Below are 57,671 nucleotides of genomic sequence, written 5' to 3' on the forward strand. Positions count from 1 at the left end.
AGTGACATGCCACACCTCCGCGCTAGGTGCCAACCATGTCGCGGGACAGGTGCCAACTATCTCGTGGAATCAGACACCGTCGGGGCTACCACCACAAAACCCCTGCTCAGCGGGGGTTTTTGTCGTGTCTAGGGGCCGCGAGCGGCGGCCACTTTTCGCCGCGGGTACACAACGGGTACACAAGGGGTACACCTGCGAGAGCCCGTCGAGTCCGGTGCGTCAGACGAGCGCGCGAGCGTCGACCGGCCACCGGTCGAGGATCTCGCCGGCACGGGTGAGCACCAGCTCCTGGGCGAGGTTGACCGTCGGGCACACGTGGTTGGGGACCAGCTGGACCACCGAGCCGACCCCCGGCGCGTCGTCGCCCGCGCCGTGCAGCGTCGCGACGCCGTGGTGGTCGTTGAGCCGCTCGAGCCGGACCGAAGGCCAGCCCACGACCTCGGCGTAGCCCTCGAGCCACGGCTGGGTCTCCCGGCCCAGGCACTTGGTGCCGGCGTCCAGGACCAGCTGGCCGGGCACCGCCCGACTCACCACGGTGGACGCCACGGTCAGGGCCACGTCGGCGTCCCGGCAGCTGCCGATGGCGACCTGTTGCCGGTCACCGAACACGTAGGTGCCGGGCCGTTCCTCCGTGACCGGGCCGGTCGCGGACAGCATGGCGGTGGGGGTGGATCCGGCGCTGACGACCCGCGGCTCGACCCCGTTCGAGCGCAGGGCTGCTGCTGCCTCCGCGAGGCCGTCGACCTCGTCGCGAGCGGCCCGCTGGGGAGCGTCGCCGAGGCCGTAGGAGTGTCCACCGTGGGTGAAGACGCCGGCGACATCGAGGCCGAGTCTCGCCGCGTGGACCGCGAGCGCTCCAGCGTCCGCCGGGCGCACTCCGGTGCGGTGGCCTCCGGTGTCGACCTCGACCAGCACGCGGAGCGATCCCGGTGTCGCGCCGAGGGCGCCTGCCAGCGCATCCGCCGAGACCGTGGAGTCGAGCCCGACCGAGAGCGTGACCTGGTCGGCGAGCTGGCGCAGCAACTGCTTCTTGGGGCCGCCGGGCCAGACCGGATAGGCGACGAAGATGTCCTCCACCCCGGCGTCCGCGAGCACTCGCGCCTCACCCAGTGTCGCGCAGGTGAGTCCCGTCGCGCCGTGCTGGAGCTGCAGCTGAGCGATCTGCACGGACTTGTGCGTCTTGAAGTGCGGGCGCAGGTCGACGCCGCGCTCGCGCGCCTGCCGACCCATGGCCTCGATGTTGCGGTCGAGGACGTCCCGGTCCACGAGCAGGGACGGGGTGTCGAGCTGGTCCACGAGTGTCGGTGCGAGGTCAGGCATGCTGCGGATGCTAGCCGGGTCCCGCTCCCCGGAGGGCGCGGGCCGGTTTTCCAACGTGCCCGCTCACGTGCCTTGAGCCAGCGAGATCACACCGTGCTCCGGACGGACGCAGTTCCCACGCGGTCGGAGGCCTCGCCATAGTCCACGGCGAACGACAGTGCCGGATCGGAGTGCAGATCCCAGTAGCGATCACGGATCCGGGAGGTCAGCGAGCCGACCTTGGAGTCGCCGACGGGTACGCCGTCGAGGCTGGCGACCGGCATCACGCCCCCGGCGGTGCTGGTCAGGAAGATCTCCTCGGCGCGATAGAGGTCGCTCACCGGAAGGTCACCGACATGCACCGGCACGTCCAAGCTCTCGGCGATCTCCATCGCGGTCTTGCGGGTGATGCCGAGCAGCACGCCACGCTCCGGCGTCTTCAGCGCCCCGTCGACCAGCGCGAACACGTTGAAACCCGGGCCTTCGGTGACCAAACCGTCCCCGTCCGTCAACACCGGCAGCCAGGCGCCCCTGTCATAGGCCTCATACAGACCCCGGACCAGGTCACCCCAGTGGAAGTTCTTGACCGTCGGGTCAACCGCACCGGGTGGGATGCGCCGCGTGGTGCGCGCGACGATGATGTCGGCGCCGCCCTGGTCCTGCATGTCGGGGTTCACGAGCCAGACGTAGGGGATCGCGTAGGCATACAGGCGGGGAGTCAACCGCCGCGGATCACGCTCCCCGGCGCCGGGGACACCTCGGGTGACGACCACCTCGACGTAGGCGTCCTGCAGCCCCGACCGGCGAACGGTCTCGATCATGATCGCGCGTACCTCCTCGCGCGTCGCCGGGGGCGTCATGCGCAGACGCTCGCAGCCGCGCCAGAGCCGGTCCAGGTGATCGTCCAACCGGAAGAAACGGCCCCGCCACACCGCAGCGACGTCGTAGGTCAGGTCGGATCGGACGAACCCGGTGTCAAGGATCGGGACCCTCGCTTCCGAGATCGGCACGTATTCGCCCTCGACCCACGCACACCCGTCGCTGAAAGCATTCTCACTCGCCATGGTTGCCTCCGTCTCACACTCTCGCGCCGGGACGTCCGGCTCGGTTCATGACAGGATTGGTCACGTCGGCTCACGGGCCACGATGCACCAGTGGGCCGAGGCCCTCGACGCGATCTTAGCCAAGGGGCCAGAGCACGACGGGCAGGAGCCCGGGTCCCAACGGCATACAGACCAATCCGTATGGCGGGTGCCGGCGTCCGTCCGACCCTCAGGTGCCGCAGAAGGTCTGGTACGGCCCGAAGTCCGCGGGGGCAGGGGCCGCGTAGCGGTCCAGGCCCGGGCGAGCCTGGTAGGGGCGGGCGAGCACGTCCAGCAGCTCTTCACAGGGAGCCAGGTCACCGTGGCCCGCGGCGCCCAGCGCCTCTTCCACGAGGTGGTTGCGGGGGATGTAGACCGGGTTGGTGCGGTCCATCGACGCGGCATCCGGCGCGCGGGCGAGCCAACGGGTGAGCCACTCGTCGAAGGCCGTTCGGTCGCCGAACATGCCGCGCGCGGGGGCGGCGTCGCCGCGGGCCGCGGTCGCAAGGTGGCGAAAGAAGCTGGTGTAGTCGACGCGGTCCTTCTGCAGCAGGGCGAACAGGTCGTCGACCAGAGCTGAGGACTCCGCGTGGTCGTCGTCGGGCAGGCCGATCTTGGCCCGTATGCCGGCCGCCCAGGCCGCGCTGTACCGGGTCCGGAAGGCGCCGAGCGAGGCGGTGGCCAGCTCGATCGCCTGCTCTGGTCGCTCGTCCAACAACGGCAGGAGGGCCTCCCCGAGCCGGGCAAGGTTCCACTCCGCCGCGATGGGCTGGTTGCCGTAGGAGTAGCGCCCGGCATCGTCGATGGAGCTGTAGACGATGGCGGGATCGAAGGCCTCGATGAACGCGCACGGTCCGTAGTCGATGGTCTCGCCGGAGATCGTCATGTTGTCGGTGTTCATGACCCCGTGCACGAATCCGACCAGCATCCACTCGGCCACGAGCGAGGCCTGTGCGGCCACCACCGCGTCGAACAGCGCCAGGTAGGGGCGCTGGGCGTCTGCCGCGGCAGGGTGGTGACGGTCGATCACATGGTCCGCGAGGCGCCGAAGAAGGCCGAGGTCGCCGGTGTTGCGCGCGTACTGGAAACTGCCGACACGCAGATGGCTGGACGCGACCCTCGCGAGCACCGCGCCAGGCAGGAGGCCCTCCCGGCGCACCGTTCGACCGGTGGCGACCACGGCCAGGGATCGTGTGGTCGGGACACCGAGGGCGTGCATCGCCTCGCTGACGACGTACTCCCGGAGCATCGGGCCGACCACGGCCAGGCCGTCACCACCTCGCGCGAAGGGAGTGCGCCCGGAGCCCTTGAGGTGCAGGTCGCGCAGGCGTCCTTCGGCGTCGGCGATCTCGCCGAGCAGGAGGGCCCGCCCGTCGCCGAGGCGGGGGGAGTAGCTGCCGAACTGGTGCCCGGCATAGGCCTGGGCCACCGGCGCGGCGCCGTCGGGCAGCGCAGTGCCGAGCAGCAGGCGCACCCCCTCGGGACTGCGCAGAAACAATGGATCGAAGCCGAGCTCACCAGCCAGCGCCTCGTTCAACAGGAGCAACCGTGGATCAGGCGCTTCCTCGGCCCGCCACGCCACAGCCAGCTCGGGGAGCTCGCGCGCGAACCGGTCCCCGAGAGCTGGGATGGTCAAGGGCACGGTCGTCATCTGTTCAAGGCTACCTCGGGACCTGCCGCCGCCACCTCAGCGACGCAGGAGCGCAAGGTCCGCCAGTATCCCCAGCCCCAGCACGACGGTGACGAGCGCGAGCAGGACTGGTGCCCCCTCACTGCTCGGACGTGGCCGGCGGCTCTGGCTGATGGCGCGGTGGTAGCGACACCGGCTCCCCAGAAAGACCCAGCCGATCAGCAGGGCGAGCACGACGGTGACGGCATCGGCCACGGCGCCGAGTTGTGGGTGCGACAGGCGCTCCCAGGCGCCCGTGGCCACAGCGAGGGACAGGGCCGTCCGTTGCCAGGACAAGGCAGTCCGCTCGGCTTGCAGACCAGATTGCGCGAGGTCCACGTCAGGCCAGCGTGAGCACGACGGCGCCTATGAGGCCCACTGCCGCGGCCAGAAGCAGTGCTATGGGGAGCGCCGGAAGGCGTTCGTGGCGCCTCATCGCCCGCTCCGCGCGTGCCCAGCGCCACCATGAAGCGACAGCGCAGAGGATCCCGAGCAGGACCAAGATGCTGGTCAAGGTGCTCTGAACAGCGGGGGAGATGGTCAGTTCGATGTGGTTGAGCGCAACTCCCGCTGCCAGCAGGGACAGCGCAGTCCGAATCCAGGCCAAGAATGTCCGCTCGTTCGCAAAACTGAACCGGTAGTCGGGGTCGTCCCCAGCGGCGTAAACCCACCCTGGCCAGCGCTGGTCGTGCTCGGGCACGGCCAGATCGTCCGAGGCCGTGCCCGGCCGTGAGGGGGTGGTGGTCTGTGGTGTCGATTCCACGCGTATTCCTTGTCAGGCCGGGAGTGTTGCCCTGCGGAGTCGAGGACGCCGCAGGGCAACGCTGGCAAATGGCTGGTCAGGCGGCCTTGGCCACGACGGAGGCGAGTGGCTGCTCGCTGATCGAGGCACGGTAGGACTCTCGCGTCCGGTAGATGCTGGCTGCACTGACGAGGCAGACCGCCACCACGAGAGCGGCCACGTAGATCGGGTTCCCGCCGCCGAAGACCAACAGGCTGCTGGCCACCAGCGGTCCAACGCCCGCACCCAAAGTGGTGGACAGCTGGTATCCGAGCGACGCACCGGTGTAGCGCATCTTGGCGCCGAACATCTCCGTGACGAAGGCTGCCATCGGCCCGTACATGCAGGCCTGGATCAGAGGGTTGCCGATGATGAACGCGAGCAGGACCAGCGCTGTGGATCCCGACCTGAGCAGCTCGAAGATCGGCACGGCCATCACGGCTCCCGCGATGGCGCCGGCGATCATCACTGGGCGGCGTCCGACGCGGTCCGAGAGGGCTGCGAACGCAGGGATCGTGAAGATGTGCAGGAACGAGGCGGTTCCGTGGGCGAGCAGGACGGCCGTCCTGCTCGCGCCGCTGGTGACGGCCAACGAGATGGCGAACGTGGCGAGCAGGCCCTGGATCAGGAAGGCGCCGGAGCAGCTGGAGACCGCCAGCAGCACCTCCTTGTGGTGGTTGGTGAGGACCTCGATGATCGGCTTCTTCTCGGCCTTGTCGTGCTTGACCTCCTGGAAGACCGGGCTCTCGGCCACCTTGAGGCGGACGACCAGACCGACCACGACGAGCACCGAGCTGAGCAGGAACGGGACGCGCCAGCCCCACGACAGGAACTGTTCCTGCGGAAGGGTCGCGAAGGCGGTCATGACCAGGGTGCCGAGCAGTGCGCCTGACGGGCCACCGGCGTTGGTGAAGCTCGCCATCATGCCGCGGCTCTTGGCTGGGGAGTGCTCGAGCGACATGAGCGCGGCTCCTCCCCACTCACCGCCGACGGCGATGCCCTGGATGACGCGCAGCAGGATCAGCAGGATCGGGGCCAGTTCGCCGATCTGGTCGTAGGTGGGCAGCAGGCCGATGAGCGTGCTTGCCACGCCCATGATGGTCATGGTCATCACGAGCATGGACTTACGGCCGAGTTTGTCGCCGAAGTGTCCGAAGACGACGCCGCCGAGCGGCCGGGCGATGTAGCCGGCGGCGAGCGTCCCGAAGGAGGCGACGAGTCCGACGGCGGGTGAGAGGTTGGAGAAGAAGACGTGCCCGAACACCAGGCTGGCGGCGAGTCCATAGAGCAGGAAGTCGTAGAACTCGATCACGCTGCCCAGGTAACTGGAAAGGACGACGCGTCGCATGGAGGACTGACTGGAGATTGGCGGTGATGCTGCTGTGGTCATAATGTCACCTTGGGGGTAGGCGTGGGGGAACTGTTGGAGGGGGAGAACGCGCTAGAGCGAGCTGGTAGCTGTGGCGAGCTCACCGGGTTGCGATGACTCGATCCGAGGGTCGCCGAACGGGATGGTGTCCAGGTCAAACGGAACGAGGAACTGGCCGTCGAAGGTCTTTCGGGCGCCGTTCCAGACGTCGGGAGAAGCGGTACTCGGCACAAGGTGGTGCAGGGCGAGTGCCCTCGCGCCGGCGCTGGCGGCGACGGTGCCCGCCTGCTCGGGTGTGGTGTGGGCCTTGCGGTGGTGCTCCATGCCGGCTTCCACGGCGGCCGGGTCCTCGCCCTGGTAACGGTCGGCGATGCCGGTCAGGTCGATCGCCTCGTGCAGGAGCAGGTCGGTGCCGCGCGCCAGCCGAACAAGGTTGTCGCACGGCGCAGTGTCACCGGAGATCGTCACGGACCCCTGGGCGGTCTCGAAGCGGAACGCGAAGGCCGGCGCCATGGGTTGGTGTTGGACGAGTACGGCAGTCACGGTCACGAGGTCATCGCGGTAAACCTCGATCGGCGCCATGTCGGGAGACGGGTTGTCGTTGGGGTGGTAGTCGAGGCCGTCCGGGATGACGATCTCTCGCGGTTGAAACCATTCCAGCGGAGAGGGACGCAGGGTGTCGAAGATCCTGTCGTTGAGGTCGGTGGCGTAGGCATCCACGATCCTCTCGAGGGTGCCTCGGACACCGGGGGTCGGAGCGCTACCCCCCACAGGGGTGGGAGCGATCCCCTTGACGTGCGCGGAGACCGGCGGAAGCATTCCGCGGTCGCCCGGACCCACCAGCTGGATCGGAGCCTGCCGCTCACGCTGGGCTGCGAGCGCCAAGGTGCCCCACACCACCAGATTGGGCAGGTCAATCGTATGGTCCGAGTGCAGGTGCGTGATGAAGATGGAACGGACGTCGGCGATGTCGAGGCCTGCGAGTACCAACTTGGTGCCGACACCCTCGCCGCAGTCCACGAGGTAGACCTTCCCCTCGACGACGACCGCCGTGGCGATGCCGGACCGTCGACCAGCGGCCGGTCCCTGCCACCACCGCGGCCCCCCGGCTGTGCCCAACGTGACCACATGAGGAACGGATGGGTCGAAGGTTGGTGGGATCGACATGGGCTCTCCTGGACTCAAGGGGCGTGGGTGGGACTCGGGCGCTGCCGGGCGGACGTCGGTGTCTGCGGCCTGGTCGCTGTGAAGCGCTGGTCACCAGACTGGCGGAGAAGGTATGTTTTGAAAAACATAAGTTGCTGTGGTGATTCTTAAGGGGAACTTATGAGTGAGATCACGCTGCGCCAGTTGGAGTACTTCGTGGCCATTGCGGACTCGGGGACGCTGAGCGGCGCGGCGACCAACTGTCATGTGTCGCAGGCTGCGGTGTCGCTGGCCCTGAGCGACCTCGAACGCGGTCTTGGGGTCCAACTCGTGATCAGACGCAGGGCCAAGGGCGCCGCCGTGACGCCGGCGGGGCGGATACTGGCTGTCCGCGCTCGCAGGATCCTTTCGGAGACACTGGAATTCGCCGCCTTCGGCGAATCGCTACAAGGACGGCTGAACGGTCCCATGAGCGTTGGGTGTTACTCGGCCTACTCCTCGAGGGTTGCCCCACCGCTCATCCAGTACTTCGCCGAAGAACACCCGGCAGTTTCCTTCGACCTGGTGGAGGGCTCGTCCACCGACCTGCAGGAGGCGCTGCTGTCTGGCCGGCTCGATGCGGTCCTCATCCTGCGGGGGCACGTGCTGCCGCAGGTCCAGTTCGAATCGGTCGTCGAGATGCGACCGGGCGTCCTCCTGCCCGCCGGACACCGACTCGCTGGGCAGGACGCGGTGTCCCTCGCTGACCTCCAGGACGAGAGTGTCATCCTGTCCGCGGTGCGGCCAGCGGACACCTTCGTGTTGGCGATGATGCAGGAAGTCGGGGTGGAACCCCACGTCGCTTGGCGAAGCGAGAGCACTGAGGCAATCAGGTCCATGGTGGGCCGGGGGTTCGGGTATGCCGTGTTGTTGTCGGCATGGCCGGGCCTGGTGACCCAGGAAGGGAAAGCGCTGGTGTTCAAGCCAATCGCCGAGGATGTGCCGACGAACGCTTTCGTCCTGGCCTACCCGCGAGGCACCAGTCTGACCGAGAAGCACCACATCCTGCTGGACTTCTGCCGCAGCCACTTCGACCCCTTCTAGCCTCGCACACGACCGGTGCGCGGCCATCGCGGCGCCGCCGTGCGAACTCAGCAGGTGACGGAGGAGCCCCCGCCGCTGTAGGTGCACTTCGAGGCGAGCGTCCCCACGCTGTTGCGCAGGTATGCCGTGTCACCGGTGTTGTTCCACGTGTGGCCCCACCCGGCATACAGGTGGGTGACGGTGTTGCTGCCCTTGCTCGAGTGGATGGTGACCGATGCGCCCGCGCTGAGACTGAACGTCGGGAGGGTGTAACGGTTTCCGGCCAGATCACTCAGCCGCCAGCCGGTCAGGTAACGACGGGACGCGCTGCTGTTCTTCACCACGACGGTCTCGTACCTCGCGTTGGCGGTGGTGTCACTGCCGGCTGGGTTGTAGACGATCCTGGTGATCTTGACCTCTGTGACGGATGTGCCGCTCGTGGGTGCGGCCTTGACGATCCTGGCGGGAGACCACTTCACCACGACGTTGCTGCAGCCCGCAGCAACCTTTTTCAGCGCGGCCTTCTCGGTGCGGTCCACCGTCAGCTTCCACCGCAGCTTCACTGCGGTCCACTCGCGGACGTAGCGGCAGCGATCGTAACGGGGCAGCCACTGGGCCGCATCCCTCGCTCCCTTGGACCGGTTAGCGGTCGCGCTGACGGCCACGAGAGCCCTTCCGTCGCCGAGGTCGTTGGCATAGCTCTGCCGGGTTGCCGCATTCCAGCTGCGGGCCCCCGACCCCCAGGCCTCCGCGAGCGGCACCAGGTGGTCGATGTCCAGGGACGAGGCATAGGTGTAGGTCTTGCGGTCGTAGTAGGAGACCCATTTGCCGCGCTTGATGGCGCAGCCCGACGCCCGCACCCGGGACTCGGCCGCCAGGACCTCGGCGCGGGTGTTCTGGCAGTCCTTGTTGGCGTCGACCCAGTGCTTGAACTTCGTCCTGTCGTAGCCGGCGTTGGACTCGCTGGCGACGGGGAGATTGTCGACGGCGGTGCGCAGCCGGTACTCGGTCGCCTGTGACGGCAGCGCCCCGAACAGGACGAGGGCGAGTGTCACTGCGAGCAGCGCAGCGATCCGACGGGTCATGAGGCATCCAGGTGTCGAAGGCCGACGTGGATCCGTCGGTGTGAAAGGAGGTTTGGCATCGCTCGGCACCCGGCGCCGCCGCTGGTCGGCACGGTGCCGGGTGCCGTGCCCTCAGGGTGGCAGACAGGTAGCCGCAGGGACATCGGCCGAACGGACGACGCGGCTGTCAGCCAACCGGCCGCAACTCTTCGCCGAACGGCCCGTGGGCGTTGTAATCCCTTCCCTTCGCAGGGAACTCCCAGTTCACTTCAGGCAAGTTGTCACCACCCCTGGGAGATTGCCGTGTTGCGAAGCTCGACCACCACCGCTGGCCCGCGTTCAGCCCGTCGGCGCCTGTTGGCCCTCCTGTCCACCGCCAGCCTGGCGGCGACAGGCACGGCTGCTTTCGCCCCACCGGCCATCGCGGCCGCTGGCGGCTCAACCATCACGCTCAACGGTGGTGAGAAGACCTACACCGACTCGGCCGGAGACCTTTTCGCCAAGCTGGGTGCACCGCTCACCCTCGAGGTGACCGGCGGCAACAGCAACGGCTGCATCACCGTCTCCGGCGGTGGCTTCACCGGGCAGGGTCCTGTCGTCGGCTCGAGTTCTGCGACGTTCACGGCTGTTGCCGGATCCGGCAACGGTGAGCAGTTTGTGACGGTCACCTACTGGTCGAGTCCGAACTGCAAGGGCAATGGTGTAGGCGAGGACACGTCATACATGCTGGACAACACCGGCCCGGTCGTGACGGGGCAGTTGACACCGAAGCCCAACGAGGCCGGATGGAACTCCAGCGATGTCACCGTCACGTGGACCGCCACGGACAACGAAGGAGGGGTCGGCGTCGATGGAGGTCCCGAGCCAGCCACGACCGTGGTGAGCGAGAACGGCATCCGCACGAAGAAGGCCACGGCCACCGACCTCCTCGGAAACTCGGGCAACGGCGAAGTCGGCGTCCACCTCGATAAGGTCGGCCCCGCGATCACGGGCGCCCGCACGCCGGTGCCCAACGCCAAGGGCTGGAACAACACCGCCGTCACGGTCGACTGGACCTGCACCGACCCGACCGACCCGGGCGTGGTCGCCTCCGGCATCACGAGCTGCCCGGCGTCCCGAGTCATGGACCAGGACGGCAAGGGGCAGAAGGCCACCGGGACGGTGCAGGACCGTGCCGGCAACTCGTCCTCGGCAACCGTCTCCGACATCAACATCGACACCGTCGCGCCGACGCTGCGCGGCGAGGTCGGCGGTGACCCGGTGGACGGCTGGTATCGCGATGACGTGCCGGTGACCTGGACCGCCACCGATGACGGCGGGTCCGGCGTCGCCGAGCAGCCGAACGCCGGTGTGATCCGTGGCGAGGGCTTGGGCCTCAGCACCACCGCGAGCGTCCGCGACAACGCGGACAACACGCGTCAGGCCACCTCGCCGGCCGTCAACATCGACCGGACCGCACCGGTCACGACCGTCAGCGCACCTCCGGCCTGGAACAAGAGCGATGTCTCGCTGACGCTCGACGCGAGCGACGGCCTGTCGCAGGTGAACAAGACCTACTACCAGCTCGACGGCGGCGACACCGTGGTCGGGAGCTCGGTGTCGGTCAGCGACGAGGGCAACCACTCACTGAAGTTCTGGAGCACCGACCGCGCCGGCAACACCGAGACCGCGCGGACCGTCGAGTTCGGCATCGACAAGACCGCGCCCACCATCGGCCACACGCAGGACCCGTCGGCCAACGTCGATGGCTGGAACAACTCCGACGTGACGGTGACCTTCCGGTGTGCTGACACCGTCTCCGGGGTCGCGAGCTGCACCGAGCCGCAGACGGTGTCCAAGGAAGGCGCCGCGATCTCCGTGGTGGGCACCGTGAGCGACAAAGCCGGCAACACCGCGAGCGACCCGGCGACCGTCAGCCTCGACAAGACCGCGCCGGTCGTGAGCCTCTCGCCGCTGCCCGAGCCCAACGCCGCCGGTTGGTACGACCACGAGGTGACAGTCGGCGCGACGGCCACCGATGTGCTGTCAGGAGTCAAGACCAGCGACGCACCCCGCCGCTTCGGCGAGGGGGAGCAGCAGACCGCAACGCTGCTGGCGAGTGACCTGGCGGGCAACACCGGATCTGCGACCACCGCAACGGTCAACGTCGACCTCACCGCCCCGACCATCACCGGCAAGGTCGTGACCGAGCCCGGCTCCGGTGGATGGTTCACCGACGACGTCACCGTGCACTGGGCCTGCGACGACAACCTGTCAGGCGTCGTCTCGTGCCCGGACAACTCGGTGGTCACGGGCGAAGGCAACGACCTCACCGCCAGCGCCAGCGTGCAGGACAAGGCCGGCCACACCACGACGGCAACGGTGACCGGGGTCAAGATCGACCGGAGCGCCCCCACGACGACGGCACATGACGTGCCTGCCGGGTGGGTCAAGGCACCCGCCACGGTTGCCCTGGACGCCTTCGACAACCTCTCCGGCGAGGTCACCACCTACTTCAGCGTCGACGGCTCCGACCCGGTCAAGGGCAACCGCGTGACGGTGGGCGCGGAGGGGCGCCACACCGTCTCGTACTGGTCCGTCGACGCTGCGGGCAACACCGAGCAGAAGCAGAGCTTCGCCGTGCAGGTCGACCTGAGCTCGCCGACCGTCACCGCGGTCCAGGCTCCGGAGGCCAACGCGCAAGGGTGGAACAACTCCGACGTCACGGTCCGCTTCGACTGTGCCGACCAGCCCGAGCTGTCGGGCCTGGCGAGTTGCACCGATCCACAGACCGTGACGGACGAGGGCCGCGCCCAGGAGGTCAACGGCTCCGCGATCGACTTCGCCGGCAACCGGGCGACTGGCTCCGCCGTCGTCAACCTCGACAAGACCGCGCCCAGCATCACCGGGAGCCCGGATCGGGCCGCCAATGACAACGGCTGGTATGACGACGACGTCACCGTGACCTTCCGCAGCGAGGACGCGCTCTCGGGCACCGCCTGGGTGACGCCGCCGCAGCGCCTCGGCGAAGGCGGCGACCAGTCGGTCACCGGTTCCGCCACCGACGCCGCCGACAACACCGCGAGCACGACGATGAGCGGCCTCAACGTTGACGAGACCGCCCCGTCGCTCAGCGCCGCGCCGACCGAGGCGCCCGGCCCGCACGGCTGGTACAACCACGACGTCACCCTCGAGTGGTCCGCGAACGACGATCTGTCGGGCCTCGACGGCGACAAGCCGGCGGACTCCATCCTGAGCAGCGAGGGAGGCGCGCAGTCGGCGACCGCCACCGTCCGCGACAAGGCAGGCAATCGCAGCACCGCGACCAGCGCACCCGTCAAGATCGACAAGACCGCTCCCGTCACGGACGCCGCAGCGCCGTCGGGGTGGTCCAACGGCGAGGTCCGGGTCCAGCTCACGGCTCGTGATGGCCTCTCCGGTCCCGACCAGACGTTCTACAGCGTCGACGGGGGCGACGAGGTCGCCGGCACCACCGTGACGCTCGACGACGAGGGCGTGCACGAGATCGCTTACCACAGCACGGACCTCGCGGGGAACGTCGAAGCGAGCAAGTCGACCACCGTCAAGATCGACAAGACGGCCCCGACGATCGCGCACGAGCAGACGCCGGCCAAGAACGGCAACGGCTGGAACAACACGGACGTCACGGTGACCTTCACGTGCGACGACCAGGCCGACCTGTCGGGCGTGCGCAGCTGCACCGGCCCGACGACCCTCACCGACGAGGGCCAGGGCCAGGTTGTCGAGGGCACAGCCACCGACGAGGCAGGCAACAGCAGCACCGACCGGGCGACCGTCAGCATTGACAAGACCGCGCCGACCATCATCGGCACCCGTGCCCCCGCGCCCAACAACGCGGGCTGGAACAACACCGACGTCACCGTGCACTTCGAGGCAGCCGATGAGGGCGGCTCCGGGGTCGACCTGCTCACGCCTGACACCATCCTCGGTGAGGGCACCGGCCAGAGCGTGCTCGGCACCGTCGTCGATGGGGCCGGCAACGCGACCAGCACGGAGGTCATGGGCATCAACGTGGACCAGACCGCTCCCACCCTGACGGGCGCGCCGATGCAGAAGCCGAACGCCGATGGCTGGTATCGCGGCGACGTCACCATCGGGTGGGAGGCCAAGGACGAACGCTCCGGCATCGCCACCCGGCCGGAGGACTCCGTCATCACGGGCGAGGGCAGCGGCCTGACCGCCACCACGACCGTGCAGGACCGGGCGGGCAACAGCACCACCGCCACCGGCCCAGCAGTGAACATCGACCGCACGGCGCCGGTCACGGGTGTGAACGCACCCGATGGCTGGAGCAACGGCGAGGTCAGGCTCACCCTCACCGCCGGCGACAACCTGTCCACCGTGGCCGGCACCTACTACCGGATCGACGACGGGGACCTGGCCCAGGGCACAGCGTTGACGGTGTCCGGCGAGGGCGTCCACCAGGTGCGCTACCACAGCGTCGACGTGGCCGGCAACGTCGAGGCGGAGCAGACCGCCCAGGTCCGGATCGACCTGACGCGACCCACCGTCAGGCACACCCTCACTCCGGCCGCCAACGAGGCGGGCTGGAACAACGCTCCGGTCACCGTCGACTTCACCTGCGACGACAGGCCGTCCGGAGTGGCGAGCTGCTCGCCGTCCGCCAAGGTGGAGACTGACGGCAAGGACCAGATCGTCGCCGGCACGGCCGTCGACAAGGCCGGCAACACCCAGGTCGACGTGGCCAAGGTCAGCCTTGACACGGTCAAGCCCCGGATCTCCGGCGCTGCCGATCGCGAGCCCAACCGCAACAACTGGTATGCCGGTGACGTCACCGTGGGCTTCACCTGCACCGACGACCTCTCCGGGGTCGGCGACTGCAGCGGGTCTGAGACGCTCGGCGAGGGCGGCGACCAGCAGGTCACGGGCCACGCCCTGGATGTGGCGGGCAACTCCTCAGCCGTCACGGTCGGACCGGTCAATATCGACAAGTCGGCACCGCAGCTCAGTGGCGCCGTCACCACCCAGCCGAACGGGAACGGCTGGTACAACGGCGATGTCACGGTCCGCTGGTCGGGCGAGGACACCCTCTCGGGCCTGGACGGTCCCCTTCCCGGCGACGGCACGATCACCGGCGAGGGCACCGGACTGACGACCAGCGCGTCGCTGCGCGACCGGGCCGGCAACGAGACCACGACCACCAGCCCTGCGGTCAAGATCGACCGGCACGCCCCGACCACGGCGGTCTCGGACATCTCGGACTGGAGCAAGGACGACGTCACGGTCACCCTGACCGCGACCGACAACCTGTCGCAGGTGGCCAGTACGCACTACCAGCTCGACTCGCAGGCCCCGGTCAGCGGCACCGAGGTCACGATCTCCGACGAGGGCACCCATGTGCTCAAGGTGTGGAGCGTCGACCGGGCCGGCAACGTGGAGGCGGTGCGCAACCTCGAGGTCAAGGTCGACAAGACCGCGCCGAGCATCTCCCACGAACAGGAGCCGCTCGCCAACGAGCGTGGCTGGAACAACGGCGACGTCGAGGTCACCTTCACCTGCACCGACACCGACGGCGGCTCCGGGATCGCCTCCTGCACCGCGCCGCAGACGGTCACGAGCGAAGGCTTGCATCAGAGCGTGCTCGGCACGGCGGTCGACCACGCGGGCAACTCTGCGACCGACCCGGCGAGCGTGAGCATCGACAAGAGCGCGCCGACCCTGACCGGGCACCTCTCGGCCACGCCGAACAGCAACGGCTGGTTCAAGGACGACGTCACGGTCAGCTTCACCTGCGCCGACCAGGACGGCCTCTCCGGCGTCCTGTCCTGCCCCGAGAGCAAGACCCTGGGCGAGGGCGAGGCCCAGGAGGTGGGTGGCGCAGCAACGGACGCGGCGGACAACACCAGCAAGCGCGTCGTGGTCGGCAGCATCAACGTCGACAAGACCGCACCGGTGCTCAGCGGCTCGGCGACCGCGGCACCGAACGGCGACGGGTGGTACCGCGGCGACGTCCTGGTCGCCTGGAAGGCCTCGGACCCGTTGTCCGGGCTGGACGGTGCCGTGCCCGCCGCCTCGACGGTGACGGGCGAGGGCGCCGACAACGCGGCCACCGCAACGGTGAGCGACCGCGCCGGCAACAGCACCACGGTGACCGTGGACGGCATACGGATCGACCGGACGGCTCCCAGCACGTCGGCGACCGCACCGACCGGGTGGCAGAACGACGACGTGACGGTGGAGCTCGCCGCCACGGACCAGCTCTCCGGGGTCGCCGCCACGTACTACCGGGTCGACGGGGCGGAGCGGCAGAGCGGCACATCGATCACGGTGAAGGAGCAGGGCCTGCACGACGTGGAGTACTGGAGCGTCGACAAGGCGGGCAACGCCGAATCGCGCCACACCGCCACGGTGCTCATCGACCGGACCCCGCCGAGCATCTCGGGTGCGGCCACCACCGAGCCGAACGGCGCGGGCTGGTATGCCGGGCCGGTGCGGGTGCACTTCACCTGCCAGGACCAGCCGGGTCTCTCGGGCATCCGGTCCTGCGAGCCCGATGCCACGCTGTCGGCCCAGGGCGTCAACACGGTGACCGGCAAGGCGTTCGACAACGCGGGCAACACCGCTGCCGCGACCGTGGACGGCATCCGGATCGACACCGTGGCACCGGCCGTCTCGGTCGGCGGTGTGACCGACGGCGCTGTCTACGAGCTGGGCGCCGCACCGACGCCCACCTGCTCGGCGACCGACGGCACGAGCGGCCTGGCCGGCCCCTGCTCCGGGGAGCGCACCGGCGGGACCCCGGGCGGTGTGGGCACGTTCATCTACACGGCCACCGCTTCGGACAAGGCCGGCAACACCGGTGTGGCCACGGCGACGTACAGTGTCCGGTACGCCATGGCGGACACGGTGTTCCTCGAGCCCGTCGCCGCCACCGGCCACCAGGGCGCCTCGTCGACCGCGGTCTTCAAGGCCGGTCAGACGATCCCGATGAAGTTCCAGCTGCGCAACGCGGCGGGTGAGCTGGTCGAGGCCGGGAGCGCACCGCGCTGGATCACGCCGCAGCGGACCGGCGCCACCGGCGCCGCGGTCAACGCCGACGCACTCACGGACGGCGTGTCCAGCGGTGACACCTACACCCTGCAGGGCAAGGAGTACCAGTACAACTGGAAGACGGACAAGGCGCAGGCCGGCAGCACGTGGCGCGTCGGGGTGGGCCTGGACGACGGCCAGACGTACTACGTCACCGTCGGCCTCCGGTAGGGGGCAAGCGATCGCCCCGGGGCCCGGCACTGAGCCCGGCCCCGGGGCCTTCGTGGTCCGGACGGTCAGCGGATGCTGATCGTCCAGATCCCGCGCCCGTGCGTCGCGGCGACGACGCCCTTGCCGTCGGCCGAGGGAGACAACGCGTTGATGGACGCGTTCGGCAGCCCGGCCACGTGGGTCCAGCTGCCGGGGTGGCCGGCACTGCTGACGAAGGCGCCGACGTCGGTGCCGAGCACGAGCTTGCCGTGTGTCATCACCACGGCGTCACCCGGCGCGTCCGGCAGGTTGCCGGTGATGTCCGTCCAGTGCGCGCCGCCGTCGCGCGACTCGAAGACCACGCCCTGGCCGCCGCCCGGCACCCAGCGCCTCGAGTAGCCGTTGAAGACGGCGTAGACGTGCGCCGGATCGGCCGGATCCACCGTGACGCCGGCGATGTAGCGGTCCGGCAGCCCTGAGGTGTCGAGCCGGTGCCACGTGCCGCCGTAGTTCGTGTCGATCCCGGTCGCGAAGGTGGGTCCGGGGTTGCCCGAGCTGTCCACCCACGCGGCATACGTCGTCTTGCCCGTCGTGGCGATGGCTGTGGCGACGTTGGGAAGCCCCGCACCGTCCAGCCCGAGGTCGTGCACGTCCTTCCAGTCGCAGCTGTTGCCGCCGCACACGGTCCGCCAGCCGATCCTCGTCTCCCAGATCTTGCTGCCGCCCGCGACCCAGTGGTTGGTGCGGTGCGGGTCCATCGCGAGCGGGGCGATGAACCGGGCAGACGGGTCGCAGTTCGGCCCGTTGTAGTAGCCGCACTCGGGGCTGATGGTGGTGAAGTCATGGCCACCGTCGGTGGTGCTGTACATCGAGAGGTAGACGTACTCGCCGACCGCACGCTTCCAGTTGCCCGGGTCGACCAGGACGTTGCCGCCGTCACCGCCGGCGGGTTCGATGTTGAGCCGGCTGAAGGGCTTGAGCACCGAGCTACCGTTGTCCTGCATCCCGCCCCAGTAGCCCACGCCTGCGCGCTGGCTCGGCTGTCGGCCGTTCGCGGCACCGTAGTACTGCAGCGTGTGCAGGCCGGCGTTGAGGTCGGACCAGGAGCCGTAGCCCACCACGGACGTCGGGCGTCGGTAGACCCCGCCGTCGTTGCCGATGACGATCCGGCCGTCGCCGGTGAAGGCGAGCGCGTGCTGGTCGGGGTGGGTCGTCTTGGGACAGCTGGTGCCGCAGGCCAACCCGTAGTTCCAGTAGGGACTGGCCGTGGTGAAGCTCTGCCCACCGTTGTTCGTCTGGAAGATCTCCTCGAGACCGAGATACATCTTCATCGGGTCGTGCGGGTCGACGGCGATCGTCTGGTTGTACCAGGACTGCACGCCCACGTGGTATCCCGGCATGCCCTCGAGCGCCGACCCGGACGCGCCGAGCGAGTCGGAGTCGGCGATCTCGGTCCACGGCCCGGCAGGGTCACCGCTCGCCGAGACGAAGACACCCTGCAGATTGGTCGCGTCGCCCGCGAGGAGCTTCTTCGGAGACTCGATGACGGCGTAGAGCCGCGAACCGTCCGCTGCGTAGGCGAGGCTCGTGCGGCCGATGTCCGAGGTGTCGATGTCGCCGGTGGGGGTCATGGCACTCCAGCTGCCGGCGTCACCTCCCCGGTGGGAGACGTAGAACCCGTTGTATGGCGATCCGTTGCGCCAGCCGAGCACCGCCAGCACGGTCTGTCCACCGGTTCCCGGCCGGATCACGACGTCGGTGATCATCGAGGTCCGGTACGGGTCGCCCGTCGGGTTCGGGTCCGGCTTGAGCACGAGCCGCCAGGCGCCGCTCGCGGTTCTCGAGGAGTGCCGGTAGAGGCCGACGCTCGTGGCGGCATACAGGTGCCCGTGGTGGTCGTCGCGCAGCCGGTAGACCTGCGCGTTCATCAGCTCGTCGCCACCGACGCGGGCGAAGCTGCGTCCGCCGTCGGTGCTGCGGAAGACCCCGATGCCGAGGTAGGAGTCCGAGTTCGTGTTGGCCTCGCCCGTGCCGACCCACAGCGAGTGGTGGGGGCCAATCGTGAGCGCGCCGATGGACAACGACCCCTGGTCGTCCCAGACGGAGTGCCAGGTGCGGCCGTTGTTGGTGGACTTCCAGACCCCTCCGTCGGCCGCCCCGGCGTAGAGCGTGCTGCCGTCGGCGGCGAGACCGGTGACCCGGCCGCTGACCAGGTCGAAGCCGGAGCCGGCGTTCGACCAGTAGGGATCGGTGTAGCCGGTCGGCTCGGCCTGCAGTGGTCGGTCGGTCACTTCCTTGACGCGCGCGAGGGCGGTGGGCATCGATGCGGCGTGGGCACGCGCGGCCACGACCGCCTGCGCGGACACGGAGTCGGCCGGGGCCGTGCGCATCGCGGTGTACTGCTCCGCGCGGTCGGCGACCTCGAGTGCGTCTCCCTCCGGCTCGCTCTTGCCGGTGAGCGCCGGGTGGGTCTGCGCCCGGGCGTGGTGGTGGACCTGCTGCAGGGCGGCTCCCTGCAACGGATTGTCCCGGCCGTTGCCCGCGGCGACCCCGGGCAGCGCGGTGGCGGTGATCGTGGCCGCGATGGTGGCGCCGACGGCCAGCGTTGCGGTTCGACCGGACAGGTGGTGGTGATGCTGCAGTTTCATGGGTTTCTCCAGACTTCCAGCGGGTGTCCGGATGGGCACCATCTAGCAGAGTGGCACCAGTTCCCCGAGACCGCAGCACGAGTTGTGCGCCCGCGTGCGGCAGGCGTCAGGTGGGAACAGGGAGACCCTGACGCCCTCTGCCTGAGGCGGCGTTGGCGACAGTGCGCTCAGTCGAAGCGGCGCGAGCTGAGGTCCTCCTGGGCCAACCGGCGCAGGGCCGCCAGCACCGGCTCCATCAGCAGGGTGCCGAGCACGACGTGGCGCAGCGCGGCCTCGGGAGAATCGGTCGGCACGCTCTCGACGTCGAGCGCCGCGACGCCGGCCACGGCGCGGGCATAGTCCTGCAGCCGCTCCTCTGCCAGCTCGAAGTCGGCTCCACGCATCGTGTCCAGCGCAGTCTCGAGCTCCCGTCGGACGGGGGACTGCCCGTGCACCTGCCAGCCGAGGACGTCGACCAGCGTGTCGGCACGGGGGGTCGCGGGTGCGCCGCCGCGGTCCGAGCCGCTGTCACCGTCGTCTCGGCCGCACCGGTCGCCGCCGGCACCGTCGGGGAGGGTGGCGTGCTGCGCCTGCCCGAGCAGGTCGTGCCACCCTTCCGGCGGGTCGTCGAGCGCAGCCGTCACCCGCTTGGCCGCTGCGACCGAGAGCCCCGCACCGGTGACCAGCGCGCGAACGAGCCGCACGCGCGCGACGTGCGTGTCGTCATACGCTGCCCGGGTCGCGCCCAGGGACTCGCCGGCGTGCAGCAGGCCCTCGCGCAGGTAGTACTTCAGCGTCGGCACGCTCACCCCGGTGGCCTGCGACAGCTCGGACATCCGCATGAAACCTCCTTGACTTTGGACAGTATCGCTATCCATTATTGGCTAGTCATACTATCTAAGGAGTGCGGCATGTCGAAGACCCCACCTCGGACGACGCACGGTCACCACGGCGACCTCGTGGTATTCCTCATCGGGATGCGGGTCAACCGCTGGTGGCGCCCCGATGTGTGGCTGCCAGCGTTCCTGGCCATGGCGCCCATGCTGCGGGAGCTGTATGCCGCGAAGGCCGCCGCCGAGCGCGGGGAGGCGGAGGATCCGGGCTTCCTCGGGGCGTGGAGCCAGGTCGGGGCGCGCGGGCCGACCGTCGTCCAGTACTGGCGCAGCACGGACGACCTCTACCGCTACGCGTCCGACCCCGCCGCCGAGCACCGGCCGGCGTGGCGGGCCTTCAACGCTCGCACCCGGCGGGTGCCGGGCGCGGTGGGGGTGTGGCACGAGACGTATGCCGTCCCCGCTGGTGGGCACGAGAGCATCTACGTCGACATGCCCGTCGTGGGTCTGGCCAGGGCGACCTCGATCGTGCCCGTGGCGCTGCGGGGCGAGCGGGCCGCCGAGCGCCTCGCCTCCTGACCACCGGGGCGACCCCAGCAACAAGCGTGGAGAGATCAGGCCGACTTGTTCTCCGTCGCGGCCTGGGCACGCGCGAGCACCTCGGTGAGCTTGTTCGCACCGGCCACCACCGTGGCGGCGTGCAGCCGTCCCGGCTGACGCGAGACCCGCTCGATCGGTCCCGAGATCGAGACCGCCGCGACGACTCGTCCGGACGGGCCGCGCACCGGCGCGGACACGGACGCGACACCCTGCTCGCGCTCACCGACGCTCTGGGCCCACCCGCGGCGGCGCACACCGGAGAGCACGGTCGCCGTGAAGGCCGCGCCCTGCAGGCCGCGGTGCAGCCGGTCCGGCTCCTCCCATGCGAGCAGCACCTGTGCCGCCGATCCGGCGTGCATCGACAACGTGGCGCCCACGGGGATCGAGTCACGCAGGCCCATCGGGCGCTCGGCGGCCGCGACGCAGATCCGCATGTCGCCCTGGCGCCGGAAGAGCTGGGCGCTCTCGTGGGTGTGGTCGCGCAGGGCACCGAGCACCGGCCCGGCGGCGGCGAGGAGACGGTCCTCGCCGGCTGCCGAGGCGAGCTCCACCAGTCGCGGCCCGAGGATGAACCGGCCCTGCAGGTCGCGGGCGACCAGGCGGTGGTGCTCGAGCGCGACCGCCAGGCGGTGGGCCGTCGGACGGGCCAGTCCGGTGGCCGCGACCAGCTGGGCGAGGGTCGACGGACCCGCCTCGAGCGCGCCGAGGACGACTGCCGCCTTGTCAAGAACGCCGACTCCACTAGAGTTGTCCATGGCATGATATTGACGTCTCAGAGCCTGAGACGCAAGTTCACGCGGCGGCGAGTTGAGCGAGCCTCGTCACCTGATGGACGGCCGAGCGGAGGAGAACCCTCCGCCCGGGAAGCTGACGGAGGTCGACGATGACGGGAACACTGGCCGAGAAGGTGTGGGAGTCGCACGTGGTGCGACGGGCGGAGGGTGAGCCCGATCTGCTCTACATCGACCTCCACCTGCTCCACGAGGTCACGAGCCCGCAGGCCTTCGACGGTCTGCGGCTCGCGGGCCGGGGCGTCCGGCGGCCCGACCTCACCCTCGCCACCGAGGACCACAACGTCCCGACGACTCCCGGCCCGATCGTCGACCCGGTGAGCCTGACCCAGGTCGAGACCCTGCGGCGCAACTGTGCGGAGTTCGAGGTCCCGCTCTATCCCATGGGTGACGCCGAGCAGGGCATCGTCCACGTCATCGGCCCTCAGCTCGGGCTGACCCAACCGGGTATGACCGTTGTGTGCGGTGACAGCCACACCTCGACGCACGGCGCGTTCGGCGCCATCGCCTTCGGCATCGGCACAAGCGAGGTGGAGCACGTCCTCGCGACGCAGACCCTGCCGCTGAAGCCGTTCCGCACCATGGCCGTGAACGTGGACGGCGAGCTGCCGGACGGCGTGACCGCCAAGGACATCGTGCTGGCGGTGATCGCCAAGATCGGCACGGGCGGGGGGCAGGGGTATGTCATCGAATACCGCGGCAGCGCCATCGAGGCACTGTCGATGGAGGCGCGGATGACGGTCTGCAACATGTCGATCGAGGCGGGGGCGCGGGCGGGCATGATCGCGCCCGACGAGACGACCTTCGCCTACCTCAAGGACCGGCCGCACGCACCGTCGGGGCAGGCCTGGAACGAAGCGGTGGAGGCGTGGCGGGCGCTGCGCACCGACGACGACGCGACCTTCGACACCGAGGTGCACCTGGACGCTGGCCAGCTCGCGCCCTTCGTCACGTGGGGCACCAACCCCGGCCAGGGCCTGCCGCTCTCCGCGAGCGTGCCGGACCCCGAGTCGTTCGCCGACGAGGGTCAGCGCGCCTCTGCCGCACGGGCACTGGAGTACATGGACCTCGAGGCCGGGACTCCTCTGCGCGAGATCGCGGTGGACACGGTCTTCCTCGGGTCCTGCACCAACGGCCGGATCGAGGACCTCCGGGCGGCCGCCGGGGTCATCCAGGGCCGCCGCGTCGCCGACGGGGTGCGGATGCTCGTGGTGCCGGGCTCGGCACGGGTGCGACTCCAAGCCGAGTCCGAAGGCCTGGACCGGGTGTTCACCGACGCAGGCGCAGAGTGGCGGCTCGCCGGCTGCTCGATGTGCCTGGGCATGAACCCCGACCAGCTCGAGCCCGGTGAGCGCAGCGCCTCGACCTCCAACCGCAACTTCGAGGGACGCCAGGGCAAGGGCGGGCGCACCCACCTGGTCAGCCCCCTGGTCGCCGCGGCCACGGCGGTCCGGGGCACGTTGTCGTCCCCGGCCGACCTCTGAGCCCGGCCTCTCTGCCCGAAAGGAATCCACTGATGGAAGCGTTCACGAGGCACACCGGAATCGGCGTCCCCCTGCGGCACGGCAACGTTGACACCGACCAGATCATCCCCGCGGTCTACCTCAAGCGGGTCACCAGGACCGGCTTCGAGGACGGGCTCTTCGCGGCCTGGCGCCAGGACGAGTCGTTCGTCCTCAACCACCCGGTGTACGCGCGGGGCTCGGTCCTCGTCGCCGGGCCCGATTTCGGGACGGGTTCCTCACGGGAGCACGCGGTCTGGGCGCTGATGAACTACGGCTTCCGGGTGGTGATCTCCTCCCGCTTCGCCGACATCTTCCGGGGCAACAGCGGCAAGGCGGGGCTGCTCACCGCCCAGCTGGCGCAGGCGGACGTCGAGCTGCTGTGGAAGCTGCTGGAGAACGAGCCCGGTACCGAGGTCACCGTCGACCTGGTGGAGAGGACGGTCACGGCAGGCGAACACGTCTTCGCCTTCGAGGTAGACGACTACACCCGGTGGCGGCTGCTCGAGGGCCTGGACGACATCAGCCTGACGCTGCGACACGACGACGAGATCGCGAATTTCGAGGGTGGGCGCCCGGCTTGGGGCCCGCGCACGGCCGAGCCCGCCTGACCCTCGGCACGGCTGCCGGATCCAGCCGGTTGCGTTGCAGCTCGTCGCATCGGCGGACCGAGCTCGCTTGGCCCGCAACGGTTTTCACGGAGTCGCGGGTCGTCCGCAGGCGATGCACAGCGTTGGCTTGGGCGCCCACCTCGGAGACTCTGGGCCCGAAACGGCCAGAATCCGTTGCCAAAATCGTTGCGACACAATGAAAAGCGACCTGCCCAGATGGTGGACGCGAGGGGTTTGGGGGCATACCGTCGTGCCAAGTCGAGTGCAAGCTCGACCCCCAACCCAGTCAGGCAAACCGTCTGGCGCCACTTTCCTCTGGAGGGGAAGCCGTGAACAAGGCAGAACTGATCGAGCGCCTCGAAGGGCGCTTGGGTAGCAAGAAGGCTGCGTCCGAGGCGCTCGAAGCCGTCCTCGACGTGATCATCCGGGAGGTCGCCAAGGGCGGCAAGGTCGGCATCACCGGCTTTGGCACCTTTGAGAAGATCGCCCGGGCCGCTCGGACTGGGCGCAACCCGCGCACCGGCGAGACGGTGAAGATCAAGAGGACGTCGGTGCCGAAGTTCAAGGCTGGCACGGCGTTCAAGGTCGTCGTCGCCGATCCGCGCAAGCTGCCCAAGGCCGCTCCGGCCGGTGGCCGGGCCCCGGCGGGCACCTCCACCGCGGCCCTGTCGGGCGCCAGGAAGACCACCGCCAAGAAGGCGGCCACGAAGAAGGCGACCTCGACCGCCAAGAAGACCACGGCGAAGAAGTCCACCGCCAAGGCCACCCCGGCGGCCAAGAAGTCGACCGCCAAGAAGGCGGCCACGAAGAAGGCGACGTCGACCGCCAAGAAGACCACGGCGAAGAAGTCCACCGCCAAGGCCACCCCGGCGGCCAAGAAGTCCACCGCCAGGAAGACCACGAAGGCCACGCCGGCGCGTTCGACGGCCAAGAAGACCACGGCGAAGAAGTCCACTGCCAAGAAGTAGACGACCAAGCGGACTGCACGCGCCCGCTGACCCGAACTGCCACGACGAGGACCGGCACCGCCACGGTGCCGGTCCTCGTCGCGTCGGGTGGGCTGGCGGACTAGCGGATCGCCTCGCCGTCGCCGATCCCTCGGATCCACAAGCGGGTCAAGGCACCCTCGCCGAGGACGACCGAGACCCGCTGGCCGGTGCGGAGGTGGCGCAGCCCACTCCTGGCGAAGACATCGGTGTCGAAAGGCACCTCGCGACCGTCGTCGAGCAGCACGCTGCCGCTCCCGGTGGACGGGTCGAAGTGGTGCACGCTCGCCTGCATGTGCTCAGGCTAGCGCCGGCCGGCGAGGACGCCGCGGGTGTGCGGACCGAGGCCGAGAGTGGAGGCAGCGGTGAGGCCCTCGTCGTCGTCGACGTCGGTCCGCAGCCTCGGGAGGGCCAGCTCGAGCCGGTGGGCCCGCTCGGCGTGGGCCCGGGCCGATCCCGGGCCGAACCGGGGCTCGAGGTCGCCCCGGCGCTGCGCCGCGAGCAACACCGTGCCTTCGCCGGTCGCGTCCGGTACGACCGATCGCGGGTGCTTCGCGCACTCCACCAGAGCCTGCTCGAGGTCCTCCGGACGCAACGCGGGAAGGTCGCCGAGGAGCAGGCCGGTTCCCCCGCTGAAGGGCTCCTCCGCGATCCGCCGCAATCCTTGGCGCAGAGCGAGGTTCAGGCCGGCAGCCGGGTCGGCCTCGACGCGTGCGCCGCGTCCCTCGGCGAACGTCCGGATCGCGGCGTCGGAGGACACGACGACGACGTGAGCCGGCGGCAGCGTCGCGAAGACGGCCGACAGGGTGTCGAGGGCGAACGCGTGCGCGAGTGCGGCGCGTTCGACACCGTCGGGTGGGTGCAGTCGCGACTTGGCGTGGGCCTGATCCTTGACGGGGACCACGATGCGCCAGTCGTTGGGTGGTGGGGGCATCGTCCCGATGATCTCAGTGTGGGCGTGCCTCGCTCGACACGGACCCCCCTCGCCAGCGAGGATGGCGGTTCACCGTCGAACTCCCGCAGGAGAGTCAGTTGTCGTGGAACGCGGCGCGGCACCAGATGCCGCGGGCCTATCGGCTGTGCGTGGCGATCCTGCGTCCGTTGTCGGTCCTGCTGACCAGGCGTGACTGGCGGGGCAGCGAGCACTTCCCCGACTCGGGCGGCTTCGTGGTCACCCCCAACCACACGTCACACGTCGATCCGATCGCCTTCGCGCACTTCATGGTCGACCACGGGCACGCTCCGCGCTTCCTGGCCAAGGAGTCGGTGTTCCGCGTGCCCGTCGTCGGCCGGATCGTCCGCGCCGCCGATCAGATCCCGGTCCACCGCGGGACGGCGCGCGCCTCCGACGCCTTCACCTCGGCGGTCACGGCGGTCGAGGCCGGCAAGTGCGTGGCGATCCTCCCCGAGGGCACGCTGACCCGCGATCCGGACCTGTGGCCGATGACCGGGAAGACGGGCGCCGCGCGGGTGGCCCTGGCGACCCGCTGCCCCGTCATCCCGGTCGCCCAGTGGGGGCCGGAACGGATCCTGGCGCCCTACACCAAGGTCCCGCACCTGTGGCCGCGCAGGACGGTGCACGTGTGGGCCGGCCCGGCGGTGGACCTCTCCGACCTCTACGACCGGGAGGTGGACGCTCAGGTCCTGAGGGAGGCGACCGACCGGATCATGGCCGCGATCACCGCCATCCTCGAGCAGATCCGGTCGGAGCACGCGCCGGCACAGCGGTTCGACCCGACCACGAACGAGCGCAACGGCAAGGGCAGTCGCAGACCCCGGAGAAAGGGAGGTGCACCATGACGCGTGTCGCGGTGTTCGGCACAGGCAACTGGGGCACGGCGTATGCCGGGATCCTCGCCGATGCCGGTTGTGACGTCCGGCTGTGGGGGCGGCGGCAGGAGCTGGCCGACCGCATCAATGCCACCCACGTCAACGCGGACTACCTGCCGGAACGCGTGCTACCTGACGCGGTCCGGGCGACCACGGACGCGGCGGAGGCCATCGACGGCGCGCAGATCGTCATCCTGGCGATCCCCTCCCAGACGCTTCGCGGCAACCTCGCGACATGGGCGCCACTCCTTCCTGCGGACGCTGCGGTCGTCTCGCTGATGAAGGGGGTCGAGCTGGGCACGACCAAGCGGATGAGCGAGGTGATCGCCGAGGTCGGCGGGGTGCCGCCGGAGCGGATCGTCGTGGTGTCCGGACCCAACCTCGCGCCGGAGATCGCGGCCAAGCAACCGGCGGCGACGGTGGTGGCGTGCGTCGACGACCACACGGCCGAGCTGGTCGCTGACGCGTCCGACGCGCCCTACTTCCGCCCGTACACGAACAACGACGTCGTGGGCACCGAGCTGGGCGGAGCGGTCAAGAACGTGATCGCGCTCGCGGTCGGCATGGCGCAGGGCATGGGAATGGGCGACAACACCAAGGCCACGATCATCACCCGCGGTCTGGCCGAGATCGCCCGGCTCGGAGTGGCTCTCGGCGCTGATCCGCAGACGTTCCTCGGTCTGGCCGGGGTGGGCGACCTGATCGCCACCTGCATGTCCCCGCTGTCGCGCAACCACACCTTCGGAGTGAACCTGGGTCGGGGGATGAGCGTGCAGGAGGTCATCGCCGCCACCAGGCAGACCGCCGAGGGCGTGAAGTCCTGCCAGTCGATCCTGGCGTTGGCGCAACACCATGGCGTCGACGTCCCGATCGTCGAGAACGTGGCCGCGGTGATCCACCACGGCAAGAGCCCCAGCGAGGTCGGCGAGGCCCTGATGTCCAGGGCGCGCAAGCACGAGACACGCTGAGACCGGCGCGGTCGTGTCGCAGCCGGGTGGCGCATACCGGACGCTAGGCTCGCGGGCGATGAGCAACAGCGAGAACCTCCCCGACGCCACCGCCGGGACCCCCGACCCAGCGGCCGGCCGCGCCCGCCCGCGCGTCGCGATCGTGTTCGGCGGTCGGTCGTCCGAGCACGTCGTGTCCTGCTCGACGGCCGCCGGGGTGCTGCGCGCCATCGACCGCGACGCCTACGACGTCATCCCGATCGGCATCGCGCGCGACGGCCGGTGGGTGCTGGTCGACGACGACCCGACAGCGCTCGAGCTGGCCCCCGGCCACCTGCCGGAGGTCAACGGCAACGGTTCCGGGGTGCTCGTCCCGCTCAGCACCGGAGAGCGGTCGCTGACCGTCCTGGAAGCCGGCCGGCCGCCCCGAGCGCTCGGGCAGGTGGATGTCGTCTTCCCGTTGCTGCACGGCCCGTTCGGCGAGGACGGCACACTGCAGGGGATGCTCGACCTCTCGGACACGAGGTATGTCGGGTCCGGCGTCCTCGCGTCCGCCGTGATGATGGACAAGCACTACATGAAGGTCGTCTTCGCGTCGGCAGGGCTGCCGGTCGGTCCCTACACGGTGATCTCCGACCGGCAGTGGGGCCGCGACCCGGCCGCCGCGATGGACGCGGTGGCCGCGCTCGGCTACCCGGTCTTCGTGAAGCCGGCCCGGGCGGGATCGAGCGTCGGGATCACGCGCGTCACCGACCCGTCCCGGCTCGAGGCCGCCATCGAGGCTGCTCGACTCCACGACCCCAAGGTGGTTGTCGAGGCGGCCATCGTCGGGCGCGAGATCGAGTGCTCCGTGCTCGAGGGCCGGGGCACGGACGCGCCGCGGACGAGCGAGGTCGGCGAGATCGAGGTCGTGCAGGGGCATGAGTTCTACGACTTCGAGGCCAAGTACCTCGCCGACCAGGACGTCCGGCTCTCCTGCCCCGCCAAGGTCCCGGACGAGGTGGCCGCCGAGGTCCGCCGGTTGGCTGCGGCAGCCTTCGAGGCCGCCGGCTGCGAGGGCCTGGCCAGGGTCGACTGCTTCTACACCGAGCACGGCGACGTGGTGCTCAACGAGATCAACACGATGCCGGGTTTCACGCCGCACTCGATGTACCCACAGATGTGGGAGGCCTCGGGACTGGGTTACCGAGAGCTGATCGACGAGCTCATCCAGCTCGCGTTGCACCGCCGGGTCGGCCTGCGCTGACCCGCCCCTGCTCACCCCACACCGGCCCCTGCTCACTCCACACCGGTTTGCTCACCTCAAACCGCTTCTACCCGCCTCGACACCGGCCTGGGGTGAGCAAAGCAGCCCGGATCGAGCACGGACCACCGCTCAGTTCGGTCCGCGGCAGTGGTGCGGGCCCTGGGGGATCGCCTTGGCGGCGCGGGTGAAGGCGCCGAGGACGAGCGGCTCCGGGGCGTAGTCGCGCGGCACCAGCACCTCGACCGCCGGCGCGCGGCCGTAGGTGACGAACTTGTAGCCGTCGGACAGCTCCTGGCCGACCCAGTCGACGCCGCTGACGGTGAAGCACTGCTCCGTGGTCGGCCCCGGCGAGGTGACCCCGCAGCGGGCGATGATCGCCGGATCGCCCCAGGCGTGCACCGCGGGCGAGTCCGACGAGGTCTGCACCGGTTCCTCGCCCGCCACCGTGTCCGGCCAGCGAGCGCCGACCTTGTGGCAGAGCGGTGAGCCCGCCTGTCCCGGTGGGATGACCTCCACGGCGGAGCCGCACGCGCCCAGCAGCGCGGGCAGGCAGGCGACCGCCGCAATCCGGAGGACGAAGCGGCGGCGGGCGGACGGCATACGCGAGCTGGCGACCTCAGACGTGCACGACGGTGCAGGTCAGGGTGCGCGTGATCCCCGGGACCTCCTGGATCTTGGCGATCACCATCTTGCCCAGCTCGTCGACGTTGCGGGCCTCGATGCGGGCGATGACGTCATACGGGCCGGTCACGTCCTCGGACAGGACGACACCCTCGATGCCGGCGACCTCCGCGGAGACCGCGGCCGCCTTGCCGACCTCGGACTGGATGAGGATGTAGGCCTGGACCATGGATCGCCTCCGTGGGGGATACGAGCCCGGAGCACGGCTCCGGGCGCAGACACGGCAGCGGGTGCTGCCCTGATGCAGCCAGACGCTACCGTGCCGTCTGGTCGATTCGTTCACGGGAGGTCGCATGGTCGGCAAGGGCTCGGCGCGGGTGCGACGCGAGGTCGGCACCGATGACCCGGTGCTCGCCGGCGTGAGCGAGGACGAGCTGCTGGCCGGCATCTTCCCGCTGCTGCAGGGCGGGTCGTCGGTACTGGTCGGGCCGGGCGACGACACCGCCCTGGTACAGGCTCCGAGCGGCAGCGTCCTTGCGACGACCGACGCGATGGTGCGCGGACGCGACTGGCTGGACGAGTGGTCCAGCGGCGAGGACGTGGGGGCCAAGTGCGTGGCGCAGAACGTCGCCGACATCGCCGCGATGGGCGGGGTGGCGACCGGCCTGCTGGTCACCCTCGTGGCCGATCCGCAGACACCTGTCGCGTGGGTGCGCGCAATGACACGCGGCCTCGCCGAGGCAGCCGCTGAGCTCGGCGTGCCGGTGCTCGGCGGCGACCTGTCCTCCGCCCCAGCCGGCACGCTCGTCGTCTCGGTGACCGCGCTCGGCGACCTCGAGGGGCGCGAACCGGTGCTGCGCTCCGGGGCCCGGGAGGGTGACGTCGTCGCGGTGGCAGGCAGCCTCGGCCGGTCGGGCGCGGGACTGCTTCTGCTGCAACGGGAGGAGGCCGCGCGAGCCCCAGACCTGGTCGCCGACCACCGCAGGCCCCGGCCGCCTGTCGAGCAGGGGCCGCTGGCGGCGCGGGCAGGCGCCACCGCGATGCTCGACCTCAGCGACGGCCTCGGCCGGGACGCCCGCCGGGTGGCAGCGGCCAGCCGGGTGTGCCTCGCGCTGTCCGGCGAGCTGCTCAGGGAAGACGTCGCCGCCCTTGCCCCGGCCGTGGGCGAGGAGGCCGCCCGATCCTGCGTGCTCACCGGAGGCGAGGAGCACTCGCTGCTCGCCTGCTTCCCGGCGGGGGTCACCCTGCCGCAGGGCTGGCGTCCGGTCGGACGGGTGCAGGCCGGTGAGGGCGTCACCGTCGACGGCGAGCCCCTGGTCGGCGGCGGCTGGGACCACTTCGCCGGTTGACCTGCGTCCGGTATGCCGTCCGGTCCCCTCCGGCGGCCCCTGGACGCGACGAAGCCGACCTCCGGGCGCGGAGATCGGCTTCGAGGGGTGCCGGACGGTTCAGGGACCGCCGGCGCACTCGGTCAGGCGCAGGGACCGGGCGCGGTGGGTCAGCGCTTGACCTTGCCGGCCTTGAGGCAGGAGGTGCAGACGTTGAGCCGCTTGGGGGTCACGCCGGCGGCACCGACCTTGGCGCGGACGCGCTGGATGTTCGGGGTCCAACGACGGTTGGTCTTGCGCTGGGAGTGCGAGACGTTGTGACCGAAGCTCGGCCCCTTGCCGCAGACGTCGCAGGTGGCAGCCACAGGTGATCTCCTGAACTCGGGCGGTGGACGACTCGCTGGTGAACGCGTCCACTCATGAACAATGGTCTGTGCCCGGGGCGTGCACGCATGCGGCACCGCACGACGGGAACCGGTCAAGAGTAGCCGAGGCACCGGCCCCGCACCAAAACGCGGCCGTTCGCACGCCGGCGCCGCCGCCACGCAGGGACAGGTGCCCGGTCGATCCGGCGCGGGGGCCGCCCACGTCCGCCCCGGGCGTTAGCCTCACGGTGATGAGTGGCCCGACGACCGTGGTGTGCCCGACGACACGCAGGAGGTGCGGCCCGTGACCGACGCGCCCGTGCAGCGCCTCGACGCCACGCTGGCCCGGCGCTGGGCCGTGACCCTGCGCGCCGTGCTCGCCGAGCGCCGCGCCGAGATCGACGACCTCAACGTCTTCCCGGTCCCCGACGGCGACACGGGCACCAACCTCTACCTGACCATCGACGGCGCGATGGCCGCCCTGAGGGACCAGTTGCCTGCCGCCGGGTGGGACGGTCGGGGCGACCTGGGAGCCCTGAGCGCCGGACTGGCCACGACCACGTTGCTGTCGGCACGTGGCAACTCCGGCGTCATCCTGAGCCAGCTGGTCCGCGGCTTCAGCGAGGTCATCGCGGAGGCCGACGACGCCGAGCACCTCGACGCGACGGCCCTCGCCCGGGCCCTGCGACGCGGTAGCGACCTGGCCCGGGCCAGCGTGAGCCACCCGGTCGAGGGCACGATCCTGTCCGTCGCCGCGGCCGCCGCCGGCGCCGCCGAAGAGGCGGCCACCAGCGGATCCGACCTGTATGCCGTGACGCTCGCCTCGCTCGACGCAGCCCGCTCCGCGCTGGCCCGGACCCCCGAGCAGCTTCCGGCGCTTGCCCGCGCCGGCGTGGTGGATGCGGGGGGAGCCGGTTACGTCCTGCTCCTCGAAGCGCTCGGGCACGTGCTCTCGGGCCGCCCGCACGAGGATCTGCCGTGGCGTGGCTCCGCGGAGCCCGTGGGGCAGGGAGGGCGCGCAGCGACTGCCACGACGGCCACGACTGCCACCAGCGGCAACGGGCCCGCAGCGGAGGCGCCCGGTGAGGGGGAGGGCGGTGCCGTCCCGAGCGAGGGGCAGGACGGGGGTGACGCACCGGCATACGAGGTGATGTATCTGCTCGAGGACAGCAGCGACCACGCGGTCGAGGAGCTGCGCGGTGAGCTCGACCGGCTCGGCGACTCGCTGATCGTCGTCGGCGGGCCGGAGGTCTGGAACGTCCACGTGCACGTCAACGACGTGGGTGCGGCGCTGGAGGCCGGGGTGCGGGCGGGGCGGCCGCACCGCATCACCGTCACCAGGTTCAGCGACGCGCGCACCGGTGAGCGTGAGCACCGGGCTCGGGCAGCCGGCGGACCGGCCGTGGCCGTGGTCGCGTGCGCAGCCGGTGACGGGCTGTCGGAGCTGTTCCGCGCCGGTGGCGCCCAGGTGGTGCGCGGCGGGCCCGGCCGGCGGGCCTCCACCGGAGAGCTGCTCGCCGCCGCCCGCCGCACCGATGGCGAGGACGTGCTGCTGCTGCCCAGTGACTCCGACACCGAGCTGGCAGCGGAGGCTGCCGTGCGGGTCGGCCTGGACGAGGGGCTGCGGCTGCACGTCGTCCGGTCCGTGTCCGCGGTGCAGTGCATCGCCGCGTTCGCCGTCTTCGACCCGGACCGGCCAGCCGCCGACAACCTGGACGCGATGAACGGCGCGGCCGCGGGTACCCGGCACGGCGCCATCACGGCGGCGGACCGGGACGCCGTCACCACCGCGGGGCCGTGTCGGGCCGGGGACGTGCTCGGCCTGGTCGACGGCGAGATCGTCTGCGTCGGGTCGGGGTTCGACGAGGTGGGCGCGGAGGTCGCGGTGCGGTTGCTCGGCGGTGGTGGTGAGCTGCTCACCGTGGTCACCGGGCACGAGGCGCCTGGCGGTCTGGCCGACGCGGTGGCCGCGGCAGCCAGGACCGGGCGGCTCGACCTCGAGGTCAGCGTCATCGAGGGTGGTCAGCCGGTCTACCCGCTCCTGCTGGGGGTGGAGTGAACGTGGCCGACCGCTCGACCCGTCTGCGCAGCATCGTCGGCACCGTCGGTGAGAAGCTGGAGAAGTCTCGTGACGTGGGCACGGTGGGGGACCTGCTCGACTTCCTGCCCCGCCGCTACCTCGACCCCGACGTCGTGAGCGACCTGTCGGCTCTGCACGAGGGCGACTTCACCATGGTGATCGCGACGGTGAAGTCGGCCGTCATGCGGTCGATGCGTCAGCGCAAGGGGCGGATGCTGACCGTCACCCTCACCGACGGCAAGCACGACATGACCACGACCTTCTTCAAGCCCTACGGCCACGAGGGCAGGCTCACGCCGGGGCGGCGAGGCATGTTCGCCGGCAAGGTCGGCCGCTACCGGGGCACCTTCCAGCTGACCCACCCCAGCTACCACCTCATCGGTCAGGACGGTGACGAGCTCGACGTCTATGACGGTGGCCTGGTGCCGGTCTACCTCGACGTCAAGAACGTCACGTCGCTGATGGTCACGGAGGCGGTGAAGGTGGCCTTCCACCACCTCGACGACCTCCCCGATCCGGTGCCCCCGCAGGTGCGCTCGCGGCGTGGCCTCGCCGGGGAGCTCGAGGCCTACCGCCTGGCCCATCTCCCGCGCGACCGGCACGACGTCGCGCGGGCCATGCGCCGCATGCGGTATGCCGAGGCGTTCGTCGTGCAGACCGCGCTCGCGGTGCGCCGGGCGGCCCACCAGCAGCAGCCCGCCACCCCGCGCCGGGCGGTGCCGGGGGGACTGCTGGAGGAGTTCGACGCCCGGCTGCCCTTCGAACTCACCAAGGGGCAGCGGGAGGTGGGCGACGCCCTCGCGGTGGACCTGGCGAGCAGCCACCCCATGCACCGGCTGCTGCAGGGCGAGGTGGGCTCCGGCAAGACGGTCGTGGCGCTGCGCGCGATGCTCACCGTCATCGACTCCGGCGGACAGGCGGCCCTGCTCGCGCCGACCGAGGTGCTCGCCCAGCAGCACCACCGCTCCATCACGGCGATGCTAGCCGACCTGGCCGAGGGCGGCATGCTCGGCGGCAGCGAAATCGGCACCCGGGTGGCGCTGCTCACGGGGAGCCAGCCGGCCGGCATACGCAAGAAGAACCTGCTGGAGGCCGCTTCCGGTGAGGCGGGCATCGTGATCGGCACGCACGCCCTGATCCAGGACCATGTGCAGTTCGCCGACCTCGGGCTCGTCGTCGTCGACGAGCAGCACCGCTTCGGCGTCGAGCAGCGGGACGCGTTGCGCGGCAAGGCCGCCCAGCCGCCGCACGTGCTGGTCATGACCGCAACGCCCATCCCGCGCACCGTCGCCATGACGGTCTTCGGCGACATGGAGACCTCCACGCTGGCCGAGCTGCCCCAGGGGCGCTCGCCGATCTCCACCCACCTGGTCCCCGGCAGCAACGAGCGTTGGGTGCAGCGCACCTGGGAGCGCGTCGCCGAGGAGGTGCGGGCGGGCCACCAGGCGTATGTCGTGTGCCCCCGCATCGGTGACCCGCCGGGGGACGCGGTGGTCACGAAGGAGTCCTCGGACGAGGAGGATCTCGCGGCCGAGGGCGGCGACGACGGGGCAGCCGGGCCTGCGATGACCGGGGTCTACGAACAGTTCGAGCGGTTGCGGGAGACACCGGCCCTGGCGGGGTTGCGGCTCGCCGTGCTGCACGGACGCATGCCCGCCGACGAGAAGGACGCCACCATGCGGGCGTTCGCCGCGGGCGAGATCGACGTCATGGTCGCGACGACGGTGATCGAGGTCGGGGTCGATGTCCCCGGCGCCACGGTGATGGTGATCGTGGACGCCGACCGCTTCGGTGTCTCGCAGCTGCACCAGCTGCGCGGCCGCGTCGGTCGTGGCTCGGCGCCCGGGATCTGTCTGCTGATGAGCGACGTCGAGGAGGGGCCGGCCCTCGAACGACTGACCGCGGTCGAGGCCACGACGGACGGCTTCGAGCTCTCCCGGGTCGACCTCGAGCAGCGTCGCGAGGGTGACGTCCTCGGGGCCCACCAGTCCGGGGGGCGCCGACAGCTGCGCTTCCTGCAGCTGCTGCGCGACGAGACGCTCATCGTCGAGGCCCAGGAGGACGCCCGGGCGCTGGTGTCGCAGGATCCGGCGCTCGCCGAGCACCCCGTGCTGCGCGACCGGATCGTGGAGGTCCTCGACGAGGAACAGGTCACCTACCTGGAGAGGGGCTGACCCGCGGATGACGCGCATCATCGCCGGATCCGTCGGTGGCCGGCGCATCCACACCCCGCCCGGCAACGGCACCCGGCCCACCAGCGACCGGGTGCGCGAAGCCCTCTTCTCGCGCCTCGAGCACCTCGAGGTGCTGCACGAGGCCCGCGTCCTCGACCTCTATGCCGGGTCGGGCGCTCTCGGGCTCGAGTGCAGCAGCAGGGGAGCGGCCTTCGTCACGCTGGTGGAGTCGGCACGTCCGGCCGCGGCCGTGGCCCGGCGCAACGTCAAGGAGCTGGGACTTCACGGGGTCGACGTCCGGGCCGACACGGTGGAGCGGGTCCTGCGGTCGGGGCCGCCGCTGGACGCCAAGGTCGATCTGGTGCTCGCCGACCCGCCCTACCCTGTCACACAGGAGTCGCTCGGCGAGGTGCTCCGCCTGCTGGTCGCCCACGACTGGCTCGTGGACGAGGCCCTGCTCGTGGTCGAGCGGTCCACCCGTTCACCCGAGCCGCTCTGGCCCGGCGGGATCGAGCTGATCGGACCTCGACGCTACGGCGAGACGACCTTGTGGTTCGCCGAGGCCGTCGGGGAGGGCGACATCGCCTGACCCCAGCGCGTGCCCTGACCGCCGTGCCCGAGTTCACCAGACCGCGCATTCGGGGACGTCCTGCGATGTGGTCGCCGGGACGACCGGTACGCAGGACGTCCCAGGCTCGGGGTGGCGCAAGGTCCTGCGGTGTGGTCGCTGGGGCGACCGGTACGCAGGACATCTGGGGGAGGAGGAGCACGCTGCTAGGTTCGGGTCGATGAGCGAGACGACCCGCCGGTGTGTCTGCCCCGGCTCCTACGACCCGGTCACCCTCGGGCACATGGACGTGTTCCGGCGCGCGAGCGCCCTCTACGACGAGGTCGTCGTGGCCGTCATGCACAACCCCGCCAAGCGAGGGACGTTCACCGTGCAGGAACGCCAGGACCTGCTGCACCAGTCGCTCGCCGACCTGCCCAACGTCCGCGTCAAGGTGTTCGCCCGGACGCTCCTGGTCGACGTCTGCCGGGAGGTCGGGGCCCAGGCCATCCTCAAGGGCCTGCGCAGCGACACCGACTTCGCCTACGAGCTGCCGATGGCGCTGATGAACCGCCAGCTGACCGGCATCGAGACCGTGTTCCTTCCGGCCGCTCCGGAGCTCGGGCACCTGTCGAGCTCGCTCATCCGCGAGGTCGCGAGCCTGGGCGGCGACGTCTCGCAGATGGTGCCGGAGCCGGTGCTCGAGCCGCTCCTCGCGCGAGTGGCGCGGCGAGGGGACGGCGGCGACGACCAGCGCCGACAATAGGCTCGGCGACGACGGCCAGCGGCGACGATGGGCCGCAGCGACGACAACGGCGACGATGGGGCGGAGCGGACGGCCGCGGAGGCGCTGCGGCACGCAGCCCAGCGGAGCGACCCTGCCGCCGAGGTGCCAGGACATCGAGCACCCATCGGCACGGCATACCGGTCGGTTGCTTCCGCTCGGTTTGGGTGAGCGGCACCTGCTCCGGTAACCTCATGTGTCGGTCTTCGTCTGCCGTGACGTGGGCCGAGCCACCTCGACGACTGTGGAGTCATGAACCGCCTCGACCCCCGCCTGCCCCTGGTGTTCGACCTCCAGGAACTGGGCAGACGACCCGGCTCGATGCTGACGATGTCACGCACCGTCGAGGCGCCTGCCGACCTCGGCACCGACGTGATCGCCGTCCCGCCCGGCCAGCCCATCGAGCTGGACGTGCGGTTCGAGTCCGTCGTCGAGGGCGTCTTGGTGACTGGCTCGGCGCGTGCCACGGCCGTCGGCGCCTGCGTGCGGTGCCTGGACCGCGCCGACCAACCGGTCGAGGCTCGGTTCCAGGAGCTCTTCGCGTATGCCGACCGGGCGGCACACCACCACGAGGTGGGTGCTCCCGAGGACGAGGAAGACGTGTATGAGCTCGAGGGCGACCTGCTCGACCTCGAGCCCGTGCTGCGGGACGCGGTGGTGCCCTCACTGCCGTTCCAGCCGGTGTGCCGGGAGGACTGCCCCGGGCTGTGTCCCCAGTGCGGGGCCCGGCTCGCGGACGACCCGGACCACCAGCACGATGTGATCGACCCCCGATGGGCGGCGTTGCGAGACCTCGCGGCGCCGAGCAGTACTGACGAGAAGAGGAACTGACGTGGCTGTCCCGAAGCGGAAGATGTCGCGGTCCAACACCCGTTCGCGCCGCGCGAACTGGAAGGCCAGCGCCACCACGCTCACCGCGTGCCCCCAGTGCAAGGCCCCCAAGCAGCCCCACATCGCCTGCCCGTCGTGCGGCACGTATGCCGGTCGCCACTACGGCACCGCGGAGCGCACCGAGTACCAGGGCTGACAGGTCCTCACTCGCGTGACTGACTCTCCGGTGCACCGGTCCCGGGGCAACGGCGCGTCGCAGCGGCCCGTCGAGGGTCTCTCCGACTACCTCAAGCAGGTGGTCGGAGGGGACGTCGACGAGCCGCTGCTCCTGCGTGCCCTGACCCACCGTTCCTACGCCTACGAGCACGGCGGTCTGCCCAACAACGAGCGGCTCGAGTTCCTCGGCGACTCCGTGCTCGGTCTCGTCGTGACCGACACGCTCTTCTCCGCCCACCCGGACCTCGCGGAGGGGCAGCTGGCCAAGCTGCGCGCCGCCGTGGTCAACAGCCGTGCCCTCGCCGAGGTCGCGCGCACCATGGGCCTGGGCGACTACCTGCTGCTCGGCCGCGGCGAGGAGAGCACGGGAGGGCGCAACAAGCCGTCGATCCTCGCGGACACCACGGAGGCGGTGATCGGCGCCGTCTACCTCTCGGCCGGCCTGCCCGCGGCCACCACCTTCGTGCACCACCTCCTGGACCCGCTGATGGCGACCTCGGCGAGCCTCGGCGCCGCGCTCGACTGGAAGACCAGCCTGCAGGAGCTCACCGCCGCGGGGACACTGGGCGTCCCGGAGTATGCCGTGACGGAGGAGGGACCAGACCACGAGAAGGTCTTCACCGCCCACGCCGTGGTCGCCGAGGAGATCCTCGGCACCGGGGTCGGGCGCAGCAAGAAGGAGGCCGAGCAGAAGGCCGCCGAGATCGCCTGGACCGAGCTGACCCGACGTGCCGAGGCTGTCCTCTCCGCCGAGCCCGAACCAGAGGACGTGGCTGTGGACGAGGGCGTGTCCTCGGCGACGGATGCCTGAGCTCCCCGAGGTCGAGGTCGTCCGCCGTGGCCTGGCGAAGCACGTGGTCGGCCGGCGGATCCGGTCCGCGTCGCTGACGGGACAGCGGGTGGCCCGCCGGCACGTCGCCGGACCGGTCGACCTGGCCGACCGATTGCGCGACAACCTGGTGCGGGCCGCCGAACGGCGTGGCAAGTACCTTTGGCTGACGCTCGAGCCACCCGACGAGCACCTCCAGGCGCTGATCATCCACCTCGGCATGAGTGGCCAGCTGCTCGTCGAGCCGGCGACCGCGCCGCGTGAGAAGCACCTGCACGCCACAGTGGATTTCGACAACGACCCCCAACTGCGGTTCGTCGACCAACGCACGTTCGGTGGTATGGCGCTCGCGGACCTCGTGCCGGACGTCACCGGCGCAGCCCGCACCCCACGGCCCTACGGCGTGCCCGCCACGATCACGCACATCGCGCCCGACCCGCTCGAGGACGCCTTCGACCAACAGGCGGTCGTGCGGCGGATGAAGGCACGGCGCTCGGGCATCAAGAGGGCGCTGCTCGACCAGGGGCTCGTCTCGGGCATCGGCAATATCTATGCGGACGAGGCGTTGTGGCGGGCTCAGGTGCACGGTGAGCGGGAGGCGTCGCTGCTGACCAAGCCGACCCTGTCGCGCGTCCTCGACCACGCCCGGCAGGTGATGACCGAGGCGCTCGCCGCGGGCGGTACGAGCTTCGACGCGCTCTACGTGGACGTCAACGGCGCCAGCGGATACTTCTCGCGCCGGCTCGACGTCTACGGCCGCGAGGGCGAGCCGTGCGAGCGGTGCGGGACGCCGCTGCGCCGGGAGCAGTTCATGAACCGCTCGTCCTACTCCTGCCCGCGCTGCCAGCCGCGGCCACGTCAGCGGCGCACCTGAGCGACGACGAGCGGCGACACGGAACGGCGACGACGAGCGGCGACGACGAGCGGCGACGATGGAGCGGAGCGACCCGCCGCGGAGGAGCGCGACCACAGGTGGAGGGTGAGAACCTCGAGGCCGCACCGGGTTCGTAGGATCGAGTCCATGGAACGAGCCACCATCTTCGTGCGCGGCCGCGTGCAGGGTGTGGGGTTCCGGTGGTGGACGCGGGCGCGAGCGCTGGAGCTCGGTCTGGTGGGGTTCGCGCGCAACCTGGCCGACGGACGCGTCGAGGTGTGTGCGCAGGGACCGCGCGCGGACATCGAGCGGCTGGAGGACCTGATCCGTGAACAGCCCAGCACGACAGGGCGACCCGGCCGTGTCGAGAGCAGCGCGACACAGTGGCGTGAGGTCGATGGCCGGTTGACCGGCTTCGGCGAACGGTGAGACGACGGAGATGGCGCGATGAACGGGACGCCCCGATGACAGCGATGGGCAGCGACACTGCGGGCAGCGTGATCGCTCACGAAAGAGTCAGAAGCGCAACGGGTTTCGCCGTGCTAGGTACAGTCGGCATCATCGGCGGGGGGCTCGTCTCGGCGGCGACCGGCCCGTTGTCCTGGCAGCACGGGTCGTGGGCGGCGGCATACCTTGTGCTCGTCGTGGGGGTGGCCCAGCTCGTCTTCGGGGTGGGCCAGGCGTGGCTCGCCCACGAGCTCCCCGGCCGGCCGACCATCGTGTGGGAGCTGGTGGGCTGGAACCTCGGCAGCGCGCTGGTCATCGTCGGTGCCGTGCTCGAGCGTCCGGTCGTGGTGGACGTCGGCGGCGCGCTGCTGGTGGTGGCTCTGGTGCTCTTCGCCCGCGTGGTGCGGGTGGGCCGCCCTGGTGACGGAGCGGGCAGCCCCTGGATCCACTGGGTCTACCTGCTGCTCGTGCTGGTCATCCTCGTCAGCATCCCGATCGGACTGGTGCTCGCAGCCCTGGGCGGTGCGTGACCCCCCGTTGACCTGCGCAGAGAGGGGTGGGATTCTGGAGGTGCCCACGTACACGCGTCGGGGCAACTCACCCGCACCCCCTGCCAACACCCCCGTCAGGGATCACATCGGAGTGGACATGGCCAAGGCACTACTGGGTCACCGCACGATCCGCGACGACCGCCTGCTTCAGGAGACGGCGCGCCTGCGGATCAGGGTGCGGGACCTCGAGCAACTCATCGAGGGACTGCAGGCGGACAACGACCGGTTGAGGGACGACCGGTCACGCGTGGCACCGGTGGACCAGCGCTAGGACCGGCGCCAGGACGTCGACCCAGCCCGTCGCAAGAACAACTGACCACAGCAACCTCATCGGTCACACGCGCCTCCGGGCCGCCTGCACCTCCCCGAAGTCCGACCTCCCCGCCGGTACAGTGGCCCTCGATCATCGCCGGCCAGAGGGAGCCCATCGCTCGTGTACGTCAAGAGCCTGACCATGCGGGGCTTCAAGTCCTTCGCCTCCGCGACGTCCATGCAGCTCGAGCCGGGAATCACCTGCATCGTCGGGCCCAATGGGTCGGGCAAGTCCAACGTCGTCGACGCGCTCGCCTGGGTGATGGGGGAGCAGGGCGCCAAGAGCCTGCGCGGCGGCAAGATGGAGGACGTCATCTTCGCGGGGACGTCCGGCCGGGCCCCGCTCGGACGGGCGGAGGTCGCGCTCACCATCGACAACAGCGACGGTGCGCTGCCGATCGACTACACCGAGGTGACGATCAAGCGCATCATGTTCCGCGGTGGAGGTTCCGAGTACGCCATCAACGGCACCCACTGTCGGCTGCTCGACATCCAGGAGCTGCTCTCCGACTCGGGCATCGGTCGCGAGATGCACGTCATCGTGGGCCAGGGCCAGCTCGACACGGTGCTGCGGGCCACGCCCGAGGAGCGCCGCGGCTTCATCGAGGAGGCGGCCGGCGTCCTCAAGCACCGCAAGCGCAAGGAACGCGCCCTGCGCAAGCTCGACGCGATGGAGGGCAACCTCACCCGCGTCACCGACCTCACCTCCGAGATCCGGCGCCAGCTCGGGCCGCTCGGCCGGCAGGCCGAGACCGCGCGCCAGGCCGCCGTGATCCAGGCCGACGTGCGTGATGCCCGGTTGCGGCTCCTCGCCGACGACCTGGTCCAGCTGACCAGCACCCTCGAGCAGGACGTCGCGGACGAAACCGCCCTGATCACCCACCGCACCGAGGTGGAGCAGTCACTGGCCGCGGCCCAGGAGCGTATGACGTCGCTCGAGGAGGAGTCGCGCGAGGCCGCCCCGTTGGTGGCCAAGGCGCAGGAGCAGTGGTTTGCCCTGTCCTCGCTGCGCGAGAGGCTCACCGCGACCGGTGACCTCGCCGCTGAGCGGGTCCGGCTGCTCACCGCCGACGAGCAGGAGGAGCAGCCCGCGGGGCGGCGTGATCCCGACGAGCTGCGTGCCCAGGCTGCACAGGTGCGTGAGCAGGAGCAGGTGCTGCTGACCGAGGTGGAGCAGGCACAGCAGCACCTTCAGGATGCCGTGTCGCACCGCGCCGAAGTCGAGTCAGCCCACGCCGAGGAGCAGCAGCGACTGGCCCGGCTCCTGCGGGCCGCCGCGGACCGCCGGGAGGGCCTTGCCAAGCTGGCCGGCCAGGTGGCGGCGCGGCGCAGCCGGATCGAGGCGGGAGAGGCCGAGATCGGCCGGCTCCGGGAGAACCTCGCCGAGAGCACCACGCGGGCGCAGGCTGCCGAGCAGGAGTTCGCCGCCCTCGAGTCCTCCGTGGCCGTCGACGAGGAGGGCGAGGAGGGGCTCGACACCGCCCACGAGCAGGCCGCCGCCGAGCTGGAACAGGCCCGCGCCGAGGTCGACCGGCTTCGGGAGTCCAAGCGAGCGGCCGAGCGCGACCGGTCTTCCCTGACTGCCCGTCTGGAGGCCCTCGAGCTCGGGCTGCGCCGCAAGGACGGAGCCGCCGCGTTGCTGGCCTCCACCGAGCGGCTGGAGGGCATCGACGGGTCTGTTGCTGCGGTGGTGCAGGTCGCACCGGGGCACGAGACCGCGGTGGCGGCCGCACTGGACTGGGCCGCCGACGCTCTCGTGGTCTCATCGGTGGACAGCGCCCGCCGTGCCCTGCAGACGCTGCGCGACGACGACTCGGGCCGCGCCGGCATGCTCCTCGGAGCCACGGCACGTCCGGGCGCACCCGGCCCCTGGCCGCAGCTGCCTGGCAACGCAGCGGTCTGGGCGCGCGAGGTGGTCACCGCGCCCGAGCAGGTACGTCCCGCCCTCGAGCAGCTCCTGGACCGGGTCGCCCTGGTCCCGGACGCCGACACCGCGGCTGCGCTGCTCGAGCGTGGCGACGGCGTCACCGCAGTGACGGCCGACGGCGACGTCTTCGCGCCCGGCTACGTGCGAGGGGGCAGCGCCTCCGCGCCCAGCCTGATCGAGACACAGGCGGCCGTCGACGAGACGCGAGAGCGCATCCAGGACGCGTCTCGCCGGACCGACGAGGCGAAGTTCGCACTCGCGACCGCCACCGAGCGCGTCACGCGAGCCGAGGACGCCGTGGAGCACACCCTCGAGCGGCTGCACGAGTCCGACGCACGCCTCGCCGCCGTTGCGGAGAAGCTCGGTCAGCTCGGGGCCGTGGTGCGAGGCGCGCGCGGCGAGGGCGACCGGGTCGAGCACGCGATCGCGACCGCGGAGCAGGCGCTGGAGAGCGACCGCGCCGAGCTCGCGGACCTGCAGGAGCGGCTCGCGGCAGCCGACGAGGAGCCGGTGGAGGAGGAGCCGTCCACCGACGAGCGCGATCGGTTGGCGGCTGCCGCCAGCCAGGCCCGGGCCGACGAGACCGAGCAGCGGCTCCGCCTTCGCACCAGCGAGGAGCGCGCTCGGGCCCTGCACGGTCGTGCCGACTCCCTGGAGTCCGCTGCCCGCGCCGAGCTCGAGGCCCGTGAGCGGCTGGCCGCCCGCCGGGAGCGCCGCCGCCGGCAGGCCGACGTCGCGCGGGCCGTGGTGCTCGGCGCCCGACGCGCCGTGGAGCAGGTGTCTGCGTCACTGCAGGTCGCCGCCGTCGCCCGCACCGAGGCCGAGGAGGCCCGCACCGCGCGGGAGTCGACTCTGGCGACGGTGCGCCGGGAGGTGTCATCGCTGGGTGACCAGCTGCGTGAGCTGACCGACTCGGTGCACCGGGACGAGGTCGCGCGCACCCAGCAGCGGTTGCGCATCGAGACCCTGCAGGCCAAGGCGGTCGAGGAACTGGGGATCGACCCGGAGGTGCTGGTCGAGGACTTCGGCCCGCACCAGCTGGTCCCGCCGGTGCCCGACCCGAAGGCCGACCCCGACGCCGCTCCGCCGGAGCCGGGGCCCTTTGTCAGGGAGGCACAGGAGAAGCGGCTGCGCCGGGCCGAGCGCAAGATGTCGGCGCTGGGCAAGGTCAACCCGCTGGCGCTCGAGGAGTACTCCGCGCTGGAGGAGCGGCACAAGTTCCTCACCGAGCAGCTCGAGGACCTCAAGAGCTCCAAGCGCGACCTGATGGACATCGTCCGCGAGGTCGACGAGCGCGTGCAGAAGGTCTTCGCGGAGGCCTTCGAGGACACCGCCGCACAGTTCGAGGGGGTCTTCGGCCGGCTGTTCCCGGGTGGCGAGGGCCGGCTCCTCCTCACCGACCCCGACGACCTGCTGACGACGGGCATCGAGGTGGAGGCACGGCCGCCCGGCAAAAAGATCAAGCGCCTCTCGCTGCTCTCCGGTGGCGAGCGGTCCCTGGTGGCGGTGGCCCTGCTGGTCTCCATCTTCAAGGCGCGCCCCAGCCCCTTCTACATCATGGACGAGGTCGAGGCCGCCCTCGACGATGCCAACCTGGGACGCCTGATCACCCTGTTCGAGGAGCTGCGCGACTCCAGCCAGCTGATCGTCATCACACACCAGAAGCGCACGATGGAGATCGCGGACGCCCTGTATGGCGTGACGATGCGGGGCGACGGGGTCACCACCGTCGTCTCCCAACGGCTGCGGGACCTGCAGGACGAGAGCGCCTAGCCGCGACGCAGGACGGCGGTGGAGCGGAGCGACCCTGAGGCCACGGAGCGCGGCCACAGGCATATCCCGGCGGCTACACGGCATACCACTCGACGGTGGGTCGGAAAGTGCTGAATCGACGTGATGTGGACCACACCTGCGGCGAGTCGATTGGTGCTGTCGTCGACCAGCAGTGCACTCTAGACCCATGGTGCTCCTCATCCTCGGCATGCTCGTGTGCATCGGCCTGGCCGCGCTCGTCGTGGCGCTCGTCGCGATCCCGGCACGACGGGAGGGGCGCGAGGTCCTCACTCCCAAGGGGGAGGAGGTCGTGAGCGCGGTGAAGAACCGGACCGGCAACGCGTTGAACCGCACCGGTGACGCCGTCGGCACGGCGAGGTCGCGCACCGGCGAAGCGGTGACGAGTGCCCGGGCCAAGCGCTCCGCTGACGCCAGGACCGAGCCGGCCGACCAGACGCCGGACGAGGCGCCGAAGAGCCGGTCCGCGGGGCGTGCCGACGACTCGGCGGACAGCGACCCGGACACCCAGGTGGGTCGCGCAGGCTGACGCCGACACACCGCTTGGCGGTAGCTGCTCCGGTCACCCCCCAACGGGTGGGGTGACCCTTCTTCGTCTGGGAGAATCTCCGCCGTGGACACTCTTTGGGAAATCGTCGGCGCCGCCGTCCTGATCGCCGTCGTCGCCGTGGGCCTGGTCGTGGGCCTCTTCCGGGGAAAGCGCGGCAAGCAGTCCACCCTGCCGCCGCGGGCGCAGACCGGCACCCGGCCGGGTGGCGCTCCGACCGCCGCTGACGACGAACGCACCCGCGACTCCTCCGGCGGACGCACCGGCACGGTGGAGCCGCCGGCGCGTCCGACCGCCCCCGAGGTGGAGGAACCCGCCGAGGCGGTCGTCGAGACGCCGGCTCCGGCGCGAGGCCGGCTGCAGCGGCTGCGCGCCCGACTCGCCCGGTCCAACACCGCCTTCGGCCAAAGCCTGCTGGCGCTGTTGTCCAGGGGTGGGCTGGACGAGGAGGCCTGGGAGGAGGTGGAGGACACCCTGCTGGCCTCTGACCTCGGCGTCGAGGCCGCCACCGAGCTGGTGGACGCGCTGCGGACCCGCGTGAAGGTCGAGGGGGTGCAGGACGAGGCGACCGTGCGCGCCTGGCTCCGCGAGGACCTGTTGCGGCTCGTCGACCCGGGCATGGACCGGTCGGTGGCGTCGTCGCGGGTCGGTGGCCGGCCGGCGGTGGTCCTCGTCGTCGGCGTCAACGGCACCGGAAAGACCACGACCGTCGGCAAGCTCGCGCGAGTGCTCGTCGCCGAGGACAAGGACGTCATCCTCGGTGCGGCCGACACGTTCCGTGCTGCAGCGGCCGATCAGCTCCAGACCTGGGGGGAGCGGGTCGGCGTGCCGACCGTGCGGTCCCACAAGGACGGCGCGGATCCCGCCGCCGTGGCGTTCGATGCGGTCAAGGGTGCGGTCGAGCTCGAGGCCGACGTGGTCCTCATCGACACCGCGGGTCGGTTGCACAACAAGGTCGGGCTGATGGACGAGCTCGGCAAGGTCAAGCGCGTCGTCGAGAAGCAGAGCCCCATCGACGAGGTGCTCCTCGTCCTCGACGCCACGACCGGACAGAACGGCATGCGTCAGGCCGAGGTCTTCAGCGAGGTCGTGGCCGTGACCGGTATCGTCCTGACCAAGCTGGACGGCACCGCCAAGGGCGGCATCGTCGTGGCCGTGCAGCGCCGGTTGGGCGTGCCGGTCAAGCTCGTCGGTCTCGGTGAGGGACCCGACGACCTCGCGCCGTTCGACCCCGAGGCCTTCGTCGACGCCCTGATCTCCTGACCCGCGCGCGGCGTGGGCGCGCCGGTCAGGTCGCCGTCCTTTGGCAGCAGGGGCGGGCGGGGGGCTAGGCTGGCGAGCACTCACGGTGAGGTGGTGACGATTGGTGGAGCAGGTCCTGGTCACGGGGCTCGGTGCGATCACTCCCGTGGGCAGGGACGTGCCGAACACGTGGTCGGCCCTGCTCGCCGGCAAGTCGGGCATCGGGCCGATCAGCTCGTTCGACGCGTCCCGGCTCTCGACCCGGATCGCGGGTGAGGTCAAGGATTTCGACCCATCAGAGGTCCTCGACACCAAGCGGCTGCGCCGGACCGCTCGCGTGAGCCAGTTCGCCGTTGCCGCCGCTCGTGAGGCGGTGGCCGACGCAGCCCTGGACCTCGAGGGAGAGGACCGGTCACGCATCGGCGTCGTGGTCAACACCGCTGTGGGGGCGATGGGCGAGGTCGAGAAGGCGGCCCGCACCCTGGACGACCCGCACGGCCGCACCACCCGCCGGGTGAGTCCCTACTTCGTGTCGTCGGTGATCCCGAACATGCCCGCGTGCGAGGTCGCCATCGATCTCGGCGTGCACGGGCCCGTGACCGCGAGCGCCCTCGCGTGCGCCAGCGGCAGCTACGCGTTGCTCGAGGCGAGGCGGTTGATCCTGTCGGGCGAGGCCGATGTCGTGGTCTGCGGTGGCACCGATGCCGCGATCACCGAGGTGATGTTCGAGGGGCTGACCACGATGGGCGCCCTGTCCCGACTCAACGACGAGCCCCAGCTCGCGAGCCGTCCCTTCGACGCCGACCGGGACGGCTTCGTGTTCGCCGAAGGGGCCGTGGTCGTGGTGCTGGAGTCGGCCACGCACGCGCGCGAGCGGGGCGCGACGGCATACGCCCAGCTGCTCGGAGGGGCGCTGACATCGGATGCCTTCCACGTCAGTGCCCCCGAGCCGTCGGGAACATATGCGGCAGAGGCGATCCGACAAGCCCTGCAGCGGACCGGGGTGGGGCCGCAGGAGATCGACTACATCTGCGCCCACGGCACCTCCACCCGCGCCAACGACCGCACCGAGACCGCAGCCATCAGATCGGCCCTGGGTTCGGCGGCCGACCAGGTTGCGGTGAGCTCGCCGAAGTCGATGGTGGGGCACCTCATCGGTGCGGCCGGGTCGCTTTCCGCGATGGTGTGCGCGCTGGCCATCCGGGACGGCCAGGTACCGCCCACCGTCAACCTCGAGACGCCCGACCCGGAATGCGACCTCGACTACGTGCCCGGCCGTGCGCGGGAGCTCCGCGTGGACACGGCCGTCGCCAACGCGTTCGGCTTCGGGGGCCAGAACTGCGTCATCGTGCTTCGGGCCCCTGGCCCTGACGCCCCGGCCAGACGGCTCGAATAGGCAACTCGGGGAAGAAGGAGGTGTGGTTTGTCCGGCTACCGTTATGAGTCAAGGGCATTCCGTGCGACCTTTGAACGCCACTTCACCTACCTCACCGGGTTCAGCCGGAATGTGCACCGGTATGCCGACCGGCCGGCCCTGTCCGACGCGGTCACCGACCGCCGGTGGACCTATGCCGAGCTCGGCGGCGAGGTCGACGCGTTGGCGGCGGGGTTGGTGGCCACTGGGGTGAGGCCCCGGGAGGTCATCGTCTTCCAGCTGTTCAACACCCCGGAGTTCGCCTTGTTGTGGCTGGCGGCCCAGCGGATGGGCGCGATCGCCTGTCCGATCAACTTCCGGCTCTCACCGGGGGAGACCGCCCACGTCCTCGACGACAGCACGCCCGCCGTCTACTTCTTCGACGCCGCGCTGGTCGACACGGCGTGGGGCGCGCTCGATATCGCCGAGCACCGTCCGGATCGCGTCATCGTGGTCGACCCGGAGAAGACCGGCGCGACCGGTCCGGCGGCGACATCGTTCGCCGAACTGGCCGACCACCGTCGTGACGCACCGGCATGGCCGCACGCCACCGCCTACGACGAGACGACGCGCCTCTACACATCGGGCACGACCGGCCAGCCGAAAGGAGTGTCGCTCAACGCCGCCGTGGAGATCCTCACGGCCCACGACGTCATCATGCACTTCCCGCTGACCCCCGAGGACAAGACCCTCAACATGACGCCGTGGTTCCATCGGGGCGGGCTCTACTCGGGCGGGCCGAGCCCGGTCTTCTACGTCGGCGCCGAGTCGGTGGCGTTGCGCCACTTCGACGCTGCGACGGTGCTCGATCTGGTGGCCGACCGTGGGCTGAGCTTCCTGATCGGGGCGCCGACCAACCTCGCGCTGCTCTCGGACGAGCAGGAGGTGCGACCCCGCGATCTGGGGACGCTGAGGGGCATCGTGACCATGGGCGCGCCCCTCGAGCGGGCGGCCTGCCTGCGCTACCAGGAGGTCCTCACGCCCGACATCTTCAACGGCTACGGCACGACCGAGGCCTTCTGGAACACCTTCCTGCGCCCGAGCGACCTTCCGGACCACGCGGGCAGCGCAGGACGGGCCTGCACGGACGACGACGTGGCGGTCGTCAAGGTCTATCCCGACCGCCTGGCAGCACCGGACGACCTCGCGGCCAAGGACGGGACCGAGGTCGGCGAGGTCATCGTGCGGTCGATGAAGGCCGGCCAGTCCTACGTCGACCAGGGCGAGGACCAGAAGGGGCGGTTCCGCGCCGGCTGGCTCTACATCGGCGACCTCGCGGTCTGGGACGCCCAGGAATACGTCACCATCGTCGGCCGCAAGGACGACATGATCCTGTCCGGCGGCGAGAACGTCTACCCCATGCAGGTCGAGGAGGCACTCAATTCCTGTCCGGCGGTGCAGGACTCGATCGTGGTGGGGATGCCCGACGAGCAGTGGGGCGAGCGGGTGGTGGCGTATGTCGTGTGCGCCGACCGGGTCGCGAGCGTCCAGGACCTCGACCGGTTCTGCCGGGCCCACCCGCTGCTGGCCCAGTTCAAGCGCCCCCGCGCCTACCGGTTCGTGGAGGAGCTCCCGATGACGCCGACCGGCAAGAAGATGCGCTTCGTGCTGCGCGAGCAGGCACCCAAGGACGACGCCGAGGGACTCTTCCAGAAGCCTTGAGCCAAGGCGCCGAAGGGCTGCCCCGAAACCTGGTGTTCACACAGCGGGTTCATTTCTGACACGGTCGTAACGCGGGAGGACCGCAGCGGTAACACGCCTCCTCGATGCTGTGCGGCATGGAAATCAGCAGCGGTGACACCGCGTGGGTCCTGACCAGCGCCGCGATGGTGCTGCTCATGACCCCGGGCCTGGCCCTGTTCTACGGCGGCATGGTGCGCGCCAAGAGCGTCCTGGCGATGATGATGATGAGCTTCGGCGCGATGGCGACTGTCGGTGTCGCGTGGGTGCTCTGGGGTTACAGCGAGGCCTTCGGTGAGTCGTGGCACGGATTGGTCGGCAACCCCTTCGCGCACTTCGGGCTGTCCGGCCTGATGGCTGCCGACAGTGTGGTCGGGACGATTCCGACGTTGGCGTTCGTCGCCTTCCAGGCCGTCTTCGCCGTGATCACGGTGGCGCTGATCAGCGGCGCGATCGCGGAGCGGGCGAAGTTCGTGACGTGGCTGGTGTTCACGGTCGTCTGGGCGACCGTCGTCTACTTCCCGGTGGCGCACTGGGTCTTCGCCTTCGACGGGCTGGCCGCCGACCGCGGCGGCTGGATCGCCAACCAGCTGCATGCGATCGACTTCGCCGGCGGCACCGCTGTCCACATCAACGCGGGTGCCGCAGGACTCGCCCTCGCGTTGGTGCTGGGGCGGCGGATCGATCTCGGCCGCAGGACGATCCGGCCACACAACCTCACCATGGTGATGCTCGGCACGGGTCTGCTGTGGTTCGGGTGGTTCGGCTTCAACGCGGGATCGGCGCTCGGCGCCAACGGGGTCGCGGCTCTGGCCTTCGTCAACACGATCGCGGCCACCGGGGCCGGTCTGCTCGGGTGGCTGGTGACCGAAGGGCTGCGGGACGGCCGCGGCTCGTCGTTGGGAGCGGCCTCGGGCGTCGTCGCAGGGCTGGTCGCAATCACACCGGCCGCGAACTCCGTCACGCCCGTTGGCGCGATCGGTCTCGGTCTGGTCGCGGGCGCCGTGTGCGCGGCGGCGGTCGGCCTCAAGCACCGGCTCGGAGTCGATGACAGCCTCGACGTCGTCGGCGTACACCTCGTCGGTGGCCTCGTGGGCACCGTGGGCATCGGTTTCCTGGCGTCCTCCGCGGCGCCGGCCGGGGTCGACGGCCTCCTGTACGGCGGTGGCCCGGCTCAGCTGGCACGGCAGGCGGTCGCGGCGCTCGCCGTGGTGGCCTTCTCCTTCACGGCGACCTATGCCATCGGGACGGTCCTGCACCGCACGCTCGGTCTCCGAATCGGCCCGGAGGCCGAGTTGGCCGGGGCCGACCGCGACCAGCACGGTGAGGCCGCCTACGACCTGGCCAGGCTGGCGGGTGCCGCGTGGGAGGCATCGCTGCCGGAGCAGCCTGCCCCGGTGCCGGCCCCGGCACACGAGCAGGTGGACGAGCCGGCATACGAACGGGTGGGCGAAGGCGTGGCGTCGTAGGGGCGTGAACCTGGCGACACGGCGACACCGAGCGGGGTTCCGCGTGTGGAAGCGCGCGCAGGCGGAGGCCTGAGCATCCCCGCCGGACCGTTAACCTTGGGCACGTGTTCACCAGCCTGTCTGACCGACTGACCGTCACCTTCAAGAACCTCAAGCGCAAGGGCCGACTCTCCGAGTCCGACGTCAATGCGACGGTGCGCGACATCCGCCTCGCCCTGCTCGACGCCGACGTGGCGGTGCCGGTCGTCAAGGAGTTCACCAGAGGGGTCCGCGAACGGGCGCTGGGGGCCGAGGTCAGCGAGGCGCTCAACCCGGCCCAGCAGGTCGTCAAGATCGTCAACGACGAGCTGGTGGGCATCCTCGGTGGCGAGACCCGGCGCATCGAGTTCGCCAAGACCCCGCCGACGGTGATCATGCTGGCGGGGCTGCAGGGTTCCGGTAAGACGACGTTCGCCGGCAAGCTGGGCAAGTGGCTGGCCGACCAGGGCCACACCCCCATCCTCGTCGCGGCCGACCTCCAGCGGCCCAATGCCGTCACCCAGCTCGAGGTCGTGGGCCAGCGCGCCGGCGTGCCGGTGTTCGCGCCCGAGCGCGGCAACGTCGGTGGCCACGACGCGGCGCTCGAGAGCGGTGAGGGCACCCGCTCCTTCGGCGACCCGGTCGACGTCGCGCTCGACGGCGTCGAGCACGCCCGCAAGCAGCAGCACGACGTGGTCATCATCGACACCGCCGGTCGGCTCGCAGTCGACGTCGAGCTCATGCAGCAGGCGCACGACATCAAGATCGAGACGAAGGCCGACGAGGTCCTCTTCGTCATCGACGCGATGATCGGCCAGGCGGCCGTCGAGACGGCCGAGGCGTTCCAGCGCGGGGTGGGCTTCTCCGGCGTCGTGCTGTCCAAGCTGGACGGTGACGCGCGCGGTGGTGCCGCGTTGTCGGTGGCCACCGTCACCGGACGGCCGATCATGTTCGCCTCGACCGGTGAGCAGGTCAAGGACATCGAGGTCTTCCACCCCGATCGGATGGCGTCTCGGATCCTCGACATGGGCGACGTGCTCACCCTGATCGAGCAGGCCGAGAAGGCGTTCGACCGCGCCCAGGCCGCCGAGATGACGCGGAAGTTCATGGCGGAGGAGGACTTCACCTTCGACGACTTCCTGCAGCAGATGTCGGCCATCAAGAAGATGGGATCGCTCAAGTCGATGCTCGGCATGATGCCGGGCATGGCCGGGATGAAGGACCAGCTCGCCAACCTCGACGAGCGAGAGTTCGACCGGGTCGAGGCGATGGTGCAGTCGATGACGCCGTTCGAGCGGACCCACCCCAAGCAGATCAACGGGTCCCGCCGGGCGCGCATCGCCAAGGGATCCGGTGTGACGGTCTCCCAGGTCAACCAGCTGCTCGAACGCTTCGGCGAGGCGCAGAAGATGATGCGCCAGCTCCGCCGCGGCGGTGGCATGCCGGGCGTGCCCGGGATGCCGAGCCTGGGCGGTGGGAAGAAGGGCAAGCAGGTCAAGCGCAAGAAGGGCAAGAGCGGCAACCCTGCCAAGCGTGCGGCCGAGGAGAAGGCCCTCGAGCAGAAGGAGGAGCAGGCTCGCGCCGCGGCGATGGGGTCCGCCTTCGGTGATGTCGGTGGGGACGGTGGGAGCGCCGAACCGAACGACGAGTCCATGGACCCGACGAACCTCCAGCTCCCCAAGGGGTTCGAGAAGTTCCTCGGCAAGTAGCCCGGAGCACGCCCCGTCGACTCGCCCTGACCGGGGCCGGGCAGGCCTGCCACGTCGGTCGCCCTTCGGCGATGTCGAGCGGCCCGGCGCCTCCGGCGTTACGGTGAGGGATATGGAGGCTCCGCAACGAGGGCCTGATCCTCGCAAATCCAGCACGACCGTAACGCGCGGAGCCCTGGTCGGCCTGTTGGTGGGCCTCGTGATCGGCGTGATCTTCCTCGACAACATCGGCGTGGGCATCGCCCTCGGCATCGCGCTCGCCGTGGCCGGTGGAGTGCTGGTGAGCGCACGCGACAACAAGCCGAAGCGCTGACCCGCGCACGTCGACGGTCGCGCCGCCCTCCCGGGTCGGCGCCGGCTCGGTAGGGTCGCGTTCATGACCTCAGGCACTGTGCACGTCAAGGGGAAGATCCTGGTCGGGCCCGAGGAGGTGCGTGACGAGATCTGGGTGGTGGACGGCACCGTCTCCTTCACGCCGCCGTCGGCCGGGGCGAAGGTGCAGACCGTCCACGGCTGGGTGCTACCCGGGCTCGTCGACGCCCACTGCCACGTCGGTCTCGACGCCCACGGCGCGGTGGACGACTCCACCAGCGAGAAGCAGGCCGTGGCCGATCGGGAGGCCGGCACGCTGCTCATCCGCGACGCAGGATCTCCCGCCGACACCCGCTGGATCGACGATCGGGAGGACCTGCCCCGGATCATCCGCGCGGGCCGCCACATCGCCCGGACCCGACGCTACATCCGCAACTTCGGGTGGGAGATCGAGCCGGAGGACCTGGTCGCCTACGTCCGCCAGGAGGCGCGGGCGGGAGACGGTTGGGTGAAGCTGGTCGGCGACTGGATCGACCGGGACACCGGTGACCTCAGTCCCTGCTGGCCACGCGAAGCCCTCGCGGCCGCGATCGCCGCCGCCCACGAGGAGGGCGCCCGCGTCACGGCGCACTGCTTCGGCGAGGAGTCGCTGCACGACTTCGCGGCCGCCGGCACCGACTGCATCGAGCACGCGACCGGACTGCAGGACGACACGATCGGAGCGTTCGCGGCCCAGGGCATCGCCATCGTGCCCACCCTGGTCAACATCGCGACCTTCGAGTCCATCGCCCGATCCGCCGAGGGCAAGTTCCCCACGTATGCCGCGCACATGCGAGACCTGCACGCGCGCCGCCACGACACGGTTGCCAAGGCGCACGAGGCCGGCATCCCGATCTTCGTCGGCACTGACGCGGGTGGATCGCTGCCGCACGGGTTGGTCGCCCAGGAGGCGCTCGAGCTGACCCGCGCCGGCTTCAGCACGGCGCAGGCCCTCGATGCCGCCTGCTGGGGCGCGCGCCGCTGGCTGCGCAGACCCGGCCTCGAGGAGGGGGAGAGCGCCGACTTCGTCGTCTACGGTACCGATCCCCGCGACGACATCGCCGTGCTCGCGGACCCGGAGCTGATCGTGTTGCGAGGCCATGTTGCCCCCTGACCTGCACGCCGACGGCGAACAGGTCCGCGTGCACACCATCGCCCCGGCCGACGTCGCGCCCTACCGTCGCGCGGTGGAGCAGTCACGGCGCCGGATCGCCCGGTGGAACCCGGTGAATCCCGACGACATCCGGGGCCACTTGGCGGCCCAGTCGCGCTCTCACCGCACTTTTCTCGTCCGCGCGCACCATCCCGAGGGCGACCACGACGTGGTCGGCAAGGTCAACGTCACGGGCGTCGTCCACGGGCGGTTCAGGTCTGCGGCGTTGGGCTACGACGCCTACGACCCGTATGCCGGTCGTGGCCTCTTCTCCGAAGGGATCAGCCTCGTGATCGGGGTGGCGTTCGCCGCCGAGCCGGAGGGGATGGGGCTGCACCGGGTCGAGGCCAACGTCCAACCCGGCAATGTCACCTCGGCGGGTCTACTACGTGGGTTGGGGTTTCGGTACGAGGGCTTCACGCCGCGGATGATGTGGATGGCGGACGTGGCCGGGCGGGAGCAGTGGCGAGACCACGACCGCTACGCGTTGACGGCAGAGGAGTGGCCTGCTCCCGCCTTCCCGGCGCAGGAGCCGCATCGCCTGGCCTGCTTGGTGGGCGGAGAGCCCGGCCCGGGCAGGACCGGGTTCGCCCGCCGACTGGCCCGGGAGCTGGCCCTCCCGCTCTTCTCCCAGGACGTGGTCAACGACCGGACGACCCTCTACCGGCTGCTGGCGGAGTCACCCGTGGGCGCGGTCGTCGAGGCCGACCTGTCGCCGGACGACAACGAGGAGCTGCGCGAAGTGCTGGCCGGCGTCGGGCTCGACCCGGCAGCGGTCCTCGAGATCTGGTGTAGGGCAGGGGAGACGGATGGTTCGGCGCGGACACGGGCATGGGGCGAGGTCCTGAGCGTCGACACCTCGAGCCCCGTCCCCGACCGGGAGGTGGTGCGTGCGGCCCTGGAGGTCCGGCGTGTCACCGCGCTGCGAGCTCGTCCGGCCGGTTGATCCCCGACCCGTGGACGTCGGCTGAATCGAGACGCACCGTGCGCCGGTGGGCACGCACGGAGATGGCGACGGCCGCGGCCCACAGCAGGTAGAGGACGGCATACACCGCGTAGCGGGTGACGTCACCCGCGTCGACCCAGTCGCTGCGCAGCAGCGTGCGTGCGTTGGTCACGACGATCAGGCCTCCGACGAGCGAGCCGAGGATGCGCGGCGGCAGGTGGCGCACCAGCCAGGCGGCGATGGGGGCGGCCACGACGCCACCGGCCAGGAGTGCGACGACCCAGACGACGTCGATGCCCTGCGACCCGAGGGCGAACAGGAAGCCGAGACTCGCGGCGACCGAGACGAGGAACTCGCTGGTGTCGATGGACCCGATGACCTTGCGCGGCTCGAGGCGGCCGCTGGCCAGGATCGCCGGCGTGCCGACCGGCCCCCAGCCTCCGCCGCCGGTGGAGTCGACGAAGCCGGCGACGAGGCCGAGCGGCCCGAGGAATCGCTTGCGCAGCGGCTTGTCCAACTTGTCCTGTGGCAGCCCCTTGACGGTGAAGCGAGTGAGCACGTAGACCCCGAGGGCCAGGAGCACGACGGACATCAGCGGGGCCGCGACCTCGGTGGACAGCCTCGACAGGAAGGTCGCACCGGCGAACGCGCCGACAGCACCCGGGATGCCGATCCGCAGGACGACCCCCCAGTCGACGTTGCCGAACCGCCAGTGGGAGGCCCCGGACACCAAGGTGGTGCCGATCTCCGCAAGGTGGACGGTCGCCGAGGCGGCGGCCGGGTTCGCGCCGATGGCGAGCAACAGGGTCGTGGAGGTGACGCCGTAGGCCATGCCCAGGCTGCCGTCCACGAGCTGCGCGCCCAGGCCCACGAGGGCGAGCAGGATCAGTCTGCGCATGTCCTTCACCACATCTCTGATTCGGTGTCACCGAGGAGGCACCGGGCCGGCGCCTCTCTCGTCATAACCTTCTGAACACGTAGGAATAATAGGATTAAAGGAAAAGGTTGTCCAGCTGTCGCTCGGGAACCCGGCTCGCAGGCACGGCAACGCGGCATGCGCCACAATCGGCGCGTGGACATCTCAGCGAAGGTCGACTACGCCGTCCGGGCGCTGCTCGGCATCGCCGAGGCAACCGTCGGCGGCCGGGAGCCGGTGTCGGTCGAGACCCTGGTGCAGCAGCAACAGCTGCCCCGCAAGTTCCTGGAGGCGATCCTCGCCGACCTGCGCCGCAGCGGGCTGGTCACCAGCCAGCGGGGGCCGCGGGGTGGGTACCGCCTCGCGAAGGATGCGTCCCAGGTCACCGTCGGCGACGTGTTCCGTGCGGTGGACGGACCCCTGGCCGAGGTGCGGGGCCTGCGGCCGCAGGACACGGCATACACCGGCGTGGCCGAGCATCTGCCGACGGTGTGGGTGGCCGTGCGAGCCAGTCTGCGGAGGGTCCTCGACGAGACCTCCATCGAGCAGCTGCGCAGCGGTCGGTTGCCGGCTCACGTCACGCGGCTCGCGGCGGCGCCGGACGCCTGGGAGAACCGCTGAGCTCCTGCCGGTCCGGGCCTGCGCGGGCGCGCGTTCGGTATCCGTCGCGGGTTCTGGCAGAATGTCCGGCGTACCCGTCCGGTCGCGGCCCCTCTCTCCGCCCCAGGACGTGTCAACTGCAGCCTGTGCGTCCCGTGTCCCCACGCGGACCGCGCAACGGGCTCACCCGATTCCAGAAACAGGAGACACCACCCACGTGGCCGTCAAGATTCGTTTGAAGCGCCTCGGCAAGATCCGGGCACCGTACTACCGCGTCGTCGTCATGGACTCGCGGGCCAAGCGCGATGGCCGGGCCATCGAGGAGATCGGCAAGTACCACCCGACGCAGGAGCCGTCTCTCATCGAGATCGACTCCGAGCGCGCGCAGTACTGGCTCGGTGTCGGCGCGCAGCCGACCGAGCAGGTCGCCGCGTTGCTCAAGGTGACCGGCGACTGGCAGAAGTTCAAGGGCGAGCCGGGTGCCGAGGGCACTCTCAAGCTGGCCGAGCCGAAGGCCGACAAGAAGGCCCTCTTCGACGCGGCGAGCAAGGCCGCGGCCGACGAGCCCAAGGACGGCGCCACCACGCCCAGGAAGAAGAAGTCCGCCAAGGCTGACGATTCCAAGGCTGACGACTCCAAGGCTGATGAGTCCAAGGCCGATGAGTCCAAGGCCGGCGAGGCGAAGGCCGACGACGTCACGTTCGAGGGCAAGGCGGGCAGCCAGGCCGAGTCGGACCAGGCCGTCACCGCGCACGAGGGCCTCTCGGAGGAGGGCGCCAAGGCCGATGTCACGCCGGCCACGGCCGCTGACGACAACGAGAAGTCCAGCGGGGCCGAGGTGCCGACCGCACCCGCCGACGCCGACCAGGCCGACGCGCAGCCGGCCCTGCCGACCGACGCCGACGCGTCCGAGGCCTGATCGTGCTCGAGGAGGCGCTCGAGCACCTCGTCAAGGGCATCGTCGACCACGACGAGGACGTCGTCGTGCGGCACAAGGAGCTGCGCCGCGGTGAGCTGCTCGAGGTGCGCGTCCACCCCGATGACCTTGGTCGCGTGATCGGTCGGTCCGGTCGCACCGCCGGTGCCCTGCGCACCGTGGTCGGCGCCCTCGCCGGCGGCAAGCAGGTGCGGGTCGACATCGTCGACACGGACCGCTCCCGGTAGGACGTCAGCCGGGTCGCGGCCCGCGGAGCGGAGCAACCGAGCAGCACAGCACCACACGACAGGGGTATGTCGGGACCGCGAGTTCCGACATACCCCTGCGTCGTGTGGTGAGGACCAGG

Annotated in this window: 50 protein-coding genes; 33 read left to right on the forward strand and 17 right to left on the reverse strand. The window is 70.6% G+C overall.

What is annotated here, in order from left to right; all coding sequences use genetic code 11:
• Positions 1-219 precede the first annotated feature (219 nt).
• The 7 genes from FCN22_RS12010 to FCN22_RS12040 all read right to left on the reverse strand — a co-directional run bounded on the left by FCN22_RS12010 (position 220) and on the right by FCN22_RS12040 (position 7,367).
• Positions 220-1,320, reverse strand: coding sequence for an alanine racemase (locus tag FCN22_RS12010; RefSeq protein WP_137121797.1), 1,101 nt, complete (start codon positions 1,318-1,320; stop codon positions 220-222).
• An 86-nt stretch (positions 1,321-1,406) separates the two neighbouring features.
• Positions 1,407-2,363 (reverse strand): aminotransferase class IV, encoded by a 957-nt coding sequence (locus FCN22_RS12015; protein ID WP_137121798.1) that lies wholly within the window; start codon positions 2,361-2,363, stop codon positions 1,407-1,409.
• A 208-nt stretch (positions 2,364-2,571) separates the two neighbouring features.
• A complete protein-coding gene (locus FCN22_RS12020) occupies positions 2,572-4,032 on the reverse strand; it encodes a protein adenylyltransferase SelO (protein ID WP_137121799.1) in 1,461 nt (486 codons plus the stop codon).
• A gap of 36 nt (positions 4,033-4,068) precedes the next feature.
• Entirely contained in the window at positions 4,069-4,389 is a 321-nt protein-coding gene (locus tag FCN22_RS12025) for a DUF202 domain-containing protein (RefSeq protein ID WP_137121800.1), read from the reverse strand.
• Between the two features lies 1 nt (position 4,390).
• On the reverse strand, positions 4,391-4,750 hold the full coding sequence (locus FCN22_RS12030; protein ID WP_137121801.1) for a YidH family protein: 360 nt from the start codon (positions 4,748-4,750) through the stop codon (positions 4,391-4,393).
• A 139-nt stretch (positions 4,751-4,889) separates the two neighbouring features.
• Positions 4,890-6,179, reverse strand: a complete 1,290-nt coding sequence (locus FCN22_RS12035; RefSeq protein WP_238384697.1) for an MFS transporter — start codon at positions 6,177-6,179, stop codon at positions 4,890-4,892.
• A gap of 93 nt (positions 6,180-6,272) precedes the next feature.
• Positions 6,273-7,367: an MBL fold metallo-hydrolase gene (locus tag FCN22_RS12040; protein WP_137121803.1), complete on the reverse strand. Its 1,095-nt coding sequence runs from the start codon at positions 7,365-7,367 to the stop codon at positions 6,273-6,275.
• Between the two features lie 159 nt (positions 7,368-7,526).
• Between FCN22_RS12040 and FCN22_RS12045 the strand changes: the two genes are divergently transcribed.
• Positions 7,527-8,429, forward strand: a complete 903-nt coding sequence (locus FCN22_RS12045) for a LysR family transcriptional regulator (protein ID WP_137121804.1) — start codon at positions 7,527-7,529, stop codon at positions 8,427-8,429.
• 47 nt (positions 8,430-8,476) lie between these two features.
• On the opposite strand, the gene FCN22_RS12050 is transcribed toward FCN22_RS12045, so the two are convergent.
• Entirely contained in the window at positions 8,477-9,493 is a 1,017-nt protein-coding gene (locus FCN22_RS12050; RefSeq protein WP_137121805.1) for a lamin tail domain-containing protein, read from the reverse strand.
• 282 nt (positions 9,494-9,775) lie between these two features.
• On the opposite strand from FCN22_RS12050, the gene FCN22_RS12055 reads away from it, so the two are divergent.
• Positions 9,776-16,714, forward strand: coding sequence for an OmpL47-type beta-barrel domain-containing protein (locus tag FCN22_RS12055; protein WP_137121806.1), 6,939 nt, complete (start codon positions 9,776-9,778; stop codon positions 16,712-16,714).
• A gap of 65 nt (positions 16,715-16,779) precedes the next feature.
• Here FCN22_RS12055 and FCN22_RS12060 read toward each other — a convergent pair whose 3' ends face one another.
• Both FCN22_RS12060 and FCN22_RS12065 read right to left on the reverse strand, forming a co-directional pair.
• Positions 16,780-19,341 (reverse strand): WD40/YVTN/BNR-like repeat-containing protein, encoded by a 2,562-nt coding sequence (locus FCN22_RS12060; protein WP_137121807.1) that lies wholly within the window; start codon positions 19,339-19,341, stop codon positions 16,780-16,782.
• Between the two features lie 167 nt (positions 19,342-19,508).
• A complete protein-coding gene (locus FCN22_RS12065) occupies positions 19,509-20,162 on the reverse strand; it encodes a MerR family transcriptional regulator (protein WP_137121808.1) in 654 nt (217 codons plus the stop codon).
• A 69-nt stretch (positions 20,163-20,231) separates the two neighbouring features.
• On the opposite strand from FCN22_RS12065, the gene FCN22_RS12070 reads away from it, so the two are divergent.
• Positions 20,232-20,732 carry a DUF4188 domain-containing protein gene (locus FCN22_RS12070; RefSeq protein ID WP_137121809.1) on the forward strand — a complete coding sequence of 167 codons (501 nt, stop codon included), beginning with the start codon at positions 20,232-20,234 and terminating at the stop codon, positions 20,730-20,732.
• Positions 20,733-20,767: 35 nt separating this feature from the next.
• On the opposite strand, the gene FCN22_RS12075 is transcribed toward FCN22_RS12070, so the two are convergent.
• Entirely contained in the window at positions 20,768-21,508 is a 741-nt protein-coding gene (locus FCN22_RS12075) for an IclR family transcriptional regulator (RefSeq protein WP_137121810.1), read from the reverse strand.
• A 128-nt stretch (positions 21,509-21,636) separates the two neighbouring features.
• Between FCN22_RS12075 and leuC the strand changes: the two genes are divergently transcribed.
• The 3 genes from leuC (at position 21,637) to FCN22_RS12090 (ending at position 24,625) form a co-directional block, all read left to right on the forward strand.
• Positions 21,637-23,028, forward strand: coding sequence for a 3-isopropylmalate dehydratase large subunit (gene leuC, locus FCN22_RS12080; protein WP_137121811.1), 1,392 nt, complete (start codon positions 21,637-21,639; stop codon positions 23,026-23,028).
• A gap of 32 nt (positions 23,029-23,060) precedes the next feature.
• Positions 23,061-23,657 (forward strand): 3-isopropylmalate dehydratase small subunit, encoded by a 597-nt coding sequence (gene leuD, locus FCN22_RS12085; RefSeq protein ID WP_137121812.1) that lies wholly within the window; start codon positions 23,061-23,063, stop codon positions 23,655-23,657.
• A gap of 329 nt (positions 23,658-23,986) precedes the next feature.
• On the forward strand, positions 23,987-24,625 hold the full coding sequence (locus tag FCN22_RS12090) for an HU family DNA-binding protein (protein WP_137121813.1): 639 nt from the start codon (positions 23,987-23,989) through the stop codon (positions 24,623-24,625).
• Positions 24,626-24,725: 100 nt separating this feature from the next.
• Here FCN22_RS12090 and FCN22_RS12095 read toward each other — a convergent pair whose 3' ends face one another.
• Both FCN22_RS12095 and cofC read right to left on the reverse strand, forming a co-directional pair.
• Positions 24,726-24,938, reverse strand: coding sequence for a cold-shock protein (locus FCN22_RS12095; RefSeq protein WP_137121814.1), 213 nt, complete (start codon positions 24,936-24,938; stop codon positions 24,726-24,728).
• Between the two features lie 9 nt (positions 24,939-24,947).
• Complete coding sequence (gene cofC, locus FCN22_RS12100; protein WP_137121815.1) at positions 24,948-25,577, reverse strand: 2-phospho-L-lactate guanylyltransferase; 630 nt, start codon at positions 25,575-25,577, stop codon at positions 24,948-24,950.
• Positions 25,578-25,675: 98 nt separating this feature from the next.
• Between cofC and FCN22_RS12105 the strand changes: the two genes are divergently transcribed.
• From FCN22_RS12105 to FCN22_RS12115, 3 genes are read left to right on the forward strand one after another with little or no spacing between them, the layout of a single operon-like run.
• Positions 25,676-26,443, forward strand: coding sequence for a lysophospholipid acyltransferase family protein (locus FCN22_RS12105; protein WP_238384698.1), 768 nt, complete (start codon positions 25,676-25,678; stop codon positions 26,441-26,443).
• The gene (locus tag FCN22_RS12110; protein WP_137121816.1) at positions 26,440-27,441 is read left to right on the forward strand and encodes an NAD(P)H-dependent glycerol-3-phosphate dehydrogenase; all 1,002 of its coding nucleotides are present in this window, start codon (positions 26,440-26,442) and stop codon (positions 27,439-27,441) included. Before FCN22_RS12105 ends, FCN22_RS12110 begins: the two co-directional genes overlap by 4 nt.
• A 58-nt stretch (positions 27,442-27,499) precedes the next feature.
• The gene (locus FCN22_RS12115) at positions 27,500-28,666 is read left to right on the forward strand and encodes a D-alanine--D-alanine ligase family protein (RefSeq protein ID WP_137121817.1); all 1,167 of its coding nucleotides are present in this window, start codon (positions 27,500-27,502) and stop codon (positions 28,664-28,666) included.
• A 129-nt stretch (positions 28,667-28,795) separates the two neighbouring features.
• Here the strand turns inward: FCN22_RS12115 and FCN22_RS12120 are convergent, their stop codons facing one another.
• Both FCN22_RS12120 and FCN22_RS12125 read right to left on the reverse strand, forming a co-directional pair.
• The gene (locus FCN22_RS12120) at positions 28,796-29,266 is read right to left on the reverse strand and encodes a DUF3515 family protein (RefSeq protein ID WP_137121818.1); all 471 of its coding nucleotides are present in this window, start codon (positions 29,264-29,266) and stop codon (positions 28,796-28,798) included.
• A 16-nt stretch (positions 29,267-29,282) separates the two neighbouring features.
• Positions 29,283-29,516 carry an Lrp/AsnC ligand binding domain-containing protein gene (locus FCN22_RS12125; protein ID WP_137121819.1) on the reverse strand — a complete coding sequence of 78 codons (234 nt, stop codon included), beginning with the start codon at positions 29,514-29,516 and terminating at the stop codon, positions 29,283-29,285.
• Positions 29,517-29,640: 124 nt separating this feature from the next.
• Here FCN22_RS12125 and thiL point away from each other — a divergent pair, with 124 nt between their 5' ends.
• Entirely contained in the window at positions 29,641-30,636 is a 996-nt protein-coding gene (gene thiL / locus FCN22_RS12130) for a thiamine-phosphate kinase (protein ID WP_137121820.1), read from the forward strand.
• A gap of 149 nt (positions 30,637-30,785) precedes the next feature.
• On the opposite strand, the gene rpmB is transcribed toward thiL, so the two are convergent.
• Positions 30,786-30,980, reverse strand: a complete 195-nt coding sequence (rpmB, locus tag FCN22_RS12135; protein ID WP_137121821.1) for a 50S ribosomal protein L28 — start codon at positions 30,978-30,980, stop codon at positions 30,786-30,788.
• Between the two features lie 304 nt (positions 30,981-31,284).
• Between rpmB and FCN22_RS12140 the strand changes: the two genes are divergently transcribed.
• From FCN22_RS12140 to FCN22_RS12235, 20 genes are all read left to right on the forward strand, one after another.
• Positions 31,285-33,039, forward strand: a complete 1,755-nt coding sequence (locus tag FCN22_RS12140) for a fatty acid kinase ATP-binding subunit FakA (protein WP_238384699.1) — start codon at positions 31,285-31,287, stop codon at positions 33,037-33,039.
• A gap of 2 nt (positions 33,040-33,041) precedes the next feature.
• Positions 33,042-35,234 carry an ATP-dependent DNA helicase RecG gene (locus FCN22_RS12145; protein ID WP_137121822.1) on the forward strand — a complete coding sequence of 731 codons (2,193 nt, stop codon included), beginning with the start codon at positions 33,042-33,044 and terminating at the stop codon, positions 35,232-35,234.
• Between the two features lie 7 nt (positions 35,235-35,241).
• Positions 35,242-35,823 carry a 16S rRNA (guanine(966)-N(2))-methyltransferase RsmD gene (gene rsmD, locus FCN22_RS12150; protein ID WP_137121823.1) on the forward strand — a complete coding sequence of 194 codons (582 nt, stop codon included), beginning with the start codon at positions 35,242-35,244 and terminating at the stop codon, positions 35,821-35,823.
• 199 nt (positions 35,824-36,022) lie between these two features.
• Positions 36,023-36,547, forward strand: coding sequence for a pantetheine-phosphate adenylyltransferase (coaD, locus tag FCN22_RS12155; RefSeq protein WP_137121824.1), 525 nt, complete (start codon positions 36,023-36,025; stop codon positions 36,545-36,547).
• A 270-nt stretch (positions 36,548-36,817) separates the two neighbouring features.
• Positions 36,818-37,396, forward strand: coding sequence for a YceD family protein (locus FCN22_RS12160; protein WP_137121825.1), 579 nt, complete (start codon positions 36,818-36,820; stop codon positions 37,394-37,396).
• A gap of 1 nt (position 37,397) precedes the next feature.
• Positions 37,398-37,592 carry a 50S ribosomal protein L32 gene (gene rpmF / locus FCN22_RS12165; RefSeq protein WP_137121826.1) on the forward strand — a complete coding sequence of 65 codons (195 nt, stop codon included), beginning with the start codon at positions 37,398-37,400 and terminating at the stop codon, positions 37,590-37,592.
• A 15-nt stretch (positions 37,593-37,607) separates the two neighbouring features.
• Positions 37,608-38,423, forward strand: coding sequence for a ribonuclease III (rnc, locus tag FCN22_RS12170; protein ID WP_274381583.1), 816 nt, complete (start codon positions 37,608-37,610; stop codon positions 38,421-38,423).
• Entirely contained in the window at positions 38,416-39,315 is a 900-nt protein-coding gene (gene mutM, locus FCN22_RS12175; protein ID WP_137121827.1) for a bifunctional DNA-formamidopyrimidine glycosylase/DNA-(apurinic or apyrimidinic site) lyase, read from the forward strand. The genes rnc and mutM overlap by 8 nt, the downstream gene beginning before the upstream one ends.
• A gap of 147 nt (positions 39,316-39,462) precedes the next feature.
• Positions 39,463-39,744: an acylphosphatase gene (locus FCN22_RS12180; RefSeq protein ID WP_137121828.1), complete on the forward strand. Its 282-nt coding sequence runs from the start codon at positions 39,463-39,465 to the stop codon at positions 39,742-39,744.
• 110 nt (positions 39,745-39,854) lie between these two features.
• On the forward strand, positions 39,855-40,292 hold the full coding sequence (locus FCN22_RS12185) for a hypothetical protein (protein WP_162529360.1): 438 nt from the start codon (positions 39,855-39,857) through the stop codon (positions 40,290-40,292).
• Positions 40,293-40,410: 118 nt separating this feature from the next.
• On the forward strand, positions 40,411-40,584 hold the full coding sequence (locus FCN22_RS21900) for a hypothetical protein (protein WP_202911550.1): 174 nt from the start codon (positions 40,411-40,413) through the stop codon (positions 40,582-40,584).
• A gap of 162 nt (positions 40,585-40,746) precedes the next feature.
• Positions 40,747-44,325 (forward strand): chromosome segregation protein SMC, encoded by a 3,579-nt coding sequence (gene smc, locus FCN22_RS12190; RefSeq protein WP_137121829.1) that lies wholly within the window; start codon positions 40,747-40,749, stop codon positions 44,323-44,325.
• Between the two features lie 187 nt (positions 44,326-44,512).
• Positions 44,513-44,872 (forward strand): hypothetical protein, encoded by a 360-nt coding sequence (locus FCN22_RS12195; RefSeq protein WP_137121830.1) that lies wholly within the window; start codon positions 44,513-44,515, stop codon positions 44,870-44,872.
• A gap of 75 nt (positions 44,873-44,947) precedes the next feature.
• Positions 44,948-46,153, forward strand: coding sequence for a signal recognition particle-docking protein FtsY (ftsY, locus tag FCN22_RS12200; protein WP_137121831.1), 1,206 nt, complete (start codon positions 44,948-44,950; stop codon positions 46,151-46,153).
• A 103-nt stretch (positions 46,154-46,256) separates the two neighbouring features.
• Positions 46,257-47,528 (forward strand): beta-ketoacyl-ACP synthase II, encoded by a 1,272-nt coding sequence (gene fabF, locus FCN22_RS12205; protein WP_202911551.1) that lies wholly within the window; start codon positions 46,257-46,259, stop codon positions 47,526-47,528.
• 27 nt (positions 47,529-47,555) lie between these two features.
• Positions 47,556-49,208: a class I adenylate-forming enzyme family protein gene (locus tag FCN22_RS12210; protein WP_137121832.1), complete on the forward strand. Its 1,653-nt coding sequence runs from the start codon at positions 47,556-47,558 to the stop codon at positions 49,206-49,208.
• A gap of 116 nt (positions 49,209-49,324) precedes the next feature.
• Complete coding sequence (locus FCN22_RS12215) at positions 49,325-50,695, forward strand: ammonium transporter (protein WP_202911552.1); 1,371 nt, start codon at positions 49,325-49,327, stop codon at positions 50,693-50,695.
• Positions 50,696-50,799: 104 nt separating this feature from the next.
• Positions 50,800-52,422: a signal recognition particle protein gene (gene ffh / locus FCN22_RS12220; RefSeq protein WP_137121833.1), complete on the forward strand. Its 1,623-nt coding sequence runs from the start codon at positions 50,800-50,802 to the stop codon at positions 52,420-52,422.
• 376 nt (positions 52,423-52,798) lie between these two features.
• Positions 52,799-53,887: an amidohydrolase family protein gene (locus FCN22_RS12230; protein WP_137121835.1), complete on the forward strand. Its 1,089-nt coding sequence runs from the start codon at positions 52,799-52,801 to the stop codon at positions 53,885-53,887.
• On the forward strand, positions 53,874-54,872 hold the full coding sequence (locus FCN22_RS12235; RefSeq protein ID WP_137121836.1) for a GNAT family N-acetyltransferase: 999 nt from the start codon (positions 53,874-53,876) through the stop codon (positions 54,870-54,872). The genes FCN22_RS12230 and FCN22_RS12235 overlap by 14 nt, the downstream gene beginning before the upstream one ends.
• On the opposite strand, the gene FCN22_RS12240 is transcribed toward FCN22_RS12235, so the two are convergent.
• Positions 54,841-55,770 carry a sulfite exporter TauE/SafE family protein gene (locus tag FCN22_RS12240; protein WP_137121837.1) on the reverse strand — a complete coding sequence of 310 codons (930 nt, stop codon included), beginning with the start codon at positions 55,768-55,770 and terminating at the stop codon, positions 54,841-54,843. The two genes, FCN22_RS12235 and FCN22_RS12240, sit on opposite strands and share 32 nt — an antisense overlap.
• A gap of 174 nt (positions 55,771-55,944) precedes the next feature.
• On the opposite strand from FCN22_RS12240, the gene FCN22_RS12245 reads away from it, so the two are divergent.
• From FCN22_RS12245 to FCN22_RS12255, 3 genes are all read left to right on the forward strand, one after another.
• Complete coding sequence (locus FCN22_RS12245; protein ID WP_137121838.1) at positions 55,945-56,409, forward strand: RrF2 family transcriptional regulator; 465 nt, start codon at positions 55,945-55,947, stop codon at positions 56,407-56,409.
• 196 nt (positions 56,410-56,605) lie between these two features.
• The gene (gene rpsP / locus FCN22_RS22950; RefSeq protein WP_202911553.1) at positions 56,606-57,307 is read left to right on the forward strand and encodes a 30S ribosomal protein S16; all 702 of its coding nucleotides are present in this window, start codon (positions 56,606-56,608) and stop codon (positions 57,305-57,307) included.
• Between the two features lie 2 nt (positions 57,308-57,309).
• A complete protein-coding gene (locus FCN22_RS12255; protein ID WP_137121839.1) occupies positions 57,310-57,552 on the forward strand; it encodes an RNA-binding protein in 243 nt (80 codons plus the stop codon).
• Positions 57,553-57,671: the final 119 nt, after the last annotated feature.

This window comes from Segeticoccus rhizosphaerae (assembly GCF_005222685.1).
GTDB lineage: Bacteria > Actinomycetota > Actinomycetes > Actinomycetales > Dermatophilaceae > Segeticoccus > Segeticoccus rhizosphaerae.

Bases quoted from the DNA above. Each gene is read 5' to 3' on its own strand.
- mutM (WP_137121827.1), top strand. From the start codon at position 38,416: ATGCCTGAGCTCCCCGAGGTCGAGGTCGTCCGCCGTGGCCTGGCGAAG.
- FCN22_RS12125 (WP_137121819.1), bottom strand. From the start codon at position 29,516: ATGGTCCAGGCCTACATCCTCATCCAGTCCGAGGTCGGCAAGGCGGCC.
- FCN22_RS12160 (WP_137121825.1), top strand. From the start codon at position 36,818: ATGAACCGCCTCGACCCCCGCCTGCCCCTGGTGTTCGACCTCCAGGAA.
- FCN22_RS12015 (WP_137121798.1), bottom strand. From the start codon at position 2,363: ATGGCGAGTGAGAATGCTTTCAGCGACGGGTGTGCGTGGGTCGAGGGC.
- FCN22_RS12115 (WP_137121817.1), top strand. From the start codon at position 27,500: ATGAGCAACAGCGAGAACCTCCCCGACGCCACCGCCGGGACCCCCGAC.
- FCN22_RS12075 (WP_137121810.1), bottom strand. From the start codon at position 21,508: ATGGACAACTCTAGTGGAGTCGGCGTTCTTGACAAGGCGGCAGTCGTC.
- FCN22_RS12060 (WP_137121807.1), bottom strand. From the start codon at position 19,341: ATGAAACTGCAGCATCACCACCACCTGTCCGGTCGAACCGCAACGCTG.
- FCN22_RS12095 (WP_137121814.1), bottom strand. From the start codon at position 24,938: ATGCAGGCGAGCGTGCACCACTTCGACCCGTCCACCGGGAGCGGCAGC.
- FCN22_RS12195 (WP_137121830.1), top strand. From the start codon at position 44,513: ATGGTGCTCCTCATCCTCGGCATGCTCGTGTGCATCGGCCTGGCCGCG.
- FCN22_RS12020 (WP_137121799.1), bottom strand. From the start codon at position 4,032: ATGACGACCGTGCCCTTGACCATCCCAGCTCTCGGGGACCGGTTCGCG.
- FCN22_RS12035 (WP_238384697.1), bottom strand. From the start codon at position 6,179: ATGCGACGCGTCGTCCTTTCCAGTTACCTGGGCAGCGTGATCGAGTTC.
- FCN22_RS12215 (WP_202911552.1), top strand. From the start codon at position 49,325: ATGGAAATCAGCAGCGGTGACACCGCGTGGGTCCTGACCAGCGCCGCG.
- FCN22_RS12040 (WP_137121803.1), bottom strand. From the start codon at position 7,367: ATGTCGATCCCACCAACCTTCGACCCATCCGTTCCTCATGTGGTCACG.
- FCN22_RS12120 (WP_137121818.1), bottom strand. From the start codon at position 29,266: ATGCCGTCCGCCCGCCGCCGCTTCGTCCTCCGGATTGCGGCGGTCGCC.
- FCN22_RS12240 (WP_137121837.1), bottom strand. From the start codon at position 55,770: ATGCGCAGACTGATCCTGCTCGCCCTCGTGGGCCTGGGCGCGCAGCTC.
- rsmD (WP_137121823.1), top strand. From the start codon at position 35,242: ATGACGCGCATCATCGCCGGATCCGTCGGTGGCCGGCGCATCCACACC.
- leuD (WP_137121812.1), top strand. From the start codon at position 23,061: ATGGAAGCGTTCACGAGGCACACCGGAATCGGCGTCCCCCTGCGGCAC.
- FCN22_RS12110 (WP_137121816.1), top strand. From the start codon at position 26,440: ATGACGCGTGTCGCGGTGTTCGGCACAGGCAACTGGGGCACGGCGTAT.
- thiL (WP_137121820.1), top strand. From the start codon at position 29,641: ATGGTCGGCAAGGGCTCGGCGCGGGTGCGACGCGAGGTCGGCACCGAT.
- FCN22_RS12010 (WP_137121797.1), bottom strand. From the start codon at position 1,320: ATGCCTGACCTCGCACCGACACTCGTGGACCAGCTCGACACCCCGTCC.
- coaD (WP_137121824.1), top strand. From the start codon at position 36,023: ATGAGCGAGACGACCCGCCGGTGTGTCTGCCCCGGCTCCTACGACCCG.
- FCN22_RS12045 (WP_137121804.1), top strand. From the start codon at position 7,527: ATGAGTGAGATCACGCTGCGCCAGTTGGAGTACTTCGTGGCCATTGCG.
- FCN22_RS12230 (WP_137121835.1), top strand. From the start codon at position 52,799: ATGACCTCAGGCACTGTGCACGTCAAGGGGAAGATCCTGGTCGGGCCC.
- FCN22_RS12180 (WP_137121828.1), top strand. From the start codon at position 39,463: ATGGAACGAGCCACCATCTTCGTGCGCGGCCGCGTGCAGGGTGTGGGG.
- FCN22_RS12235 (WP_137121836.1), top strand. From the start codon at position 53,874: ATGTTGCCCCCTGACCTGCACGCCGACGGCGAACAGGTCCGCGTGCAC.
- FCN22_RS21900 (WP_202911550.1), top strand. From the start codon at position 40,411: ATGGCCAAGGCACTACTGGGTCACCGCACGATCCGCGACGACCGCCTG.
- cofC (WP_137121815.1), bottom strand. From the start codon at position 25,577: ATGCCCCCACCACCCAACGACTGGCGCATCGTGGTCCCCGTCAAGGAT.
- FCN22_RS12050 (WP_137121805.1), bottom strand. From the start codon at position 9,493: ATGACCCGTCGGATCGCTGCGCTGCTCGCAGTGACACTCGCCCTCGTC.
- FCN22_RS12070 (WP_137121809.1), top strand. From the start codon at position 20,232: ATGTCGAAGACCCCACCTCGGACGACGCACGGTCACCACGGCGACCTC.
- FCN22_RS12065 (WP_137121808.1), bottom strand. From the start codon at position 20,162: ATGCGGATGTCCGAGCTGTCGCAGGCCACCGGGGTGAGCGTGCCGACG.
- leuC (WP_137121811.1), top strand. From the start codon at position 21,637: ATGACGGGAACACTGGCCGAGAAGGTGTGGGAGTCGCACGTGGTGCGA.